The organism is Micromonospora sp. NPDC049662, assembly GCF_040675055.1.
Classification (GTDB): domain Bacteria; phylum Actinomycetota; class Actinomycetes; order Mycobacteriales; family Micromonosporaceae; genus Micromonospora.
The window spans coordinates 1-46,051 of sequence record NZ_JBFAOC010000047.1; the positions used below are offsets into that span (position 1 = coordinate 1).

Annotated in this window: 49 protein-coding genes; 28 read left to right on the plus strand and 21 right to left on the minus strand. The window is 72.6% G+C overall.

The genetic code is table 11. The features are described from left to right. Window positions 1–125 precede the first annotated feature (125 nt). Complete coding sequence (locus tag AB0J36_RS26400; protein ID WP_363661222.1) at window positions 126–1,385, minus strand: ice-binding family protein; 1,260 nt, start codon at window positions 1,383–1,385, stop codon at window positions 126–128. A gap of 313 nt (window positions 1,386–1,698) precedes the next feature. Here AB0J36_RS26400 and AB0J36_RS26405 point away from each other — a divergent pair, with 313 nt between their 5' ends. Beyond that, window positions 1,699–2,391: a TetR/AcrR family transcriptional regulator gene (locus tag AB0J36_RS26405; RefSeq protein WP_357392741.1), complete on the plus strand. Its 693-nt coding sequence runs from the start codon at window positions 1,699–1,701 to the stop codon at window positions 2,389–2,391. Between the two features lie 61 nt (window positions 2,392–2,452). Here AB0J36_RS26405 and AB0J36_RS26410 read toward each other — a convergent pair whose 3' ends face one another. Further along, the gene (locus AB0J36_RS26410; protein ID WP_357392742.1) at window positions 2,453–3,310 is read right to left on the minus strand and encodes an SDR family oxidoreductase; all 858 of its coding nucleotides are present in this window, start codon (window positions 3,308–3,310) and stop codon (window positions 2,453–2,455) included. A gap of 87 nt (window positions 3,311–3,397) precedes the next feature. On the opposite strand from AB0J36_RS26410, the gene AB0J36_RS26415 reads away from it, so the two are divergent. Next, window positions 3,398–3,793, plus strand: coding sequence for a helix-turn-helix domain-containing protein (locus AB0J36_RS26415; protein ID WP_357121365.1), 396 nt, complete (start codon window positions 3,398–3,400; stop codon window positions 3,791–3,793). A 30-nt stretch (window positions 3,794–3,823) separates the two neighbouring features. Here AB0J36_RS26415 and AB0J36_RS26420 read toward each other — a convergent pair whose 3' ends face one another. Both AB0J36_RS26420 and AB0J36_RS26425 read right to left on the minus strand, forming a co-directional pair. Next, window positions 3,824–4,477: a DUF6624 domain-containing protein gene (locus AB0J36_RS26420; RefSeq protein WP_357392743.1), complete on the minus strand. Its 654-nt coding sequence runs from the start codon at window positions 4,475–4,477 to the stop codon at window positions 3,824–3,826. A 56-nt stretch (window positions 4,478–4,533) separates the two neighbouring features. Next, complete coding sequence (locus AB0J36_RS26425) at window positions 4,534–5,496, minus strand: helix-turn-helix transcriptional regulator (protein ID WP_363661223.1); 963 nt, start codon at window positions 5,494–5,496, stop codon at window positions 4,534–4,536. A gap of 367 nt (window positions 5,497–5,863) precedes the next feature. Here AB0J36_RS26425 and AB0J36_RS26430 point away from each other — a divergent pair, with 367 nt between their 5' ends. The 3 genes from AB0J36_RS26430 to AB0J36_RS26440 all read left to right on the plus strand — a co-directional run bounded on the left by AB0J36_RS26430 (window position 5,864) and on the right by AB0J36_RS26440 (window position 10,243). Further along, the gene (locus AB0J36_RS26430) at window positions 5,864–6,526 is read left to right on the plus strand and encodes a hypothetical protein (RefSeq protein WP_357121374.1); all 663 of its coding nucleotides are present in this window, start codon (window positions 5,864–5,866) and stop codon (window positions 6,524–6,526) included. Window positions 6,527–6,610: 84 nt separating this feature from the next. Next, entirely contained in the window at window positions 6,611–8,563 is a 1,953-nt protein-coding gene (locus AB0J36_RS26435) for a Xaa-Pro dipeptidyl-peptidase (RefSeq protein WP_363661224.1), read from the plus strand. A gap of 171 nt (window positions 8,564–8,734) precedes the next feature. Further along, a complete protein-coding gene (locus tag AB0J36_RS26440; protein WP_363661225.1) occupies window positions 8,735–10,243 on the plus strand; it encodes a phosphoesterase in 1,509 nt (502 codons plus the stop codon). Window positions 10,244–10,316: 73 nt separating this feature from the next. Here AB0J36_RS26440 and AB0J36_RS26445 read toward each other — a convergent pair whose 3' ends face one another. Continuing rightward, complete coding sequence (locus tag AB0J36_RS26445; RefSeq protein ID WP_357121382.1) at window positions 10,317–10,841, minus strand: MarR family transcriptional regulator; 525 nt, start codon at window positions 10,839–10,841, stop codon at window positions 10,317–10,319. Window positions 10,842–10,954: 113 nt separating this feature from the next. On the opposite strand from AB0J36_RS26445, the gene AB0J36_RS26450 reads away from it, so the two are divergent. From AB0J36_RS26450 to AB0J36_RS26460, 3 genes are read left to right on the plus strand one after another with little or no spacing between them, the layout of a single operon-like run. After that, the gene (locus tag AB0J36_RS26450) at window positions 10,955–12,547 is read left to right on the plus strand and encodes an LLM class flavin-dependent oxidoreductase (protein ID WP_363661226.1); all 1,593 of its coding nucleotides are present in this window, start codon (window positions 10,955–10,957) and stop codon (window positions 12,545–12,547) included. 40 nt (window positions 12,548–12,587) lie between these two features. Next, window positions 12,588–13,184: a helix-turn-helix domain-containing protein gene (locus AB0J36_RS26455; RefSeq protein ID WP_363661227.1), complete on the plus strand. Its 597-nt coding sequence runs from the start codon at window positions 12,588–12,590 to the stop codon at window positions 13,182–13,184. After that, the gene (locus AB0J36_RS26460; RefSeq protein ID WP_363661228.1) at window positions 13,181–14,437 is read left to right on the plus strand and encodes an MFS transporter; all 1,257 of its coding nucleotides are present in this window, start codon (window positions 13,181–13,183) and stop codon (window positions 14,435–14,437) included. Before AB0J36_RS26455 ends, AB0J36_RS26460 begins: the two co-directional genes overlap by 4 nt. Before the next feature lie 193 nt (window positions 14,438–14,630). Here AB0J36_RS26460 and AB0J36_RS26465 read toward each other — a convergent pair whose 3' ends face one another. From AB0J36_RS26465 to AB0J36_RS26475, 3 genes are all read right to left on the minus strand, one after another. Further along, window positions 14,631–15,326 (minus strand): alpha/beta hydrolase, encoded by a 696-nt coding sequence (locus tag AB0J36_RS26465; protein WP_363661229.1) that lies wholly within the window; start codon window positions 15,324–15,326, stop codon window positions 14,631–14,633. A 39-nt stretch (window positions 15,327–15,365) separates the two neighbouring features. After that, window positions 15,366–15,746: a VOC family protein gene (locus AB0J36_RS26470; protein ID WP_357121397.1), complete on the minus strand. Its 381-nt coding sequence runs from the start codon at window positions 15,744–15,746 to the stop codon at window positions 15,366–15,368. A gap of 94 nt (window positions 15,747–15,840) precedes the next feature. Further along, window positions 15,841–16,878, minus strand: a complete 1,038-nt coding sequence (locus tag AB0J36_RS26475) for an L-dopachrome tautomerase-related protein (protein WP_357121400.1) — start codon at window positions 16,876–16,878, stop codon at window positions 15,841–15,843. A gap of 236 nt (window positions 16,879–17,114) precedes the next feature. Between AB0J36_RS26475 and AB0J36_RS26480 the strand changes: the two genes are divergently transcribed. Then, a complete protein-coding gene (locus tag AB0J36_RS26480; protein ID WP_363661230.1) occupies window positions 17,115–18,917 on the plus strand; it encodes an acyl-CoA dehydrogenase in 1,803 nt (600 codons plus the stop codon). Window positions 18,918–18,920: 3 nt separating this feature from the next. On the opposite strand, the gene AB0J36_RS26485 is transcribed toward AB0J36_RS26480, so the two are convergent. Continuing rightward, on the minus strand, window positions 18,921–19,097 hold the full coding sequence (locus AB0J36_RS26485) for a hypothetical protein (protein ID WP_357121405.1): 177 nt from the start codon (window positions 19,095–19,097) through the stop codon (window positions 18,921–18,923). 270 nt (window positions 19,098–19,367) lie between these two features. Next, entirely contained in the window at window positions 19,368–20,081 is a 714-nt protein-coding gene (locus tag AB0J36_RS26490; RefSeq protein ID WP_357172151.1) for a spermidine synthase, read from the minus strand. A gap of 126 nt (window positions 20,082–20,207) precedes the next feature. On the opposite strand from AB0J36_RS26490, the gene eccB reads away from it, so the two are divergent. Next, window positions 20,208–21,578: a type VII secretion protein EccB gene (gene eccB / locus AB0J36_RS26495; RefSeq protein ID WP_357172152.1), complete on the plus strand. Its 1,371-nt coding sequence runs from the start codon at window positions 20,208–20,210 to the stop codon at window positions 21,576–21,578. A gap of 45 nt (window positions 21,579–21,623) precedes the next feature. On the opposite strand, the gene AB0J36_RS26500 is transcribed toward eccB, so the two are convergent. From AB0J36_RS26500 to AB0J36_RS26515, 4 genes are all read right to left on the minus strand, one after another. Continuing rightward, window positions 21,624–22,229: a class I SAM-dependent methyltransferase gene (locus AB0J36_RS26500; protein WP_357392756.1), complete on the minus strand. Its 606-nt coding sequence runs from the start codon at window positions 22,227–22,229 to the stop codon at window positions 21,624–21,626. A gap of 61 nt (window positions 22,230–22,290) precedes the next feature. Continuing rightward, window positions 22,291–23,157, minus strand: coding sequence for a carbohydrate ABC transporter permease (locus tag AB0J36_RS26505; protein ID WP_357121417.1), 867 nt, complete (start codon window positions 23,155–23,157; stop codon window positions 22,291–22,293). Beyond that, complete coding sequence (locus AB0J36_RS26510; protein WP_357172154.1) at window positions 23,157–24,107, minus strand: sugar ABC transporter permease; 951 nt, start codon at window positions 24,105–24,107, stop codon at window positions 23,157–23,159. Before AB0J36_RS26510 ends, AB0J36_RS26505 begins: the two co-directional genes overlap by 1 nt. Next, a complete protein-coding gene (locus AB0J36_RS26515) occupies window positions 24,104–25,498 on the minus strand; it encodes an extracellular solute-binding protein (RefSeq protein WP_357172155.1) in 1,395 nt (464 codons plus the stop codon). The genes AB0J36_RS26510 and AB0J36_RS26515 overlap by 4 nt, the downstream gene beginning before the upstream one ends. A 116-nt stretch (window positions 25,499–25,614) precedes the next feature. Between AB0J36_RS26515 and AB0J36_RS26520 the strand changes: the two genes are divergently transcribed. From AB0J36_RS26520 to AB0J36_RS26540, 5 genes are read left to right on the plus strand one after another with little or no spacing between them, the layout of a single operon-like run. Continuing rightward, complete coding sequence (locus AB0J36_RS26520; RefSeq protein WP_357121426.1) at window positions 25,615–26,652, plus strand: zinc-binding alcohol dehydrogenase; 1,038 nt, start codon at window positions 25,615–25,617, stop codon at window positions 26,650–26,652. Next, window positions 26,653–27,474 (plus strand): sugar phosphate isomerase/epimerase family protein, encoded by an 822-nt coding sequence (locus AB0J36_RS26525; protein WP_363661231.1) that lies wholly within the window; start codon window positions 26,653–26,655, stop codon window positions 27,472–27,474. Then, complete coding sequence (locus AB0J36_RS26530; protein ID WP_363661232.1) at window positions 27,471–28,811, plus strand: hypothetical protein; 1,341 nt, start codon at window positions 27,471–27,473, stop codon at window positions 28,809–28,811. Before AB0J36_RS26525 ends, AB0J36_RS26530 begins: the two co-directional genes overlap by 4 nt. 57 nt (window positions 28,812–28,868) lie before the next feature. Next, entirely contained in the window at window positions 28,869–29,267 is a 399-nt protein-coding gene (locus AB0J36_RS26535) for an NUDIX domain-containing protein (RefSeq protein WP_357392811.1), read from the plus strand. Window positions 29,268–29,327: 60 nt separating this feature from the next. Further along, window positions 29,328–29,831 (plus strand): DUF2267 domain-containing protein, encoded by a 504-nt coding sequence (locus AB0J36_RS26540; protein WP_363661233.1) that lies wholly within the window; start codon window positions 29,328–29,330, stop codon window positions 29,829–29,831. Window positions 29,832–29,853: 22 nt separating this feature from the next. Here AB0J36_RS26540 and AB0J36_RS26545 read toward each other — a convergent pair whose 3' ends face one another. After that, window positions 29,854–31,167: a hypothetical protein gene (locus AB0J36_RS26545; RefSeq protein WP_363661234.1), complete on the minus strand. Its 1,314-nt coding sequence runs from the start codon at window positions 31,165–31,167 to the stop codon at window positions 29,854–29,856. A gap of 49 nt (window positions 31,168–31,216) precedes the next feature. Continuing rightward, the gene (locus AB0J36_RS26550) at window positions 31,217–31,732 is read right to left on the minus strand and encodes an NUDIX domain-containing protein (protein WP_363661235.1); all 516 of its coding nucleotides are present in this window, start codon (window positions 31,730–31,732) and stop codon (window positions 31,217–31,219) included. A gap of 64 nt (window positions 31,733–31,796) precedes the next feature. Here AB0J36_RS26550 and AB0J36_RS26555 point away from each other — a divergent pair, with 64 nt between their 5' ends. Further along, on the plus strand, window positions 31,797–32,288 hold the full coding sequence (locus tag AB0J36_RS26555; protein ID WP_355050009.1) for a type II toxin-antitoxin system PemK/MazF family toxin: 492 nt from the start codon (window positions 31,797–31,799) through the stop codon (window positions 32,286–32,288). Window positions 32,289–32,315: 27 nt separating this feature from the next. On the opposite strand, the gene AB0J36_RS26560 is transcribed toward AB0J36_RS26555, so the two are convergent. Then, window positions 32,316–32,966: an NAD(P)H-dependent oxidoreductase gene (locus AB0J36_RS26560; protein WP_357172162.1), complete on the minus strand. Its 651-nt coding sequence runs from the start codon at window positions 32,964–32,966 to the stop codon at window positions 32,316–32,318. A gap of 152 nt (window positions 32,967–33,118) precedes the next feature. Here AB0J36_RS26560 and AB0J36_RS26565 point away from each other — a divergent pair, with 152 nt between their 5' ends. The 4 genes from AB0J36_RS26565 to rox all read left to right on the plus strand — a co-directional run bounded on the left by AB0J36_RS26565 (window position 33,119) and on the right by rox (window position 36,578). After that, a complete protein-coding gene (locus tag AB0J36_RS26565; RefSeq protein ID WP_355050007.1) occupies window positions 33,119–33,463 on the plus strand; it encodes a metalloregulator ArsR/SmtB family transcription factor in 345 nt (114 codons plus the stop codon). After that, on the plus strand, window positions 33,447–33,920 hold the full coding sequence (locus tag AB0J36_RS26570) for an SRPBCC family protein (protein ID WP_357172163.1): 474 nt from the start codon (window positions 33,447–33,449) through the stop codon (window positions 33,918–33,920). The genes AB0J36_RS26565 and AB0J36_RS26570 overlap by 17 nt, the downstream gene beginning before the upstream one ends. Window positions 33,921–34,069: 149 nt before the next feature. Continuing rightward, the gene (locus AB0J36_RS26575; RefSeq protein WP_363661236.1) at window positions 34,070–35,008 is read left to right on the plus strand and encodes a phosphotransferase; all 939 of its coding nucleotides are present in this window, start codon (window positions 34,070–34,072) and stop codon (window positions 35,006–35,008) included. Between the two features lie 142 nt (window positions 35,009–35,150). After that, on the plus strand, window positions 35,151–36,578 hold the full coding sequence (rox, locus tag AB0J36_RS26580) for a rifampin monooxygenase (RefSeq protein WP_357121455.1): 1,428 nt from the start codon (window positions 35,151–35,153) through the stop codon (window positions 36,576–36,578). A gap of 4 nt (window positions 36,579–36,582) precedes the next feature. Here the strand turns inward: rox and AB0J36_RS26585 are convergent, their stop codons facing one another. Then, window positions 36,583–37,230 (minus strand): GGDEF domain-containing protein, encoded by a 648-nt coding sequence (locus AB0J36_RS26585; RefSeq protein WP_357122169.1) that lies wholly within the window; start codon window positions 37,228–37,230, stop codon window positions 36,583–36,585. 269 nt (window positions 37,231–37,499) lie between these two features. Here AB0J36_RS26585 and AB0J36_RS26590 point away from each other — a divergent pair, with 269 nt between their 5' ends. From AB0J36_RS26590 to AB0J36_RS26620, 7 genes are all read left to right on the plus strand, one after another. Further along, the gene (locus tag AB0J36_RS26590; RefSeq protein WP_355050003.1) at window positions 37,500–37,739 is read left to right on the plus strand and encodes a DUF397 domain-containing protein; all 240 of its coding nucleotides are present in this window, start codon (window positions 37,500–37,502) and stop codon (window positions 37,737–37,739) included. 138 nt (window positions 37,740–37,877) lie between these two features. Next, entirely contained in the window at window positions 37,878–38,765 is an 888-nt protein-coding gene (locus tag AB0J36_RS26595; RefSeq protein WP_357121459.1) for a helix-turn-helix transcriptional regulator, read from the plus strand. Window positions 38,766–38,870: 105 nt separating this feature from the next. Beyond that, the gene (locus AB0J36_RS26600) at window positions 38,871–39,935 is read left to right on the plus strand and encodes a LacI family DNA-binding transcriptional regulator (protein WP_363661237.1); all 1,065 of its coding nucleotides are present in this window, start codon (window positions 38,871–38,873) and stop codon (window positions 39,933–39,935) included. A gap of 2 nt (window positions 39,936–39,937) precedes the next feature. Beyond that, a complete protein-coding gene (locus tag AB0J36_RS26605; RefSeq protein ID WP_357392765.1) occupies window positions 39,938–40,132 on the plus strand; it encodes a hypothetical protein in 195 nt (64 codons plus the stop codon). A 93-nt stretch (window positions 40,133–40,225) separates the two neighbouring features. Then, window positions 40,226–41,680 carry a serine/threonine-protein kinase gene (locus AB0J36_RS26610; RefSeq protein ID WP_363661238.1) on the plus strand — a complete coding sequence of 485 codons (1,455 nt, stop codon included), beginning with the start codon at window positions 40,226–40,228 and terminating at the stop codon, window positions 41,678–41,680. Between the two features lie 14 nt (window positions 41,681–41,694). Further along, window positions 41,695–42,570: an alpha/beta hydrolase gene (locus AB0J36_RS26615; RefSeq protein WP_363661239.1), complete on the plus strand. Its 876-nt coding sequence runs from the start codon at window positions 41,695–41,697 to the stop codon at window positions 42,568–42,570. Between the two features lie 58 nt (window positions 42,571–42,628). After that, window positions 42,629–43,273 (plus strand): histidine phosphatase family protein, encoded by a 645-nt coding sequence (locus tag AB0J36_RS26620; protein WP_357121474.1) that lies wholly within the window; start codon window positions 42,629–42,631, stop codon window positions 43,271–43,273. A 26-nt stretch (window positions 43,274–43,299) separates the two neighbouring features. On the opposite strand, the gene AB0J36_RS26625 is transcribed toward AB0J36_RS26620, so the two are convergent. The 3 genes from AB0J36_RS26625 to AB0J36_RS26635 are packed head-to-tail and all read right to left on the minus strand — an operon-like array spanning window position 43,300 to window position 45,014. Further along, complete coding sequence (locus tag AB0J36_RS26625) at window positions 43,300–43,797, minus strand: DinB family protein (protein ID WP_357121477.1); 498 nt, start codon at window positions 43,795–43,797, stop codon at window positions 43,300–43,302. Window positions 43,798–43,845: 48 nt separating this feature from the next. Beyond that, the gene (locus AB0J36_RS26630) at window positions 43,846–44,289 is read right to left on the minus strand and encodes a VOC family protein (protein WP_357172165.1); all 444 of its coding nucleotides are present in this window, start codon (window positions 44,287–44,289) and stop codon (window positions 43,846–43,848) included. 44 nt (window positions 44,290–44,333) lie between these two features. Continuing rightward, the gene (locus AB0J36_RS26635) at window positions 44,334–45,014 is read right to left on the minus strand and encodes a carbon-nitrogen hydrolase family protein (RefSeq protein WP_357122172.1); all 681 of its coding nucleotides are present in this window, start codon (window positions 45,012–45,014) and stop codon (window positions 44,334–44,336) included. Window positions 45,015–45,099: 85 nt separating this feature from the next. Between AB0J36_RS26635 and AB0J36_RS26640 the strand changes: the two genes are divergently transcribed. Continuing rightward, complete coding sequence (locus AB0J36_RS26640; RefSeq protein ID WP_357172166.1) at window positions 45,100–45,891, plus strand: DedA family protein; 792 nt, start codon at window positions 45,100–45,102, stop codon at window positions 45,889–45,891. Window positions 45,892–46,051: the final 160 nt, after the last annotated feature.

The following is a 46,051-nucleotide window of genomic DNA, read 5'->3' on the forward strand; positions in this document are numbered from 1 at the left end:
TCGGCGCCCGCGGGGGCACCCGGGGGCCCGGCCCTGGGTCACCCCGCCGGGGCCCCCCCCGGGGGGGGGCGCGGGCCGACAACGGGAGGTGGCCCGGCCGGGATCACACCGGCCGGGCCCACCGATCAGGACTCCAGGCGGCGACGCCGGGCGAGGAAGAACGCGACCGCGCCCAGGACGACCATCACACCTCCGACGCCGGTCATGGCCGGGACTGCACCGCCGCCGGTGACCGGCAGGATGGGTTGCTCGCCGCCCCCACCAGGTCTGCCGGGGCTGCCGGGTGCGCCAGGACTGCCGGGTGCGCCAGGACTGCCGGGTGCGCCGGGGCTACCCGGTGCGCCGGGGCTCCCCGGTGCTCCAGGGCTGCCGGGTGCTCCAGGGCTGCCGGGTGCGCCAGGGCTGCCCGGTGCTCCAGGGCTGCCGGGTGCTCCGGGGCTGCCCGGTGCTCCGGGGCTGCCGGGGGCGCCGGACGGGCCGGGGGCGCCGGACGGGCCGGGTGCGCCGGACGGGCCGGGTGCGCCGGGGCTGCCGGGTGCGCCAGGACTGCCGGGTGCACCAGGGCTACCCGGTGCTCCGGGGCTGCCGGGCGGGCCGGACGGGCCGGTGGGCCCGGGTGGGCCGGTCGGTCCAGGCGGGCCCGTCGGCCCGGCGCAGATCGGTGCGCTGATGACGTTGGTGTCGAGGGTGACGGCGGCGGTGCGCGCCAGCGCGCGGCCCTGGAGGGTCGCGCCCGTGGCCATCGTGATCGCGGCCTGAGCCATGATGGTGCCCACGAAGGTGGTGCCGGTGCCGATCGTCGCCGAGCTGCCGATCTTCCAGAACACGTTGCAGGCCGACGCCCCGTTGGTCAGGACGACGCTGCTGTTCGACGCCGTCGTCAGCGAGGAGTCGACCTGGAAGATGAACACGGCCGACGGGTCGCCCTGGCCGTTGAGCGTCAACGTTCCGGTCAGTTGGGCGGCCCCGATCCGGTAGACCCCTTCGTTGAGTGTGTTGCCACCCAGCTCCGCCGGGAGGTTGGTGAACGGGGTCCGGCCGGCGGCGTCGTTGAAGGCGGTGGTCAGGTCGCTCTGAGCCTGGAGCGCGACCGCGTCGCCGAGGTGCACCTCCCCGCCGATGGTGGCCGTTCCGAAGCCGGACGCGGTGTTTCCGGGGAACCGCCCGAGGCTCTGGGCCAGGAAGCTGGGGCCGGTGTTGGTGGGCTCCGCCCCGGCGAGGACGGAGAAGTCGGCCGCCGTCCCCAGGTTGACCGGTGCTTCCTGCGCGTTTGCTGCGGTCGAGCTGAAGAGCAGCAGGCTGGCTGCCACCGTGGCGGCTGCGCCAGTCGCGAGCGACGGCAGGACCACCCGCCGCCGTAGCCAATTCTTGGGTTTAGCTGTCACAGAACACCCTCCGTGGGTACTACTCGCAGGAGACGTCCAACGAGTGGCGTCCTGCGTGATACGGCCTGAATGACGCCGATGAAGCGCGCTGACCACCACATCACGACAAATGGTCCAATGAGGGATAATTGGGACAATAACCCAAGCCGATCTGTCCGATCGGACTGACATTCGTATTCGTATTCGTCGGTTCTGGGAGTAGCGGTAGCGGTCGGGTCCCGGCCCGAGAAACCCCCGCGTAAGGAGTGGCCCGCCGCGCGACCCCGCGCGGTGCCTGCCGGGCGGACCCCGTCAGCGGCTCTAGAGTGGGTCGGTGACCGACGCAGCCAGGAGGTCCGGAGACCGCGAGGCCGGTCGGCAGCCGATCTGGGCCAGACCCGAACGGGGAACCCGTGGCCCCGCGCCGACGCACAGCCGGGAGGCGATCGTCGCGGCGGCGATCACCCTGGCCGACACCGAAGGGCTCGCCGCGGTGTCGATGCGGGCCGTCGCCGCGGCGCTGGGCACCGGCGCCGGATCGCTCTACCGCTACCTGTCGTCCCGTGACGACCTGCTCGACCTGATGACCGACCGTGTCGTGGGGGAGCTGCGGCCGTACCCGCCGGAGCAGGCCGACTGGCGGGACGAGATGCTGCTGGTTGCCCGCCGGCAGTTGGGCTTGTTCCGCGCCCACCCGTGGCTGGTGGACGTGATCCAACGGCCGTCGGGCGTCGGTCCCGAGAGTCTGGCCTGGTTCGACAACTGCATCCGGATCCTGGAACCCGTGCGCTGCGCCGTCAGCGCCAAGTTCGAGGCGATCGCCGTGCTGACCGGCGTGGTGAGCTTGTTCGCCCGCAGCGAGGCCGCCGCCGGGTCACCCGGCTTCGCGGGCATCGACCTCGGGGCGTACCCACATCTCGTCGCGGCCCTCGGCCGGGTCGGGCCGCCGACGCCCCCGACGGACCTCTTCGAGCGGACGCTGCGCAGCCTGCTGACCGGCCTGCTGACGCCGGCGTCCGCCGATTGAACGGGCGGGCGACGGAGGGCGTGCCCTCGTCGCCCGCCAGCACAACGAACCCGGGCCCGAGTCAGGCGCGCGCGGCGCGGATGGCGTTGCGGAGCCCGGTCGTGGGTCGACCGATCAACCGGCTGAGGTCGTCGCTGTCGGTGGCCAGCTCGCCGATGGCGATCGAGTGGTCGAGGGCGGCCACGAACCCGGCGGTGCCGGCGTCGAGCCCGACGTTCCGCAGCGCGGAGGCCAGCTCGGCGGTCGACATGTCCCGGTGCACGACAGTCGTGCCGGTGAGCTCGGTGACGGCGTCGGCCAGCTCGTCGAAGGTGAACGCGGTGCCGCCCAACTCGTAGACCGTGTTGCCGCCCTCGTTCCGGGTCAGCGCCGCCGCGGCGGCGGCCGCGTAGTCGGTCCGGGGAGCGGCCGAGACCTTGCTGCCGCCGGTGGCGCCGAGGATGGTGCCACTCGCCAGGTACTGCGGGAGCTGATCGGTGTAGTTCTCGGTGTACCAGCCGTTGCGCAGCACCGTGTACGACAGGCCCGACGCGGCCAGCACCTCCTCGGTGGCCTTGTGCTCGGGAGCGAGCGGGTTCGTGGTCGTGTCGGCCTTCAGGATGCTGGTGTAGACCAGGCGCTGGACCCCGGCGAGCCGGGCGGCGTCGATGACCGCGGTGTGCTGGGGCACCCGCTGCCCCGGGGTGTCCCCGGAGATGAGCAGCAGGCGGCGTACGCCGGCCACGGCGCCGGGCAGCGTCGAGGGGTCGTCGTAGTCGGCCTGCCGGATCTCGACGCCGCGGGCGGCCAGGTCGGCGGCCTTCTGCGGGCTGCGGACGACGGCGGCGATCTCGGCGGCGGGCACACCGGCGTCGAGCAGGTGCTCGATCACCAGCCGGCCGAGGCGGCCGGTGGCGCCGGTGACGGCATAGGTGGGCATGGGGACCTCCGATAAGCGGTTACTTCTAGTAAGCACTTACGAATCTACAGCACAAGTCGTTGAGTAAGCCTCGGGTAGGCTGGTGACGTGACCGACGTGCCGGCCCACGACCCGGCGGGGCCTACCCAGGAATTCGTCAGCGATGTTTTCGCGCGGAGCTGCACCTCCCGTGCCGCCTTCGAGGACGTCACGTCGAAGTGGGCCTCGCTCGCCCTGCTCGCGCTCGGCGAGGGCAGCTACCGGTTCAACGCCCTGCGGCGGCGCATCGAAGGGGTCAGCGAGCGGATGCTCTCCCAGACCCTGCAGACGCTGGAGCGCGACGGAATGCTCACCCGCGAGGTGCTCACCGCGATCCCGCCGCGCGTCGAGTACACGCTCACCCCGCTCGGTGTCCGGGTCGCCGAGCAGCTCCGTGGCCTCGCCGACCTGCTGGAAGCCTCGGTGCCCGAGGTGCGGGCCGCCCGTGAGCGGGAGCGGCCCTGAGGGGCCGTCACGCGCTGGACGGGCACCCGCCTAGTTGGTGTCCTGGGCGCAGATCGTGGTCATCTCGGCGAGGTAGCTCGCGAGGGTGGGCAGGCCAGCCTCGGCGCGGCGGCGTTCGACGCCCGGCTCGTCCCTGATCGGGGTCGCCGGGACGGGACCGTCCGGCCCGCAGCGGATCTGTGTCCCGTACACCTGGGGCTCGCCCTTGGCCACGGCGACGCGGTCCTCGAGGTAGGCGAGGTTGCCCGGCGACGCCTGGCGGGCGGCGACGGCCGCGCGCAGCAGGTCCAGCGCCTCCTGTTGGAAGGCGGGGTCCAGGTCGGAGTGCTGGACGATGGCCCAGGCGGCGTTGCCCCCGTCCTCGCCCACGAGAGCGAAGGTCGGCCAGCCGTGGGTACGGATGATCTCTTTCAGCCGGAGGGTGCGCGCCTGGTCGGACTCGGTCTGCGGGGTGCCCGCACGGTCGGCCTGGTCGCGCTCCAGCATCGCGATCAACTCGTCGTGCAGCGCCTTGTCGAAGGCGGCGGGGGAGACGGAGGTTGCCGGGGACGGGGACGGGGACGGGGACGGGGACGGGGGCGGGGGGTCGCCCGTAGGGCCGTCGGTGGTCCCGGGCGAGGTGCCGCAGCCGGTGAGGAGCAGCAGGCACACAAGCGGCCGGGCGAACCTCGACGGAAGCCTCACAGCATCGATTTTCGTCGCCACCAGGACGTGTTCACAAGGTCCGCGCCGGGGCGACCTCAGGCGTGCAGCGTCTCGCGGGGCGGCACCCCGTAGCTGGCGTGGTACCAGGCGGTGAACCTGCTGTGGCTGGCGAACCCCCAACGGCTGGCGATGGCCGACACGGTCTCCCGTCGAGGGTCGGCCCGGACCAGGTCGTGGTGCGCCCGGTCGAGCCGGACCCGGCGCAGGTACGCCATCGGTGTGGTGCCGAGGTGGCGACGGAAGGCGAGCTGCACCGCGCGCAGGGAGACCGCGGCGGCGTTGGCGATGTCGGCGGCGCCGATGTCCCGGTCGGCGTTCTCCTCCATGAAGGCGATCGCGCGACGCAGGGTCGCGGTACTGGCGTCGTGGCGGTCCCGGGCGGTCTCGTCGGTGAACGCCGTGTTGGGAAAGATCGCGAGCGCCGCCGCGGCGAGCATGCGGGCGGCGCTGCCGATCACCAGCGGCTGGGCGCTGGCGGTCGGGCTGTTCAGGACGACGTCGTTCACGTACCTGGTGGTCCGTCGCCACTGCCGGGTGAGGGTCGCGTGGACGGGGCCGAGGTCGGTGAAACGGATCGGGCCGGGCCGCCGAGCCGGCGTGGCGGTCGCCACCTGTCTCACTACCCCGAGGTCCAGAACGCAGAGTTCCACCTCGCCGGGTTCCCACCGCAGGTTGAACGGCTCGCCCGGCCGGTTGGTCAGGAACACGTCGCCGGGGCCGAAGCGGTGGGTCTCCCCCTGAGCGGTACGGCTGATCAGGGCGCTGCGGGTACGGCAGACGATCAGACCCTCGATGTCGCCCACCTCGATGTCGAGATGGGCGCTCTGGCCGGTCGTGGCGAGGGCGAACGGCCCGGCGTCGACGCGCTGGTGGACGAGGTGGTAGCCGGTCTCGCCCGCGTGGATACGCAGGTCCGCGGTGTACGTGCTGGCCAGGAAGCGGTGGATGGCCGCCGGGTCGTGACTCTCGAATGCTCGGGCCTGCACTGGTGACGTCATCCGCTGTCTCCGTCCGAGAGGAGACCGCCGGTCGGATCGGGGCCGGCGGTGGGGTCGGGACGTGGCTGGGCGCACGTGCCGGTGATCGCGGCGCGTTGCCGACCGGGTTCGGCGGTGGTGGTGGCGTCATTCCCAGCAAATCACATATCTATTGATGGGAATTCCACCATACGGCAACCGGACGTGTACGTCCGTCGATCCGCCGTTTTGCCGAGCCGACTTCGCTTTCCGGCTATCGCACGCGGTGATCCTGCGCCCGCTGTCCTAGTCGCCCCCGGTGCGGCAGCGAAATCTTGTTCATGATCCCCCGGGCGTCCCGACGTCCGGGCCACAGCCGGAGATCCGGCCGACAGGCGGGGGTGAGTCGTTGGACGGTACCGATCCGGACCGCGTCGTACGACTGGCGGTGGCCGAGGCGTTGGCGCGGGTGGCGGACGAGGACAGCCTGGGACTGGGCGAGGGCGACGCGCTGATGAGCCTCGGCGTCGCGCTGCGGGAGGTGCTGCGCCGCGCGCTCGACGACCGTGTCCCGCTGACCACGCCCGAGTTCGTCGACCTGTGCCGCGACCTGCGGCTCAACCGCGACTCGTTCGATCTTCTGGGGCACTACCTGCTCACGGCGTTGCTGGCCCACCACGTCGGGCCGGACGCCCTGGTACGCGTCGGGGCGCTCCTCGGCACCGTCCGGCGCTATCTGCCCGCCGCCCGGCCACCGGGGCGACGCAACGAAGGGCCCGAGCGCCGGCGACGCGATGTCCGGGCGGACAACAGTGTGGTGGGCCGCTATCGCCGTGCCAAGCTCCCCGAGCACCTGCCCAACCCGCCGAGCTGGACGTGTACCGGCTGCGGCCGCGAGTGGCCCTGCGCGACCAAGCAGAGCCAACTGCTCGCCGAGTTCGGCGGGGCGCGCGCCTCCCTCGCCGTCTACCTCGGCTCGTGCCTCGTCGCCGCCGCCCAGGACCTGCCGACGCTGCCCCTGCCCAACGCGCGACACCGTTTCCTGGGCTGGCTGCCCCGAGCCCGGATCTGAGGACGGCGCGCCGCCGTGGCCACTGGGCAAAGAGGCATCGATACGATGGAATGTCCTGGACGCGCCGCACCCGGGAGGACACCGATGCCGACCGCCCGAACCCGCGCACGAAGCGCCGCCGCCCTGGCCGGCCTACTGGTCGCGGCGCTCGCCGCCGCGCCCGCCACCGCCGACCCGACCGACCGGCACCGTCCGACCCCACCCCACGTCGTCGGCACCGGTACGGTCCCGGCCTACTCCTATGCCAGGACGATCCGGGAGAGCGTCTGGGTCGAGACCCGCGCCGACAGCGACGGCGACGGCGTCCGCGACCGGGTCGCGGTGGACATCGTCCGGCCCCGCGAGGCCGCCGCCGCAGGGATCCGGGTACCGGTCATCATGGAGGCGTCGCCCTACTACCTCTGCTGCGGCCGGGGCAACGAGGGCGAGTTCAAGGCGTACGACGCGTCCGGCGTCATCGCCTCGGTGCCCCTGTTCTACGACAACTACTTCGTCCCGCGCGGCTACGCCTTCCTCGCCGTGGACCTCGCCGGCACCGCCCGCTCGACCGGGTGCGAGGACGTCGGAGGCCCGGTCGAGGTGGGCAGCGCCAGGGCGGTGGTGGACTGGCTCAACGGCCGGGCCCGCGCGTACACCGCCGACGGACGACCGGTCGACGCCGGCTGGAGCACCGGCCGGGTCGGCATGATCGGCAAGTCGTGGGACGGCTCCGTCGCCAACGGGGTCGCCGCCACGGGCGTGCCGGGCCTGGCCACCATCGTGCCGGTCTCAGCCATCTCAAGCTGGTACGACTACATGCGATACCAGGGGACGCTGGTGTCGACCGACTATCCCGGCTGGCTGCACTCGGACGTCAGCAGCCGCCCCGAGTCCGCCTGCGCGGCGGTGCTCGCCCGGCTGCGGGCGGACAGCGCCGAGCAGACCGGCGACTACAACGGGTTCTGGGCGCAGCGCGACTACCGGCCGTCGGCCGACCGGGTGCGGGCCAGTGTCTTCGTGGCACACGGTCTCAACGACCTGAACGTCACCACGAACCAGTTCGCCCGCTGGTGGCAGGAGTTGGCCGAGCGGGGCGTACCCCGCAAGCTGTGGCTCTCCCAGGCCGGCCACCAGGATCCGTTCGACGTGCGACGCGCCGAGTGGGTGGCGACCCTGCACCGCTGGTTCGACTACTGGTTGCAGGGGTTGCCGAACGGGGTGATGGACGAACCGCGGGTCGACCTGGAGACCGCCCCCGGCAGGTGGACGACGCAGCGCGACTGGCCCGCGCCCGCCACCAGGGAGATGCGGGTTCACCTCGGCGTCGGGGACGGCGTCACCGGTACCCTCGGCGGCCGCGCCGCGCGGCCGGGCCAGGAGCGGGAGTACGTCGACGAGGCGCTGACCGAGGACGCGGTGGTCGCCGAGCCGAACAGCACGACCGCCGGCCGGCTGGTCTTCCTCTCCGCTCCGCTGGACACTGCGCTGCGGATCTCCGGCAGCGCGTCGGTGCGACTGCGCGTCCGGGTGGATCGGCCGACCACGCAGCTGAGCGCCCGCCTGGTCGACTACGGCACCGCCGAGCGGAGCTGGTTCGGGGCGGTGCGGACGTTGGACACCGAGTCCTGCTGGGGTGCGTCCACCCAGGCCGACGACGCCTGCTACCACGACACCGAGGAGATCACCGAGGTCTCCGACCACGCGGTGCTGGCCCGGGGCTGGCTCGACGCCGCGCACCATCGTTCGCTGCGGTTCACCACGCCGCTGCGGGCGGACCGGTGGTACACGGTCACCGTGCCGCTGAACGCGTACGACGCGGTGGTGCCGGCCGGGCACGTCCTCGGCCTGGTGCTCGGTCAGAGCGACCCGGAGTTCACGATGGCCGAGGACCGGGACGCGACCGTCCGGGTCGACCTCGGGCGCAGCGAACTGGTCCTGCCGATCGCCGGTCGGACCGGGTTGCCGGCCGTCGCCGTCGCGCCGACGGTGGTCACCGCGCCCGCCGCGCCGTCGACGGCCGAATCGGCACGCGTGGAGCGGGGGCGCCAACGCCCCTGATCCTGTCGCCCCGCTGTCGTTTCGTCACCCAGCGCCCGCGCCACCGTGCCCTTCAACGGGCTCGGCCAGGGAGTTCACCGGGTACCCGTCCGGCGTACGGCGGGCGTTCACCGACCTCTTCGAGGCTCCTTGATCGAAAGAGCATTCGCTTGATCGAGGAGAGGCTCTCACGTGAGAGACAAGCAAGCCGAAGAGGTCGAGCGCGCGCAGTTGTCGCGGCGCAAGCTGGTCAAGTACGCCGGTGTCGGCGCGACGCTGGCCGCCGCGAGTCCCCTGGTGGGCGGCGGCGCGGCGTGGGCCGACGAGGAGCGCCGGCCCGGCGATGACGAGGGCGACCGGGGCGGCGTCAAGAACCGGTCGTGGCGCGCGGGTGACCACCACGTCCACTCCGAGTACAGCGGCGAGTTCGACACCACCCGGAGCCCGATCGTCTTCCACAAGGGCGCGGACGCGGTCTACCCGATCGTCACCAACGCCATCATGGCCAAGAACTTCGGCCTGACCTGGGCGATGTGCACCGACCACGGTGGACCGACGCACTCGAAGGTCAACATCGAGCAGGCGTACCCCGACCTGCTGCGCTCGCGCAAGCTCGTCCCCGAGGTGCTCCAGTTCTGGGGCATGGAGTTCGACGCGCCCTCGCTGGACCACCACACGCTGATGATCCCGCGCCACGACGACGAGGCGAAGCAGCTCTTCGAGCTGGAGAGCCGCTTCGCCAAGTACGACGCGTTCCCCACCGACCCGGCCCGCGACACCGAGGCCAAGATGGTGGAGTTCCTCAAGGTCGCCCGGGGCATGCCGCACAAGCCGCTGGTGATCGCCCACCACGCCTCCCGTTCGGCGACCGGCCTCGGCGTCTACGGCCAGGACACCCCGCGCGAGTTCCGTAACGGCAACAACGCCGCGCCCGACGTCTACATCGGCTTCGAGGGCGCCCCCGGTCACCAGGCCGGCCCGCTCAACGGCGGCAAGCGCGGCGGGTACGGCAACCACCCCACCTATGGCGGCTTCGACCAGATGACCGCACGGGTCGGTGGGCTCTGGGACTCGCTCCTCGGCGAGGGCCGGCGCTGGTGGATCACCGCGACGTCCGACTCGCACGTGCACTGGACGCGCGGCGGCTCGGACTTCTGGCCGGGGGAGTACAGCAAAACCTACGTGTACGCGCGCCAAGACTACGGCGACATCATGGACGGCCTGCGCAACGGCCGGATCTGGGTGACCACCGGCGACCTGATCCGCAGCCTCGACGTGACCGCCACGTCGCAGGGCAAGACGGCTGAGGTCGGCGAGACCATCACGGTCAACCGTCGCAGCCGCACCGACGTCGAGATCGAGATCCGGTTCCGCCCGCAGGACGGGGTGAACGGCAACGGCGACCGGCCGGAGGTCCGCCGCGTCGACCTGATCGTCGGGCAGATCACCGGACCGAGCGCCAACCTGGACGCCGACACCAACCCCACCACCAAGGTGGTGGCCCGGTTCGGCCCGCGCGACTGGCGTCGGCAGGGTCACGACTACGTCATTCGGCACACCCTGCGCAACGTCGAGGCCGACACGTACGCCCGGGTGCGCGGCACCAGCACCGACGAGGCCGAGCCCCTCGCGGACGGTCTCGAGAGCCCATGGGACGACCTGTGGTTCTACTCCAACCCGGTGTTCGTGCACGTCCGCTGATCCCGCCCCACCCTCCCTGTTGATCAAGAGGTTCGCGTCACCGCAGGCCGGAATCCTGACGCGAACCTCTTGATCAACGCCGTTCTGCGGGTGGGGCGGGGTGGATTTCGGTTACCGCTTCGCAGAGGTTGCGCAGGGGGTCGGTGGCCTGGGTTGAGCAGGCCACTCTTTGCAGCAGGGTGCGCAGGGTCGTCGACTCGGTCGGCGTGAGCGACCCCAACAGGTGCGCCTCCACCCGTCGTAGCGCCTCCCGTCGCTGCTCCCAGGCCGCCCGCCCGGCGTCGGTGACGTCCACCAGTCGGCTGCGCCGGTCGGACGGGTCGGCCCGCCGGGCCACGAAGCCGGGGCGTTCGAGGTCGTCGATCAGGTACGTCAGCACCGTGCGGTCGATCCCCAACTCCTCGGCGATCGCGCCCTGATTGCGACCCGGGCCGGTGACCGAGGCGGTGAGCACCTGATAGCCGCGCGGGCCGCCGGGAAAATCGGTCAGCGCGTGCTCGGCCGCCCGGACGTAGCCACGGAAGACGATCCCCAGCATCCAGCCCAGATCGTCGTCGAGCGGATCGGGCCGGTCCGGCCGGTCGGTGGCACCCGTCATACCCCGACGATAGCCGAAGTCACAGACCATGTTGGCAACAGATGTTCTGTCTGACATAAGGTTGGCGTCGCGACGCATCGCGCGACGCGGCGCGTACGACAGGAGGCTCGCACATGAGCGACTACGGCCACGACCTGGTCTTCGGCTCGTTCACCACGCCCGGCAACGACGACCCGGACCGCACCGTCGGGCTCGCCGTCCTGGCCGAGCAGGTCGGGCTGGATCTGGTCACCTTCCAGGACCACCCGTACCAGCCACGGTTCCTGGACACCTGGACGCTGCTGAGCTTCATCGCCGCCCGGACCGACCGGGTGCACCTGTCCGCGAACGTCACCAACCTGCCGCTGCGCCCACCCGCCGTGCTCGCCCGCAGCGTCGCCAGCCTCGACCTGCTCACCGGAGGTCGGGTCGCGTTGGGCCTCGGCGCGGGCGCCTTCTGGGATGCCATCGAGGCCATGGGCGGGCGGCGGCTGACCCCCGGGCAGGGCGTCCGGGCGTTGGAGGAGGGCATCGACGTCCTCCGGCAGATGTGGGACGCGCAGGCACGCGGCGGTGTGCGGGTCGACGGCGAGTTCCACCGGGTCATCGGCGCGAAGCGCGGTCCGGCCCCCGCCCACGCGGTGCCGATCTGGCTCGGGGCGTACAAGCCACGCATGCTCGCGCTCACCGGTCGTCGGGCCGACGGCTGGCTGCCCTCGCTCGGCTACCTCGAACCCGGTGACCTGGCCCGGGGCAACGCCGTCATCGACGACGCGGCGCACGAGGCCGGCCGTTCACCTGCCGACGTCCGCCGGCTGCTCAACATCTCCGGCACCTTCTCCACGGTGGGCCGTGGCCCGTTGCACGGACCCGTCGAGCAGTGGGTGCGGGAGCTGACCGAGTTGGCGCTGGGGGACGGGATCGGCACGTTCATCCTGGCCAGCGACGACCCCGACGACCTGCGCCGGTTCGCCGGTGAGGTGGCGCCCGCCGTGCGTGAACTGGTGGCGACCGAGCGCGACCGGGACGCCGCGTCGGTGCGTACCCCCGCCGAGGTCCTTGCGGACACGCAGCCGGCGGCGGTCGTCGCGCCCCCCGCGCCGCGGGCCCGGGCGCGGGTGAGCGCCGGCGCCTTCGCGGTGGTGCCGACACCCGATGACGGCCGCCGGCTCAGCGACCGGCAGGTCTGGGACGAGGCGGCCCGCCCCACCGGGCCGACGCCCGATCCCACCCGCACCTACACCGCGCACGAGCAGGCCACCGGCCAGCACCTGGTGCAGGTGCACGACGGACTGCGCGCCGAGTTGGCGCAGATCCACGACCTGATCGAGCAGGTGGCGGCCGGCGAGATCGACGCCGGCGCGGCGCGGTCGCAGATCAACACGATGACCATGCGGCAGAACCGGTGGACGTTGGGGGCGTACTGCGAGTCCTACTGCCGCATCGTCACCACCCACCACACCATCGAGGACCAGGCGCTCTTTCCGCGCCTGCGGCAGGCCGACCCACGGCTGCGCCCGGTCGTCGACCGGCTGGAGCAGGAGCACCACGTCATCCACGAGGTGTTGGAGGGCGTCGACAAGGCGCTGGTGGCGTACGTCGGCGCGCCGGACGGGCTGGCCGAGCTGCGCGCCGCGGTGAACCTGCTGACCGACGCCCTGCTGTCGCACCTGAGCTACGAGGAGCGGGAACTGGTCGAGCCGCTCGCTCGCCTGGGGGTGAGCTGACCGGGTTGCCCGGAGGGACTTGAGAGACTACTTTCGAAACATGTCTCTCAAGAATCCGTACGGGGATTTCGAGATCACCGAGCCGCAGGCCCTGCGGGCGTTGGCACACCCCGTCCGCCTGGCCATCCTCGACCGGCTCCAGCGACACGGCCCGTCCACCGCCACCGGGCTGTCGCCGCACGTCGGGGCCACGCCGTCGGTGGTGAGCTGGCACCTGCGTCACCTCGCGACGTTCGGCCTGGTCGGCGACGCCGACGGGAGCACCAGCAAGCGGGAGCGCTGGTGGCAGGCGACCGCGCGAGGGTTCCGCTTCAGCCTGCCGGACGACGCCGAGGGGCAGGCCGCGGCGCGGCAGCTCCGCGGCGAGATGTTCGCGCGGATCGCGGAGACGCCGCAGCAGTGGCTGCTGCACGACGAGCCCCGCCTGGAGGCCGAGTGGCGCGGGCTCGCCGGGGTGTCCGACACCCGCTTCGTCGCCACGGCGGACGAACTGCGGCACCTCGAAGAGGCGATCGAGGAGCTGATCGCCCCGTACGTGCGGCGCAAGGACGACGACACGAAGCCGGCCGACGCGCAGGTCGTCCGGATGCTGCGCTACCTGCTGCCCGAGGCCGCCGACGACGAGTCCGCGTCATGACCGTCGTCGACGCCCCGGCCGCGCCGGTTCGGCACCGCGACCGGCGCTTCCGTACCTTCTGGATCGGTCAGACGATCACGGCGTTCGGCGACCGGATCAGCGAGCTGGCCCTGCCCCTGATCGCCGTTGCCCTGCTCGCCGCGACGCCCGTGCAGGTCAGTGTCCTCACCGCGCTGATCTGGCTACCCAACCTGCTGGGCCTGTTCCTCGGCGCGTGGGTCGACCAGCGCACCCACAAACGCCGCCTCCTGATCATCGCGGACCTGGTCCGCGCCGTCGTGCTGCTCAGCCTCCCGGTGGCGTACCTGTTCGGCGCGGTCACCCTGACCCAGCTCTACCTGGTGGCGCTGCTCACCGGCGCCGCAGCGGTGCTGTTCGCCCTGGGGCAGCAGGCGTTCTTCGTCGCCCTGGTGCCACGCTCGGCGTACGTGGAGGCCAACAGCAAACTCAGCGTGAGCCGGTCCCTGTCGTTCATCGTCGGCCCGGCCGTCGGCGGAGGACTCGTCCAGGCGCTCAGCGCGCCGGTGGCGATCCTCGTCGACGCGGTGTCCTTCCTCGCGTCCGCGCTGCTGCTGCGTCGTATCCCGGTCACCGAACCCCCGCCACCGCCACGGCAGACGTCCACCCTCGGCATGGTCCGCGAGGGGATGGCGCTGGTACTGCGCCACCCGGTGCTGCGCGCCGCGCTCGGCTGCACCAGCACCGTCAACTTCTTCACCTTCATCGCGTCGGCGCTGCTGGTGCTCTACGCCAACCGGGAACTCGGCCTGTCGGCCGGCGCGATCGGCGTCGCGTTCGGCGTCGGAGCGCTCGGTGGCCTGGCCGGCGCGGCCCTGGCACCCCGCATCTCGCGCGCCATCGGGCTCGGTCGTACGGCGATGATCGGCGCGGTGGTGTTCCCCGCCCCGCTGGCGCTGACGGCGCTGATCAACGGCCCGACCTGGGCGAAGGTGGCCATGCTGGCGGCCATCGAGTTGGTGTCCAGCGTCGGTGTGATGCTGATGGACGTCAACCTCAATGCCCTGCTCGCCGCCGTCACCCCGGGCGACGCGCGGGGTCGTCGAGCGGGCGCGTACAGCGCCGTCAACTACGGCATCCGGCCGCTCGGCGCGCTGGTCGGCGGCGCGCTCGGCACCACCCTCGGACTGCGGCCGACCCTGGTCGTCGCCGGAGTGGGCGGTGTGCTCGCCGTGCTGTGGCTGCTCGCGTCCCCGGTACGCCACATCAGGACCCTCGACACCGTCACGCCGTGACCGTCCCGACTGGCCGTCGCCCGGCTTGTGCCGCTCCCGACTGGCCGTCGCCCGGCTTGTGCCGCTCCTGACTGGAGGCAACTGCCTCCCGAGGCGTGATGCCTGTGAGTCATCTTGATGACTCACAGGCATCACGCTCATGGCACCGATGCCCCCGAGCCGACCTTGACGGCGTGCCGGCACCGGCCGCCGGTCAGCTCGCCTCCGCCGCGAGCAGCGCGGCCAACTCGGCGGGCTGGGAGAACATCGGCCAGTGGCCGGTGGCCATCGTGAGGAGCCGCCAGCGCTCGCTGGCGAGCAGCGCCGCCACCGTGTCGTTGGGCTCGGGCCCGTCGAGCAGGCACTTGACGTACGTCGCCGGCAGGTCGCCCAGGGAACCGCTCAGCACGGCCGGCTCGGTCAGCGTGCGCCCCGGATGCGGGGTGGCGCCCTTGACCAGCCGCGCGATCTGCTCTTCGGTGAGACCCTGACCGTCGAACTCGGCTGGGGCGAGCGGCGGCCAGTCGCCGCCGTTGGCGGCGAGCACCGACTCGAACGCCGCCTGCCCCTGCCACCAGCCGGATGCGAACGACCCGCCGTCGACCGGCACCTCCGAGTCGAGGAAGACCACCCGGGTCAACCGGTCACCGATCCGCTCGGCGGCCTGCCCCACCGGGATGCCCGAGTAGCTGTGCCCGACGAGCACCACGTCGCGCAGGTCGCGGCGTTCGATCTCGTCGACAATGTCCCGCACGTGGGTCTGCTGGCCGGCCGGCACTCCCTGCCTCTCGGCGAGACCGGAGAGGGTCAGGGCAAAGGTCTGGTGGCCGGCGGCCCGCAGGGGCGGCGTCACCTCGTCCCACGCCCAGGACCCCAGCCACGCTCCTGCCACCAACACCAGATCAGCCATGGCCGGAACCCTACTGCGGCCCTGCGACAGGTGCGCGCGTCACGACCAGGTCCGGGCCTGGGCGTCGAACACCTCGGGTGGACTCTCGACCGGCAGGACGCAGAGCAGGTGCCCTCCGGGCGCCCGCAGGATGCGGCACTCCATCCACCGCGTCACCTCAGTGGCGCCCAGGCCGACCAGCCGGGCGGTCTCGGCCGCCACGTCGTCGGTCTCGATGTCGAGGTGGTAGCGCGGCGCGTCGTCGACGGCCTGGACGGCGGTGACCAGGCCCGGCACCGCCTCGTGCAGCCCCACGAACTGCGGCTCCTCCGGGTGGGACCGGGTGCCGACGCCCAGGGCCGCCGACCAGAACTCCGCCGCCCGCGCGGCCTCCGCCTCGGGCGCGTCGATGAGCAACGCGTACACACGGCTTCGATGCATGCGAGGCAGGATATCGACGATTCCTACCCTGTGCTGGTCGCGCCGAGGTGAGCGGCGATCTGGGCCGGCAGCGGGTAGGGAGGGAATATCGCCGTCAGGCGTGGTCCGTCGGTGGCGGGCCGGCGTCGACCGGCATCCGGTAGATCCGGATGGGGTAGGCGACGGCCGGATGCCCGCCGTTGAACCCGGCCGTCAGGTGCAGTTGGGCCGCCGGCAGCCAGAGCTGCCCGTCGGTGTCGAGCCACATCGCGTCCACCCAGTTCAGGCGTGGGTCCGCGACGAGCGTACGCACGCTGCGGTCCGGCCCCACCGCGAGGATGCGGCGGCTCTCGACATCGCTGACGTAGATGGTGCCGCGCGCGTCGATGGCCGTGCCGCCGGTGCTCGGGGTGTCCGACCAGGGCTCGACCCGCCGGGCCAACTCCTCGTCCGACAGCGTCGGGTCGTCCAGCCACCGGGTGCCGATCCGGGACATCCCACCCGAGGCCGGCTGGTAGTACAGCCACCGACCGTCCGGCGACACCTCCAGTTGGTCGGTGTGCAGGCACACCTCGGCCCCGCTGGGATCCCGCAGCGCCCGGCCGTCGGCGACCACCGGCCTGCCCACCGTGCTCGGGTGCCCGTCCAACACCCGTCGGCACGCGCCCGAGTCGAGATCCACGACGACGAGGCCGGGCGCGCCGGCATCGGTGACGTACGCGGTGCCGTCGTGGAACCGGACGTCGTCGACGTAGCTGTGCGGACGCACCGCGCCGTCGAGGTGGTAGACCCGGTCCACCCGGTCGCCGTCCACGTCGACCACGATCAACCGCGCCCCGCCGGGCACCTGGTCGCCGCCGAGCTGGGGCGACCCGGAGTCGACGATCCACAGTCGACCGTCCGGGCCGGCGCGCAATCCATTGACGTGCACGAACGTCCCGTCCGGCGGTTGGTCCCGCGCATTCCAGGCGGCGTCCGGGTACGGGTTGCGACGGCCGTCCGGCAGCGCCTCGACCACCTGCACACCCGGCCCGTCCGCCGACGGGTAGCTCAGGAAGACGCGCCCCCGCAGCGTGGTCACGCCCGTGCAGACCCGGTCCTCGACGAGTACCGGTGTCAACCGAGGATCCTCCTCGGTGGGAAGCATGGACATCGGCCCGCTCCTCACCCGACGGGCGACACCGCCGTACCGTCGATGGTCCGCCACCGTTGGCGCGGTATCCCCGTGCCGGCCCCGGCGAAACACCGCCCCCGCCACCGGGTCGGGTACGCCAGCCACACCGCCCCGGGCCGCCGGTGGTGCGCTCCCGACTGATCGGTCAGGATGGGACCGGGCGACGCCGGGCCGCCGCCCCGAGCCGACACACCCCAGCCCTGCCGAGGAGTTCCGTGCCGTCCACCCTGCTCTCCCGCCGTGACCTGGACTTCCTGCTGCACGACTGGTTGCGGGTGGCGCACCTCGTCGAGCGTCCCCGCTACGCCGAGCACTCCCGGGAGACCTTCGACGACGCCCTCGACCTCGCCGAGCGGGTGGCCACCGACCAGTTCGCCCCGCACAACCGGGCCGCCGACCTCGCCGAGCCCACGATCGACGGGAACCGCGTGCGGACGATCCCGCAGATCGAGGCGGCACTGCGCAGCTTTGCCGAGACGGGCCTGCTCACCGCCGCGATGGACGACTCCGTCGGTGGTCTGCAACTGCCGCACGCCGTCGCCGCGGCCTGCTTCGCCTGGTTCCAGGCGGCCAACGTGGCCACCTCCGCGTATCCGCTGCTGACCCTGGGCAACGCCAACCTGCTGCTGGCTCACGGCAGCGCCGAGCAGGTCGACACCTACGTCCGGCCGATGCTCGAGGGCCGGTTCTTCGGCACCATGTGCCTGTCCGAGCCGCACGCCGGCAGCTCACTGGCTGACATCGTCACCCGGGCCGAGCCGCAGCCCGACGGCACGTACCGCCTGTTCGGCACCAAGATGTGGATCTCCGGTGGCGACCACGAGCTGGCCGAGAACATCGTCCACCTGGTGTTGGCGCGGATACCCGGCGGCCCGCCCGGGGTGAGGGGCATCTCGCTGTTCGTCGTACCCAAGGTGCTGGTCGGCCCGAACGGCTCGCTGGGGGAGCGCAACGACGTGGCGCTGGTCGGGCTCAACCACAAGATGGGGTTCCGGGGCACCACCAACGCGCTGCTCAGCTTCGGCGACGGCGGACACACCCCGGGCGGCCAGCCCGGCGCGGTGGGCCACCTGGTCGGCGCGCCCCACCAGGGACTGGCCCAGATGTTCCACATGATGAACGAGGCCCGGATCGGCGTCGGGGCCGGCGCCACCGCGCTGGGCTACACCGGCTACCTCAAGAGCCTGGCGTACGCCCGGGAACGGCCGCAGGGCCGACCGGTCGGCGCGAAGGACCCGGCCACGCCGCAGGTGCCGATCATCGACCACCCCGACGTACGCCGGATGCTGCTGGCCCAGAAGAGCTACGTGGAGGGGGCGCTGGCCCTGGTGCTCTACTGCGCCCGGCTGCTCGACGAGGAGAAGACCGCGCCGACCGACGCGGACCGCGAGCGGGCGCACCTGCTGTTGGACGTGCTCACCCCGATCGCCAAGAGCTGGCCGTCGCAGTGGTGCCTGGCGGCGAACGACCTGGCCATCCAGGTCCTCGGCGGCGCCGGCTACACGCGCGACCACGACGTGGAGCAGCACTACCGCGACAACCGGCTCAACCCGATCCACGAGGGCACCCACGGAATCCAGGCGCTGGACCTGCTGGGGCGCAAGATGACCATGCACGGCGGCGCGGGCCTGCTCCTGCTGACCGAGACGATGGGGGACACCGTCGCGCGGGCGCGGGTGGCCGGCGGCGAGGCCGCCGAACTGGCCGAGCGGCTGGACACGGCGGTGCGACGGATCACCACCGTCACCCGGCGGCTCTGGGCCGGCGGCGACCCGGTGCTCGCCCTGGCCAACGCCAGCGCGTACCTCGAGGCGGTCGGGCACGTGGTGATCGCCTGGATCTGGCTCGAACAGGTGCTGGCGCTGCCGCCCACCGAGAGCGCCGATTCCTTCCACGCCGGGAAGCGACAGGCCGCCCGCTACTTCTTCAGCGTCGAACTGCCCCGCACGGGACCCCAGTTCGACCTGCTGGACAGCCTCGACCGCACCGCGCTCGACATGCGCGCGGACTGGTTCTGACCGTCACCGTCGACGGCCCTGATGGTGCATGGCCTGCCGCCCCTTGACCACACCCAGGACGATCACGATCACCAGCGCGATCAGACCGATGATGATCAGCCAGCGGACGGCCTCGAGAATCAGCCCGAGCAGAATCAGCACGCCAGCCACCACGCCGACGACCCAGAGCAGGGCACGCATCGCGACCTCCCGTAACTCGGTCGCGGCGCGAGATGCGGCGACCCCGGGCCCCACCTTCCCGCCCCCGCGAAACCCAAACACCCCCCGGACGCCCACCCCTGCGCGATCTTGCACTTTCTGTCCCGGCAAAAAGGACTTCGGCCCGCATATCACCAACAGAATCTGCAAGATCGGCGAGGGGTTGAGGGCGAGGGCGAGGGCGAGGGCGAGGGCGGGGGCGGGGGCGGGGGCGGGGGCGAGGGCGAGGGCGAGGGCGAGGGCGAGGGCGCGTCAGCGCCGGGCGACGTAGACGGTGTTGGCGGACTGGCCACCGGTCAGCGGGTTGGCGAACGGCACGACGTGCGCCCGTACGGTCGTGAACACCTTCCCGAGCGCCGCGGTGAACGCGTCGTCCGGTGGGTCGTCCGACCAGAGCGCGAAGACACCCTCCGGACGGAGCAGCGCGGCGAGCCGACGGAGGCCGTCCGGGGTGTAGAACGGCGCGTGGCTCGGGTGCAGGACGTTGCGCGGCGAGTGGTCGACGTCGAGGAGGACCGCGTCGAAGCGCCGCCCGGGGGCCTCGGCGTCGAACCCCTCGTCGCCGGCCACGGCGGCGAAGAAGTCGGCCCGGACGAAGCGGGTCCGAGGGTCCTCGGCCAGCCCGGCCGCGAAGGGCAGCAGCCCTCGTCGGTGCCAGTCGATGACGTCCTCGATGGCCTCCACCACCAGCAGCGCCCGTACCCGTGGGTCGGCCAGCGCGGTGCACGCCGTATAGCCCAGTCCGAGGCCGCCGACCACCACGTCGAGCGTGTCGCCGGCCAGTTCGGCGAGGCCGAGGCGGGCCAGCTCGATCTCGGCGACGGGGAAGAGGCTGGACATCAGGTACTCGTCGTCGAGCTTGACCTCGTACACCTCGACCTGGAGCGCCGGGTCGCGACGCCGCCGCAGGCTGATCGCGCCGATCGGTGTCTCCCGCCAGGCCAGTTCCTCGAAACGCGCGCCCACGGTGCCCTCTCGCCGCCGGATTCGTCCCCGAATGGTACCGACCGGGTTCCGCCCCGCCACGCAGGGTCCACGGGACATCGACGCAGCGCATATCCTGTGCCCGGTCGAACCAGCGGAAGGGACCCGATGCCGTCGCGGCAGGATCAGCTGCACTCCTACCAGTTCAGCGTCCAGCGGGCGGTCGCCGCGCTGGTGATGCGGGAGACCGACCCGGCCCAGTCGCCGTTCCGACGGCTGGCGGGCGCGGGCCTGGCCAGCGTCCTCGTCGCGGTGATCGGGCTCGGGGGCGCGGCGCTGTACGGCCTGTTCGCCGGTGGTGGCACCCGCTGGCGGGACCCGGGCGCGGTGATCGTGGAGAAGGAGTCCGGTGCCCGGTTCGTGTACCGCGAGCAGAAGCTGCACCCGGTGCTCAACTACGCCTCGGCGTTGCTGATCGTCGGCGCGGACCGGTCGAAGACGGTACTGGTCTCCCGGCGGTCGATCGACGGCGTGCCGCGCGGCCTGCCACTGGGCATCGCCGACGCGCCGGACTCGTTGCCCGCGCCGGGTCGCCTCGCGAAGTCGCCCTGGACGGTCTGCTCGACGACGGCCGGCGCGGACGCCCGTTCGGCCCTGCTCATCGGCGTCGACCCCGACGGCGGCCGGCCACTCGGCGACGAGGCGCTGCTGCTCCGCCATCCGGATGGCGACCTGCACCTCGTGTGGCACCAGCGTCGCTACCTGATCCGCGATCCCAACCGGGTGCTGGCCGCGCTGGCGACCACCCGGACGCGGGCGGTGCCCGTCGCGCCAGCACTGCTCAACGCCCTCCCCGCCGGGGTCGACCTGGCCCCGCCGCCGCTGCCCGGCGAGGGCCGGCCCTCCGCCCGGGTGCCGGGCGCCACCATCGGGCAGGTCTACCTGGTCCGCAACTCCGGCGGCGGCCGGCAGTACGCGGTGGCGCTCGACGACGGGCTGGCCGGGATCACCGAGTTGCAGGCCGGGCTGCTGTTGGCCCGTACCGGGCAGGGGGAGTCGGAGCCGATGACGTTGGGTCGGTTCGCGGCGCTGCCCACGATGCCCGACCTCGCCCCGAGCGGCCCGACCGCTCCGCCGCCCGCCCCGCCCCGGCTCGCCGCCACCGACGAGGCGGCGATCTGCACCCGCGTCGGCGACGACGACGCGGGCGAGGTGCGCTGGGGCGTACACCTGCCGGACCTGGCGGCTGTTCCGCGGACCGCGCCGTCCGGCGGCGCGGCGCTGGCCGACCACGTGGTGGTGCAGCCCGGTGGCGGCGCGGTGGTCGAGGCCGCCGCGGCGCCCGGCGCGTCCGGAGGGGCGGTGTCGGTGGTCACCGACCTGGGCCGGCGGTACGTGCTGGCCGACCGGGAGGTGCTGCCGATGCTCGGGTATCGCGACGTGCGACCGGTGCGGCTGCCCGCCGGCCTGGTCAGTCTCGTGCCGGCGGGCGCGACCCTCGATCCGGCCGCGGCGCGGGCCGTCGCCGCCCCGTCCTGACGCCGCTCGGGCCGTTCGCCGCCCCGTCCCGACGTCGCCCCGGCGTCAGGTTGCCGGCCGGCGCAGCACGCTGACCGCGAAGGGCGCGTCGTCCCGCCACGGGCGCAGGTCCCAGGTGGCGAAGCGGTGTTCGAGGCGCAGCCCGGCGGCGACCGCGTCGGCGTCGAACGCGGTCAGCGGGTAACCGCGTTCGGTGCCGAAGCCCACCGCCAGGACGCCGTCCGGGCGTAGGTGCCCGGCGAGGCGGCGCAGCACCTCCGGCTCGGTGCCGACGGCGACGAACGCGAGCACGTTGCCGGCGAGCACGGCGGCGTCGAACGGCTCGCCCTCTCCCATCGCCGGTAGGTCCAGGTCGGCCAGGTCGGCGACGAGCCAGCGCGGACCGGGATGATCGGCGCGGGCGGCCTCCACCAGGACGGGGTCGGCGTCCACCCCGACGACGGTGTGCCCGCGCTCGGCCAGGGCCGCGCCGACCCGACCGGTGCCGCTGCCGGCGTCGAGGATCCGTGACCCGGGCTCGACCAGGGTGTCCACCAGTCGGGCCTCGCCGGCCAGGTCGGCGCCCTCGGCGGCGAGTTTGCGGAACCGGTCGACGTACCACTGCGAGTGCTCCGGACCGGTGTCGGTCGCCCAGCGGGTCGGGTTGGCCATACGGCCCACGGTAACCGGGTCGGCCGGGGCCGGGCTGGCGGGTGCGCCGATCGGTGGCGGCTCAGCCCTTCTCCGCGCCGCTGGTCAGGCCCTCGGTCAGCAGCCGTTCACTGGCGAAGAAGAGGATCACGATGGGCAGGGTGAGGACTACCGACCCGGCCATCAGCACCGTCTTGGGCACCTCCACGCCGTCGGAGAGCAGCGACAGGCCGAGCGACACCGTCCAGCGGTCGGGTTTGTCGACCAGGAACAGCAGGGCGAACAGGAACTCGTTCCAGGCGATCATGAAGTCGTAGAGCGCGACCGCCATGATCGACGGCATCGCGAGGGGCAGGCTGACCCGGCGGATGATGCCGAGCCGGCCGGCGCCGTCGATGGCCGCGGACTCCTCCAGGCTGACCGGGATGGTCTCGAAGTAGTTCTTCAGCATGTAGACCGATACCGGCAGGGTCTGCGAGACGTAGACCAGCACCAGCCCGAACAGCGAACCGCGCAGCCCGGCGAGGCTGAACACCACGAACAGCGGGATCGCGATGACGATCGAGGGGAACAGGTAGACCGCCAGGAACAGGAAGTCGACCTGCCGCCGACCGAAGAACCGCAGCCGGGCCACCGCGTACGCGCCGGGGATCGCGACGAGCAGCGTGAGGACGGTCGCCGCGACCGCCACCAGGGCGCTGTTGCGGATGAAGGTGAGGAATCCCTGGCCGCCGTCGTCGGTGGCCTTGAGGACCTCGGCGTACGTGGCCACGGTCAGCTCGCCGAAGCCGACGACCAGCGCGCCCGGGTCGAGCAGCAGCCGCTCGATGGGGCGTACCGAGAGCACCAGCATGTAGTAGAAGGGGAAGACGGTGACCACCAGGAACGCGGCGATCACCAGGCGGCGCAGCCAGCGCAGGCTCACCGTCTCGACCATGTCCCGGTCCATCAGCCGACCCTCCGTCCGAAGAAGCGCAGATAGATCAGCACGAACACGATGAGCACCACGGCCAGCACGACCGCCTGCGCGGCGGCGGCCCCGACGTCGGTACGGGCGGTGAGGAACTCGTAGACCCGGACGCTGACCACCTCCGTGCCGGCGGCCCCGCCGGTGAGCAGGTAGACGTCGTCGAACTTGTTGAACGTCATGATGAAGCGCAGCACGCCGAGCAGGGCGATCACCGGCAGGAGCTGCGGCAGCAGGATGTGCCGGAACCGCTGGGTGGGGGTGGCCCCGTCGACGCGGGCGGCCTCCTCCAGTTCGCCGGGCACCGCCTGGAGTCGGGCCAGCAGGAACAGGAACGCGAACGGGAAGTACCGCCATGCCTCGAACGTGATGACCGTGGCCAGCGCGGTCGACTCCTGGGTGAGGAACGGCACCGGCGCGTCCCAGCCCAATAGGCGCTGCCCCCAGTGGTTCACGATGCCGAGCTGCGGGTCGAGCATCACCTGCCAGACGAAGGTCACCGCGACCACGGGCGCCACGTACGGCAGCAGCATGGAGGCCCGTACCAGGGTGCGACCGCGGAACGGCCGGCGGACGACGAGCGCGGCGATCAGGCCGAGCACGATCGACCCGACGGTGCCGCCGACGCTGTAGAGCAGCGTGACCCACAGCGTGTCGGCGAAGCCGGGGGTGTGTAGCACCCGGTCGATGTTGTCCAGGGTCAGCTCGCCGAACAGGCCGGTCTTGCGCAGGGTGGCGAGCCGGACCCGTTGGAAGGCGAGCACCACGGTCCAGACGATCGGGATGCCGATGACGACGATGGTGACGAGCAGGGTCGGCGCGACCAACGCCAGCCCGGCGCGGGACTCTCGGCGGCGCAGCGTCAGCGGTCGACGACGCGCCCGCTCCGGCCGCTCTTCGGTGGGGGAGCGGCCGGGCGCGGTGGTGGTCAATTGACGCCCGCCTTGATCGCCTCGACGTCCTTTTTGGCCCGACCGGCGGCGGCCGCCGCGTCGGACTTGCCGGCGGTGAGGTCAGCCAGCACCTTGGGCACCGGAAGTTCACCGAGCATCGCGCCGACCAGCTTTCCCTGGCCCTGGCTGAGCCCCCAGCGCCCGAACGTGTCCGGGCTGCGGCGAAGGGTGGCGAGCACGTCGTCGCCGTACACGTCGGTGAGGGGCTTCTTGGTGTCCACGCCGGCCGGGCTGGTGGTCCAGGCGGTCAGGAACGCTTCCGGATCGGCCGGAGTTCCCTTGCGCACCGGGAAGCGGCCCTCGGGGGACATGCCGAACCAGCGCGGGTAACCGTCGCCGAGCATGAACTCCACGAAGGACTTGGCCGGGTCGGTCACCGCGCCGTCCAGCACTGCCCACGAGCTGATCTCGCCGTACTGGGCGGGTTCGGTGCCGTTCGGACCCTTGATCGCGGTGACGAACCCGCTGTTCTTGGCGAGGAACGCCGGGTCGCCCTGGCACTGGGGGCAGGTCGGCTTGGCGTCGTTCCGGAGCCCGGCCAGCTCGTCGAGGATGAACGGCGACCAGATCACCATGGCCGCCTTGCCGGCGAAGTAGGTGGCCCGGGTGGTGTCCACGTCCTGCGCGCCCTTGACGGAGCTGGTGCGGATGAGGTCGCCGTAGAAGCGGAACGCCTCGACGCACTGCGGGGAGTCGAGGGTGACGGCGCCGGAGTCGTCGGTGAGCTGGCAACCGTTGGCCAGGGCCAGGTGCTCGAAGGTCTGTTGGGTGAACACGTCGCTCGCCGAGGTGGCGGCGGTGATGCCGGCGACCCCGCCGGTGTTCAGCTTCGTCGCGGCGGCGGCGATCCGTTCGTACGTGTCGGGGGCGGGCAGGCCGGCGGCGTCGAACAGGTCCTTGCGGTAGACGAGCAGTTGCCCCCACCCGTCGCTGGGCACGGAGAGCTGCTTGCCGTCGTCCGAGGTCAGCTCCAACGCCCGGGGGGAGAACGTCTGCCGGCCCAGCGCGTCGACGACCTCCGCGTTCGCCGAGGCGTGCAGCAGCTCGTTGCCCGCGAGCGTACGGATGCCGGCCAGCGAGACCGAGCCGACCACGTCGGGCAGCTCGCCGGCGGCGGCGTTTGCGGCGATCAGCGAGGGGAACTGGTCCTCGTTGACGGTGACGAGGTCGACCTGGATTCCGGTCTTGGCGGTGAAGTCGGCGATTATCGCCTTGGTGGCGGTGACGCGGTCGGCGACGTCCTCCAGGCTCCACACGGTGATCTTCTTGCTGTTGCTGTCGGATCCGTCGTCTCCGCAGGCCAGCAGGGTGGACGTGGCCAGTGCCAGGATCAGGGTGGTGGCGAGTATCCGCCTCGGAGGTGCTGACATCGGTGGCACTCCTCTCGAAGGGTACAAGAGGGATCCAACACCTTCGATTGATCAATAGCAAGACATATGGCTATTTTTTGGCTATCCTGGAGCCCAGTGCTACCGGGATGTGACACATGGGCAACTGGGTGGTCTCCCTCGCCGGGCCTCGACAGATCAGTCTCGAGCCCTGCCCGCCAGATTCGCTCGGTCCCGGCCAGGTCCGGGTCCGCACCTGCTACTCGGGCATCTCCGCCGGCACCGAGCTGACCCTCTACCGGGGCAGCAATCCCCGGCTCCGCAAGGACTGGGACGACACCGCCCGCATGTTCGTCCCCCGTCAGGCCCCCGTGCCGTACCCGTTGGTCGGCTTCGGCTACGAGGAGGTCGGCGAGGTCGTCGAGGTGGCCGCGGAGGTCGCCGACCGGCATCCGGGTCAGCTCGTGTGGGGCATCTGGGGGCACCGCGCCGAGGCCGTGCTCCCCGCCGACGCGGTCCGACCCCTGCCCGTCGGGCTGGACCCGCTCGCCGCGGTCTTCGCCCGGCCCGGCGCCATCGCGCTGACCGCCGTGCTCGCCGGCGACCTGCACCTGGGCGACTGGGTCGGCGTCTTCGGGCAGGGCGTCATCGGGCTGCTCGCCACCCGCCTCGCGGCGCTGTCCGGCGCCCGGGTGGTGGCCGTCGACCGGGTGCCCGGCCGGCTGGCCCACGCCACCCACTACGGCGCACGGACCACCGTGGACGCCGAGGTCCGATCCGCCGCCACCGTGCTGCGCGAGGCCACCGGAGGCCGGGGCGCGGACGTCTGCCTGGAGCTGTCCGGGGCGTACCCGGCGCTGCACGAGGCGATCCGCTCCACCGCCCACGCCGGCCGGGTCGTGGCCGCCGGCTTCTACCAGGGCCAGGCCGACGGGCTCGGCCTCGGCGAGGAGTTCCACCACAACCGCATCCAGATGGTGGCCGCCCAGGTCTCCGGGCCCACCCCCGCGCCGGGCATGGCCGGCCGGTGGACCGGTGACCGGGTGGCACAGACCTTCATGGAGCTGGTGGCCGACCGCAGCGTCGACCCGCTGCCGCTGGTCAGCCACATCGTCGACGCCAGCGCGGTCGCCGACGCCCTCGCGCTGCTCGACCGCGGCGCCGGTGACGTCCTCCAAGTGGTGTTGAGGTTCTAGATGACCACCATCGCGCTCGCCTGCCAGGAACAACTCCTGCCGGGCACCAACCTGATCCAGAAGTACGCCCTCGCCACCGCGCTCGGCTACCAGGGCATCGAGCTGCGCGGTCGCGGCGACCTCGCGTTCGCCCGCCGCCTGCCCGAGCTGCGCCGGGCCCGCGCCGCCGGCGTGGTGATGCCCACCGTCTGCGTCGAGATGACCCACTTCATCGGCGACTTCGACCCCGACCGGTCCGCCGACGCGGTCCGCAACCTGCGCTCCCAGCTCTCGGTCATCGCCGAACTGGGCGGCATCGGGGTGATGACCCCGGCCGCGTGGGGGATGTTCTCCCGGCGGCTGCCGCCCTTCGAGCCGCCACGCCCGCCGGCCGGCGACCGGCAGGTGCTCCTGGACACCCTCGGCGAGCTGGGCGAACACGCTCGGGCCGAGGGGGTCACCCTGTTCCTCGAACCCCTCAACCGGTACGAGGACCACATGGTCAACCGGCTCGACGAGGCGGTCGCCCTGTGCGCCGCCCTCGGGCTGCCCTCGGTCCGGGTGGTCGCCGACACCTTCCACATGAACATCGAGGAGGACGACCCGCACCGGGCGCTGCGCGCCGCCGCGCCGTACCTCGGACACGTGCAGGTCAGCGACTCCAACCGGTACCAGCCCGGCGCCGGGCACCTCGACTGGACCGGGCTCGTACGGACCCTGCTGGAGCTGGACTACCGGGGCTGGCTGTCCCTCGAGTGCCGGCTCCGCGGCGACCCCGTCCGCGCCCTCGCTGAGGCCGTCACGGTGTTGCGGCACGCGCTGCCCCGCCGGGCCGCCGCATGACCGCCGACGCCGTACCGGCCCGCATCGGTGGTACGGCCGAGCCGGCCGGACTGAGCCGGCTGGCCGTCGCCACCCTCGACGCGAACTGGGAGCACGACCACACGGTGCCGTCGCGCACGCTCTACCCGCACCAGTGGAGCTGGGACTCGGCGTTCATCGCGATCGGGCTGGCCCACGTCCGGCCCGGGCGGGCCTGGCGGGAGCTGGCGAGTCTGTTCCGGGCGCAGTGGGCCGACGGACGGGTACCGCACATCGTGTTCAATCCGGCGCTGCGGGTCGGCGCGTACTTCCCCGGCCCGGACCTGTGGCGCTCGGCCGACGTGCCGGGCGCACCGGGGGTCGACACCTCCGGCCTGGTCCAGCCGCCGGTGCACGCGCTCGCCGCGCTGCTGGCCTATCGGCGGGCGCCCGACCAGAGTGGACTGGCCGCGCTGCGCCGGCTCTACCCGGCGCTGGTCGCCCAGCAGCGCTATCTGGCCGAGCGGCGGGATGTGGCCGGCGACGGGCTGGTGTGCGTCGTACACCCGTGGGAGTCCGGTCTGGACAACAGCCCCGCCTGGGACGAGCCGATGGCCGCGGTCCACGCCGAGGCGGCCGTCATGCGCGCGTACCGTCGCCACGACACCGCGCACGCCGACGCCGCGCACCGCCCCACGGACCTGGACTACGCGCGCTACCTGGCGATCGTCGCGGCCTACCGCGACCACGGCTACGCCGACCGTCACCTGGCCGACGACCATCCGTTCCTGGTGGAGTGCCCGCTGTTCAACGCCGCGTTCGGCTCCGCCGAGCACGCGCTGGCCGACATCGCCAGGCTGACCGGCTTCGACCCGGGCCCGCACCGGGTCCGCGCGGACCGCGTCACCGAGGCGTTGGTACGACGGCTGTACGACCCGGTCACCGGCACGTTCCAGCCCCGCGACCTGCGCGCCGGCCGGCTCGTCGGCGCGCGTACCGTGCTCGGGCTCGCGCCGTTGCTGCTGCCCAACCTGCCTGCCCGGCAGGTCGACGCGCTCGTCGTCGAGGCGACGTCGGCGCGCTTCGGGGTGGCCGAGCGGATGGATCGGCCGCTGCCCAGCTACGACCGCACCGCGCCCGACTTCGAGCCGCTGCGCTACTGGCGGGGGCCGAGCTGGCTGAACATCGGCTGGCTGGTGCGGCGCGGGCTGACCGTCCACGGTCACCCGGAGCTGGCCGCCGGCCTTCGCCGTTCGATGATCGATCTGGTGGCCGGCGCGGGCTGCCACGAGTACTTCCATCCCGACACGGGGGCCGGGCTGGGCTCACCGGCGTTCGGTTGGACCGCCGCGCTCCTGCTCGACCTGCTCGCCGCGTGAATGTTCCCGCCGGCGTCGGGTGGTAGCGTGCGCGCTCCCAGCGAGGCGGGAGGCGGCGTGCGCGAGATCGACAAGGTGGCGTGGATCCTGATCGAGGACGGGCGGGTGCTGAGCACCCGGTCGCAGGGCAAGGACGTGTGGTACCTGCCCGGCGGCAAGCGCGAGCCCGGGGAGAGCGACCTGGAGACCCTGCGCCGGGAGATCGGTGAGGAGTTGAGCGTCGAGGTGGAGGTGCGCGGGGCGACGCACCTGGGCACGTTCACCGCCCAGGCGCACGGCCACCCGGCCGGCGTCGCGGTGCGGATGACCTGCTACCGGGCCGGATACCGGGGACGGTTGCGGCCGGCCAGCGAGATCGCCGAGATGGCCTGGCTCGGGTACGCCGACCGGCACCGCACCTCCCCGGTCGATCAGCTCATCTTCGACCACCTGTCGGCCGCCGACCTGCTGCGCTGACGGTCGCTGGCCCGCTTGCGGCGCTGTTTGCCCCCGTCGAGCGCGGGTAACCGCCCCGGCGTGACCGACAGCGCGGGCGGCGACGGGTTTGGACACTTCATCGACGCGGTGTCCCGGCGCTCCGGCCTACCGACCGGGCAGGCTGCCGCTCTCGCCCGCGCGGTGCTCACCACGATGGCGGAACGCGTCACCGGTGCCGCGCCCGACCCCGCCGGGCACCTCCCTGACCAGGTCGACGGCTACCTGTACGACTTCGCGCCGGATGCCCACCCGACCGACCCGGTCCCGGCCGTGACGACCGACGGTGACGGGCTCGACGCCGGGGTGGGTCTCGTCGTCGGCGGACCGGCCACGCCGCCGCCCATGGACGCCGGTCCGGTGGACTTCCTGCGCCGGGTGAGCCAGCGTGCCGGAGTGGACGCGGCCACGGCACGGCTGGGCACGGGCGCCGTCTTCGCGACCCTGCGCGAGGCGGTGACCGTACGGGAGTTCCACGAAATGGTGGCCCGACTGCCCCGCGACGGGAGCGAGCCCGATCCCGCCTGGCCGACGAGCGATTGGTGATATCCGGTGCGGATCGACGGCGTCAGCTCTCGGCGTCGGGCAGCTCCTCGGGCTCGGTGACCCAGGCGGAGAAGACCGGCACCCCGTGCCACGGGCCGGTGGTCCCGTCGGCCCTGCTGTCGGTGGCGACGGCCAGCACGGCATACGGGTGGCCGAAGCGCAGCTCGGCAGTACGGGCGACTCCCTCCGGGGGCAGGCTGACCGTGCCGAACATCCCGGTCACCGCCGCCGCCTCGAACCCGTACCGGCCGTATCGGGCCATCGCCACCTGACCCGCCTCGAAGCCCTGGACCGGTTGGCCGAGTGCCCGAGCCAGTGTGCCGGCCGCGGCCTCGAAGCCCAGCGTCGCGGCCATGAGATCGTGCTCGCTCCGCGCCGACCAGCAGGGGAGTACCGCCTGATGCCGCTCCTCGCGGCCGTCGCGCGCGCGGGTCCGGACCCGCTCCTCGCGCAGCGTCCACAGCGGGGTCTCGCCGAGCGGCAGGTCGAACAGTGACCGCCGACCCGTCGGTTGCGCGCCGTCGGCCGCGCCAACGCTGAGTCGGTACGCGGCGGCGAGCACCTCGCCCGCCGGCACGTGCGGCGCGGCGGCCACCGAGAGGACCACCAGCCCCGCGCCGTCGGTTGCCTGGGCGCGGGCGGCGTGCACGATCACGTCGCCGGCCCGCTCGGTCGTGACGATGGCCCCCTGGTGCCCGTGGCTCGGGCTGCGCAACGCCTGACGGAGGTCGCCCGCCCAGGCGCTACCGGGACCCAGCGCGCGGGCGTCGGTGACGTCGAACGGCTCGGCCCACGAGATCCGGGTGGCGAGCGCGCTGGCCAGGGCGAACACCACGTCCGGGCGGACCTTCAGGGGAAACGTCTCGATCAGGCCGTCGGTGTGCTCGCGCGCCCAGGCGTCCAGGCCGGCCTGGTCGGGGAGCGGGCCGACCTCGGTCGTCGCGGGGAGCGTGGCCCGCCATCCGGCCGGCTCGTCGACTCCTCGAACCGCTCGCAGCCACAACGCCGTGGCGGACGCGACCAGCGGGTGCGGCGCGTCCAGCAGCGTGCGGGCCACGTCGGCCGCGCTGGCCAGGTCGGTGCCCAGAGCCGCCGCCAGCCGCTCGCCCGTCGCGTACCGGGCCGCCGCGTCTGACCCGGCTACCGCTTCTGGCCCGCTCGCCGCGTCCGCGTCGGCCGTGTGCAGGCCGGTCGCCTGGGCGGCTTCGGTCGTCGCGGCGCTGACGGCGAGCAGCAGCCAGGCGCCGAGCGGGGAGGCGACGTGGTGCCGATCGCCGATGGCGGCGTGCAGCCGTTCGGCGTACGCGGACAGCGGGCCGTGCAGGTCGGTCGTCATGCCTCCACTCTGCCCGGCGCGACCCGGTCCGGCATCCGCACCGGCCCGGTCACGACCACAGCTCGAACGGCTCGTCGATCCGCTCACCGGCAAGGAGGGGCGTGATCAGCCGGGGGAGCTGACCGGGATAGAAGCGTTCGGCGCTGGTCACCACGTCGGCAAGTGGCCACCAGCGGAAGCCGAAGTAGTCCTCCCGCTCGTAGTCGAGTCGGTCCGTCTCGTCCACGTCCGGGCCGGGACCGGTCAGTCGTACGGCGACGATCACCTCGTCCTGAACGTGGCGCAACTGGCGGTGCAGGAAGCTGGCCCGCCGTCGCCAGGTCGGCGCGCCCACCTGGTCGGCGGTGACGACGATGCCGGTCTCCTCGCGCAGTTCCCGCACCGCGGTCTCGTGGTACGTCTCGCCCGGGTCCATGCCGCCGCCGGGCAGCTCCCACCAGGTGCCGAGCCGAGGGTGGTCCGGGTCGCGGGTGTGGAACAGCAGCACCCGGTCGGAGTCGTCGATGACGACCACGCGCACCGCGCGCCGTTCGAGGATCGGCAGGTCGTCGGGTAGGTGGTCCATCGGCTCAGTCTGCCGCAGCGCTCCGGCTCCGGGGGACCGCGCGGGGGCCGGTAGGCTGCCCGCCGTGGCTGGTCTGTTGAGGAACGTGGCGCAACGCATCTCCCGGGTGGGCGCGGCAATTCCGTCGCCCCGGCGTACCGGGCCGTCACCGGCGCGGGTGGCCCGCCCCCGGCAGGTGAACGCGTTGCAGCGGCGCGAGCTGAGCTACGCGCCGGAGGTCGACGGCCAGGCCGACCCGGGTGAGATCGTCTGGACGTGGGTGCCGTACGAGGACGACCCCCGCCAGGGCAAGGACCGCCCGGTGCTGGTGGTGGGGCGGCACAGCCGGACGCTGTTCGGGCTGATGCTGTCCAGTCAGAGCGAGCGGGACGGGCAGCGGCACTGGTTCGCGCTCGGCCCCGGCGAGTGGGACCGGGACAAGCGGCCGAGCTGGGTCCGGCTGGACCGGGTGCTCACCATGCGCGAGGACAGCATCCGCCGCGAGGGCGCCGTGCTGGATCGGCCCCGGTTCGACCGGGTCGGGCAGGCGCTGCGCGCCGGCTACGGCTGGCGCTGACCGTACCCTCGGCGGCCGGACGGACCGTCAGGCCGGCTCGCGGCTCGGACCGACCGCGGCGCCCTGCGCGTCCGGCGGCGGGTACGGCTGTTCGGCGAGCAACCGGGCCAGGTGGGCGCTGTTGAGCGCCAGGGCCTTGGTGGTGCGGCCGGTGGTGTCGGTCTTGGGGCCGGCGTCGCGGTAGTCCACCTTGTGCAGGGCCTCACCGACCCAGTAGGTCGCTCCGGCGGCGGCGACGGTGAACCCCACCTCGTTGAGCGCTCCCTGCACCTCGGCGATGGTGTGGTGCGCGCCGTCCTCGTTGCCGACGACCGCGACGCCGGCCACCTTGCCGTAGGTGAGCAGTCGTCCCTCGTGGTCGGTCTCGGACAGCTCGGCGTCGAGGCGTTCGAGGACCATCTTGGTGACGCTCGCGGGTTGGCCGAGCCAGATGGGCGTGGCGATGATGAGGATCTGGGCGTCGAGCAGCTTGGCGCGGATGGCGGGCCAACCGTCGCCGTTGCCCTCGTCGGTCGACACCCCGAAGCGCACGTCGTGGTCGACCACCCGGACGATCTCGCCGTCCACGCCCTGACGGGCCAGTTCGGCCAGCACCTCCCGGCCCAGTTGCTCTGAGCTGGAGGGGGCCGGCGACGGCTTGAGGGTGCAGTTGAGTACCAGGGCGCGGACGCTCACCACGAGGGGTTCCTCTCGTCGGTCGTATCGGGCTGTTCTCCCCGTACCCGTGTGTCGGGTCGAATCACGGTCCTGGTCCGGTGAAACCGTTGACAGTCGGCGGTCGAGCTGTAGATTCAACCTGTCGGTTAATTAGCTAGGTGGTTGAAAGCGACATGACAGCGGACCCGGTCAGCGCCGTGTTCGGCGCGCTCGCCGACCCGACCCGCCGCGCCATCCTGGCCCGGCTCGCCACCGGTGAGGCGACGGTCAACGAACTGGCCGCGCCGTTCCCGATCAGCGTCCAGGCCATCTCCAAGCACCTGGGGGTGCTGGAGCGCGCCGGGCTGATCGTGCGGACCCGCGACGCCCAGTGGCGGCGGTGCCGCCTCGATCCGACGCCGCTGCGCACCGTCGCCGAGTGGGTGGACCAGTACCGCCGGCTCTGGGCCGAACGCTACGACGCCCTCGACGACTATCTACACGACCTGAAGGAGACCAGCCATGACCGAGACCCGTGACCTGACGGTCGACGTGTCCTCCGAGCGGGACATCACGACGGTCCGTTCGTTCGACGCCCCGCGAGACCTCGTCTTCGCCGCGCACACCCAGGCCGAGCACCTCAAGCGATGGTGGTGCCGGGGCAATCCGGCGGACGTCGAGATCGACTTCCGCGAGGGTGGCCGCTATCGCATCGTCGAGCACGCTCCGGACGGCAACGACTACGCCTTCCGGGGTGAGTTCCGGCAGATCACCGCGCCGGAGCGGATCGTGCAGACCTTCGAGTTCGAGGGCATGCCCGGCCAGGTGGCGGTGGAGACGCTTGTCTTCGCCGAGCTGGACGGCGGCACGCTGCTGACCAGCACCACTCGCTTCGACACCGCCGCCCAGCGCGACGGCATGGTCGAGGCCGGCATGGCGCAGGGCACCGCCGAGTCGTACGCGGCCCTAGACCGGCACCTGTCCACCCTGCACTGACGGACCGGACCACGTTGATCAAGAGGTTCGCGTCAGAATACGAGCCGATCGTGACGCGAACCTCTTGATCAACACGGGTGGGGTGTGGGGTGTGGGGTGTGGGGGTTGTGGAGTGGGTTCAGGAGGCGTTTGGGCTTCGGTTGTCCGTTGTGGACGAGATCCCGCACGGGGCTGATGTGCGGGCTCGGCTGTGGCGGGGTGGGACGGGCGACGGTGGGCGGTATGCCGTCAAGGTCAGCGGTGGCGGTACGCCGGCCGGCCTGATCGTGGCCGCGCACCTGGCCGAGCGGGGCGTGCCCGGGGTCGCGGCGCCGGTCCGCACCCGTGCCGGGCGGCTGTACGCCGAGCGTGACGGGGTACGCCTCTCCGTGGTCCCGTGGGTGTCCGACCTGCGGGCGCTGGACGGCCCGATGAGCGAGGCGCACTGGCGTGCGTACGGGGAACTGCTGGCCGCCGTACACGCGGTCCCGGTGACCGGTGAACTGGAACGGCTGCTACCGGGCGGCGGTGACGCGTACCCCTCGATTCTGGCCGCGACCAGGGACGTGGCCGGACGGCTCCGTGACCAGGTCGACTCGGGCGATCCGCTGGTCGCCGACCTGGCGGCACGCTGGGCGGCGAACGCCGACCGGGTGTCCACCCTGCTCGCCGGGGTCGAGCGACTCGCCGCCCACCGGTCGGGGTCGGCGGTGGTCTGCCACGGCGATCCCCATCTGGGCAACCTGCTGCTCGGCCCGGACGGCCAGGTCTGGTTGATCGACTGGGACGACGCCGTGCTCGCCCCGCGCGAGTGTGACCTGATGTTCGTCGTGGGCGGGGTGCTCGCTTTCGCGCCGATCACTCCCGGGCAGGAGAGGGCCGTGCTCGCCGGGTACGGCGCGGTCGACATCGACGCGGCGCGGCTGGCCTGGTTCCTCGCGGTGCGCGCGCTCGACGACCTCAGCGACTGGACCCGCCAGGCGTTGGACCCCACCGGCGGCCCCGACGATCGCGCGACGGCCGCCCGGATCGTCCGTGGGCTCGTGTCGCCGGTCGGCCTGGTCACCCTCGCCGACGCCGCGCTGCGTGACCTCGACGAACGGCGCTGAGCGGCCCGGAAACGCGAAACGGCAGGGAGATCCAGCTCCCTGCCACCTCTAACGTATATCGCACCCGGGGTCTTGCGGCAAGACCCCCGTCGTGCCGCAGAATCGTCACCCGAAGCCCAAACCTGGGAAAATCGGGGGAATCGTGATCGATGTCATCATTGCCGGCGGCGGACCGACCGGTCTGATGCTCGCCGGTGAGTTGCGACTGCACGACGTACGCGTTGTCGTGCTGGAAAGGGATGCCGAGCCGACCCGCTTCGTCCGTTCCCTCGGCCTGCACGCGCGCAGCATCGAGATCATGGACCAGCGCGGACTGCTGGAGCGCTTCCTCGCCCTGGGTACGCGGCATCCGCTCGGGGGCTACTTCGCGGCGATCCCCAAGCCACCGCCGGGCGGCCTCGACAGTGCCCACGCGTACGTCCTCGGCATCCCGCAGACCACCACGGACCGCCTGCTGGCGGAGCACGCCGTGGAGGTCGGCGTCGAGGTCCGGCGCGGCAGCGAGGTGGTCGGGTTGCGCCAGGACGACGACGGGGTGACGGTGGAGCTGGCCGACGGGACGCGGTTGCGGTCGCGCTTCGTGGTCGGCTGCGACGGCGGCCGGAGCACGGTCCGTCGGCTGCTCGGCGTCGACTTCCCCGGTGAACCCAGCCGGGTCGACTCGCTGCTGGGCGAGATGGAGGTGGGGGTATCCCCGCAGACGGTGGCGGACGTGGTCGCCGAGGTGCGCAGGACCCACCTCCGCTTCGGTCTCGGGCCACTCGGAGACGGCGTGTACCGGGTCCTCGTGCCCGCCGAGGGAGTGGCCGAGGACCGCGATGTCCCGCCGACCATCGAGGAGTTCCAACAGCAACTGCGGGCGTACGCGGGCACCGACTTCGGCGTGCACTCGCCGCGCTGGCTGTCCCGCTTCGGTGACGCGACCCGGTTGGCCGAGCGTTACCGGGTCGGCCGGGTGCTGCTGGCCGGCGACGCCGCGCACATCCACCCACCGACCGGCGGGCAGGGCCTCAACCTCGGCATCCAGGACGCGGTCAACCTCGGTTGGAAACTGGCCGCCGAGGTCGCCGGCTGGGCGCCCGACGGGCTGCTGGACAGCTACCACGCCGAGCGGCACCCGGTGGCCGCCGACGTCCTCGTCAACACCCGTGCGCAGATGTTCCTGCTGTCACCGGATCCGGGGCCGCAGGCGGTACGCCACCTGTTGGCGGAGCTGATGGACTTCGAGGACGTGAACCGGTACCTGATCGAGAAGGTCACCGCGATCGGGGTCCGCTACGACTTCGGCGCGGGTCACGAGCTGCTGGGGCGGCACCTGCGGGACGTCCGGCTGACCCGGGGACGTCTCTACGAACTGATGCGCGCCGGCCGCGGGCTGCTGCTCGACGCGACCGGTCGCCTCTCGGCCGCCGGTTGGGCGGACCGGGTCGACCACGTCGTCGACGTCGGTGACGGGTTCGACGTACCCGGTGTGCTGCTGCGTCCGGACGGCCACGTGGCGTGGGTCGGTGACGATCAGACCGACCTGGTGGGTCAGCTGCGCCGGTGGTTCGGCGCGAGCGCCACCTGAGCCGCTACTCCACGAAGCGGGCGCTGTCGACGAGCTGTCGCGGCGCCCGCGGGCCGGAGAGGCTCTTCGCCTGGTACATGGCCGCGTCGGCGCGGCTGAGCGCGTCGGTGAGCTGGGCCGGACAGGTCACCGGGGCGAGCCCCACCGACGCGGTGACCCGGACACTGCACCCGGTCAGCCGGATCGGCGCGGCGACGGTCTCGCTGAGGCGTCGGGTGGCGTGCTCGATCCAGCGTCGGTCGACGGTCGGGCTGGCGAGCAGCCCCGCGAACTCGTCGCCGCCGAGGCGGGCGACGAGGTTGTCGCCCGCGAACCCGGCCAGTCGTTCCGCGACGCTGATCAGCACCTGGTCGCCGGCGGCGTGCCCGTACCGGTCGTTGATCTGCTTGAAGTCGTCGAGGTCGAGCACGATGGCGATCAGCGGCTCACCGTCGGCGTTGGTGAGCAGGGCGGCCGCGAGACGGTAGAAGGCGCGGCGGTTGGGCAGCCCGGTGAGCGGGTCGTGGCTGGCGGCGTGGCGTTCGGCGGCCAGCTCGGCCTGGAGGTGCTCGATCTCGGCCTCGGCGCGTACGGCGCGGCGACGCAGTTGCCAGGAGGAGAGCAGGGCACCCGCCGCACAGACGCCGGAGGCAACGCTCATCGGATCCGGCAGGAGACCTCCCATCGCCGCGACCGCCTCCCGCCTCCGGTCTGCGCGGCGCGCCTGCCGCGTCGGTGTCAGTTTTCCCTGGTCATCACCCCGCTCGGGGTAACGCAAAGTGAACGGATAAGCACCGATCACGTGCGTTATCATGCTCGCCATCCGGTGCAGATGCAATAGCAGATGCACGTGCATACGGCCCGACCCCGATACCGCACCCTCGCCGCGTCACCGCTCCTCCCACGGGCACCGGCGGGCTCGTGAGCAGAAAGACGCCTCTCATGCAGCAGCCACCCAATGGCGTTCCGATCCCTCAGTTGCCCCATCTGACCTGGCAGAAGAGCCGCCGTAGCAACCCGAGCGGCAACTGCGTCGAACTCGCCGAACTGCCGGGAGGGGCCGGCATCGCCGTCCGCAACTCGCGTCATCCGGAAGGGCCGGCGCTGATCTACACAGTGGACGAGATCGCCGCCTTCGTGCTCGGCGCCCGCGACGGGGACTTCGACCATCTGATCAACTGAAGGGCCGCGCCGGGCGGTCCCAGCGATGGGACTGAATCGCCGGTCCGGAGGAGTTCACCTCACTGTCGGTCCATGGCATGCTTACACGTCGGTCGGGCTCGGTGCCCGGCCACGTGGTCGGTATCCGGAGGTCCGCACGTGACGATGGTTCCCGCCGAGGGCGGCCCGACAACCGGGCCAACCGTGCTGCGCATGCTGCTCGGCGCCCAGCTTCGTCGGCTGCGGGAGTCCAGCGGGGTGACCCGGGAGGGCGCCGGGTGGGAGATCCGCTCCTCTGAGTCGAAGATCAGCCGGATGGAGCTGGGCCGGGTCGGCTTCAAGGAACGGGACGTCTCCGACCTGCTCACCCTCTACGGCGTCAGCGACGAGGGGGAGCGCGACGCGCTGCTCAAGCTCGCGCGGGACGCCAACAGTCCCGGTTGGTGGCACCGTTACGGCGACGTGCTGCCCAGTTGGTTCCAGTCCTACCTGGGCCTGGAGGCGGCGGCGGCGCTGATCCGCAGCTACGAGGTGCAGTTCGTCCCCGGCCTGTTGCAGACCCGGGAGTACGCCCGGGCGGTCGTGCTGCTCGGGCACGGCGGCGCCGGCGTCGCCGAGATCGACCGCCGGGTGGATCTGCGGATGCAGCGTCAGCAACTGCTGCTCCGGGACAAGCCGCCGCTGCTCTGGGCCGTGGTGGACGAGGCGGCGCTGCGCCGGCCGATCGGCGGTCCAGAGGTGATGCGGGGCCAGCTCACCGCGCTCATCGAGGCGACCAAGTCGCCCACCGTCCGACTTCAGGTCATCCCCTTCGCCGCAGGTGGTCACGCGGCGGCCGGTGGCGCCTTCACCATCCTGCGCTTCGGTGACCAGGAGCTGCCCGACATCGTCTACATCGAACAGTTGACCAGCGCCCTCTACCTGGACAAGCGCGACGACCTCGACTACTACGCCGTGGCCATGGAGCGGCTCTGCGTCGAGGCGGAGCCGCCGGAGCGTACGCCGGAGATCCTGGGCCGGCTGCTGGAGGAGACCTACCCGCGGTGACGGTGCCCTGAGGGGCGCGCGCGGGTTCATTCGCATTGACCGTTGCCGACGTGGCGGGCTAGTCTCTGTATCGATCCAGTCTGAATCGATACAGAGGGGCGTCGAGTGAAGCCGACACTGCAAGCCGTGGCGGACGCCGTCGGTGTCTCCCGCAGCACCGTGTCCAATGCCTACAGTCGCCCCGACCAGCTCTCGTCGGCCCTGCGCGAGCGCATCCTCGCCGCCGCGCGCCAGCTCGGCTACCCGGGACCCAACCCGACCGCCCGCTCCCTGCGCCGTGGCTTCGTCGGCTCGATCGGGGTGCTGTTCACGTCGCAGCTGTCGTACGCCTTCACCGACCCCTTCGCCGTCCGCTTCCTCGCCGGCGTGGGCGTCGCGGCCGAGCGACACGGCACCAGCATGCTGCTCGTGCCCCTGCCGCAGGCGCAGGCCGACGCCCGGCGGGCCGTGGAGAATGCCGCCGTCGACGGCTTCTGCGTGTACTGCGTGGCCGACGAGGAGTGGGCGCTGGACGTCATCCGGGCGCGCGGCCTGCCGTACGTCAGCACGGCCGTACGCGACGACGCCGCCGCCGACGAGCGGTTCGTCGGCATCGACGAGCGGGCCGCCGCGCGCGGCGTCGCGGCGCACGTGGCCGGTCTCGGCCACCGGCGGGTCGCCCTGCTCGTGGACTCCGTCCTGCCCGACGCGCCCGCCGGTCCGGTGACCCTGGCCGGGTTCGAGCACGCCCGGCACCCGACGACCCGTGGCCGGCTCGCCGGCTTCGCCGACGCGTTCGCCGAGGTCGGCGTCGCCTGGTCGGAGCTGATACTGCTCAACGCCCCCGGCAACAGCGGCCACGCCGCGTCGGCCGCCGTCGCCGGGCTCTTCGACCGGCCCGAGCCGCCCACCGCCGTGCTGGCCGGCGCCGACGTGCTCGCCCTCGGCGTGCTCGACGCCCTGGCCCGGCGACCGGGCGGCACCCACCCGCCGGTCTCGGTGACCGGGTTCGACGACGTCCCCGAGGCGGCGGCGGCCGGCCTCACCACCGTCCGGCAGCCGGCGCAGGAGAAGGGCCGGATCGCCGCCGAACTGCTGCTCGACCCACCCACGGACGCTGCCGCGGGTCACGTGCTGCTACCCACCGAACTCGTCGTCCGGGCCTCCACCGGACCTCATGTCAGGAGTTGACCATGGAATTCCCGACCGGATACGTCACCGCCCTGGACGCGATGAACCGCCACGTCACCTCGGCCCGACCGGACGCCCCGGTCGTCGTCGAGCGCGCCCGTCGGCCGCTGCTCGCCCCGACCCGGCAGTTGACCGCCGTCGCCCTGCGCCGGCTCGCCGACCGGATCCAGCCCCGGCCGGTGCCCCGCTGCTCCTGATCACCGCCCATTCCGGCACTCCGGGGACGAACGGTGCCGGTCCGGACACGTAGGGTGGTCGATCGCGCACTCGCCGGGCAGACTGGTCTGGCCATGTCACCCTTCACCCCCACCCTCCGCCTCCACGACCGCTACGTGCTGCGCGAGCGGATCGGTCTCGGCGGCATGTCCGAGGTGTGGCGGGCCGACGACGACGTGCTCGGCCGGCCGGTGGCGATCAAGGTACTCGCCGGCCAGCTCGCCGCCGACCCGCACCTGCGGGCCACCATCCGGCGCGAGGCCCGCGCGGCCGCCCGGCTGACCCACCCGCACGTCACCCAGGTGTACGACTACGCCGAGGCGACCCTGGCCAGCGGCGTCGTCGTCCCGTACCTGGTGATGGAGCTGGTCGAGGGCCACAACCTCGCCGACCGGCTGCGCTCCGGCCCGCTGCCCTGGCCGGAGGCGGTCCGGGTGGCCGGGCACATCGCCGCCGCGCTGGCCGCCGCGCACCGCATCGGGGTGGTACACCGCGACGTGAAGCCGGCCAACGTCATGCTCACCGACACCGGGGCCAAGGTGCTCGACTTTGGCATCGCCGCGCTCGGTGGGCTCGACAGCCAGTCCGGCGAGCCGGTGATGGGCACACCCGCGTACTTCGCCCCGGAGCGCCTCGCCGCCGGTCCGCCCGACCCGGCCAGCGACGTGTACGCCCTCGGCGCGGTGCTCTACCGCATGCTCACCGGCGCGGCGCCGCTGCCCGTACAGAGCTGGGAGGACGCCATCGAGGTGCACCAGCGGGGCACACCGGTGCCTCCGCTGCGAGTGCCCGGCCTACCCGCCGACATCGCCGAGCTGACCCTCGCCTGCCTCGCCGCCGACCCGGCCCGGCGGCCCAGCGCCGCACAGCTCGCCCGACGGTTCGGCGCCGGCCAGCCGGTCGAGCCCCCCACCGAGCTGCTCCGGATCGTCCCGGCCGCCCACCCGCCCACCCTGATCGACCGCTCGGCCGCCCGGCCAGCGCCGGTCGTGTCCGCGCCGGTCCGACGCCGTCCGCGCCGGCCCGTGGCGCTCGCCGTCGCGGCCGGCCTCGCCGTGCTGGTCGGCCTCGGCGCGCTGCTCACCCAGGGCATCGGCGCACCCGACACGTCCGGCCCCGGGCCGGTGGCCGGCCCGTCGTCGCCCTCCACCACGGCGCCCCCGCCCCGGACGCAGTCGCCGAAGCCGGCGACGTCGGCCTCCCCGTCGCCCCGCCCCAGCAGCGCCGTGCCGTCGTCCGTCGGGCAGGGGTTGCCGGTCAGCTTCCGGCAGGTCAGCGACGAGTTCGACCAGGTGCTCGCCGCGGCGGTGGCCCGTGGCGACGTCGACCGCAGAACCGCCGAGGACCTGCGCGACGACCTCGCCGACGTGAACCGGCGGACCCGGGACCGCGAGCGGCGCATCGCCGACCTGCGGGACACCATCGCCGAACTGGTGGACCGTGACCGGTTGCCCCGGCAGACCGCCGTCCAGCTCGACGCGCTGCTGGCCCAGACCCGTGAGCTACCCGCCGATCGCGCCAACGACTGAGTAGTCTCACCGGCATGACGACGACGCAGACGCACCGCCTCGCCGTACCCGGCGCTGACCTGGTCTACGACGTCCGAGGTCCACTGCCTCCGACCGGCGGGCGTCGCGCGTTGCTTCTGATCGGCCAGCCGATGACGGCGGAGGGCTTCGGCGCGCTCGCCCCGCACCTCACCGACCGGACCGTCATCACGTACGACCCGCGCGGGCTCGGTCGCAGCACCCGTAGCGACGGCCGGTCCGACCAGACGCCACAGCAGCAGTCGGCCGATCTGCACCTGCTCATCGAGGCCCTCGACGCCGGTCCGGTGGACGTGTTCGCCAGCAGCGGTGGCGCGGTGACCGCGCTCGAACTCGTCGCGACCCACCCCGACGACGTCGTCACGCTGGTGGCGCACGAGCCGCCGATCAACGCGGTGCTCCCGGACGCCGCCGCAGCCGAGCGCGCTCGGAACGCCTTCTACGAGGCGTACCAGGCCAACGGATTCGGCGCCGGCATGGCCGCCTTCATCGCGATGACGTCGTGGCAGGGCGAGTTCACCGACGCCTACTTCGCCCAGCCCGCCCCCGACCCCGCGATGGTCGGCCTGCCGACCGAGGACGACGGCAGCCGCGACGATCCGCTGCTGTCCAACAGCTCATGGGCGATCACCGACTACCGCCCCGACGCGGCCGTCCTCACCGCCGCGTCGAGCCGCATCGTGATCGCGGTCGGCGCGGAGTCGACCGGCACCTACACCGCGCGTACGGCCCTCGGCACGGCGGCGCTCCTCGGCCAGGAGGCCGTGGTGTTCCCGAGTCACCACGGCGGCTTCCTCGGCGACGAGCACGGATACGCGGGCAAGCCGGCGGAGTTCGCCGCGCGGCTGCGCGAGGTCCTGGACGCCGACTGACGCCATCGTCCGTCCGGACGGCTGATCTATCCGCGGACGTCGCTGGCATGATGGGCCGATGCGAACACGGCTGATCTTCGTGCGTCACGGTGAGTCGGTCCATCAGGTCGACGGGATCGTGGGCGGCCCGCACGGGTGCCGGGGGCTGACGTCGCTCGGCTACGACCAGGCCGACCGGCTGGCCAAGCGACTCGTGGACGACTACGCCGTCGAGGGGCCGGTGGCGGTGTACTCGTCGGTGCTGCGCCGCGCCGTCGAGACCGCGCAGCCCATCGCCGCGGCGTTCGGCGTCCGGCCGTTGGCCGACTGCGGCCTCTGCACCTGGCACACCCCGCCGTACGCCGACGGGCTGCCGGTCGCCCGCTTCCGGACCGAGCACGCGGTGCCCGGTGGGGGAGTTTTCCGCCCGTTCGAGGACGGCAACGAGAGCTGGGCCGAGTTGGTCGTCCGCGTCAGCCGCGCCGTCATGGAGATCGCGCACCGGCACCGGGGCGGCACCGTGGTCCTGGTCGGCCACAGCGAGACCGTGGAGGGCGCCTTCCACGCGCTCGCCGCGCAGCCGATCTTCCGGGCGTTCGATCTGGAGGTGCCCCCGGCGTCGATCAGCGAGTGGGTCACCGACCACGACACCGGCGGCTGGCCGCCGGCCCGCTGGACCCTGCGGCGCTTCGGGGACACCGTCCCGGGTCGGCTGGCGCTCTGACCCGTCCACGTCGGACGGTCGGCGCGTCAGTCGCGCAGGATCTGCTCGCGCAGGATCTCCGCGTGCCCGCAGTGCTGCGCCAACTCTCGCAGGACGTGCAGGTACATCCAGCGCAGTGGCAGCGGGCCGCGCCGGTTGCCGTGCAGCACGTCGTCCAGACCCAGCGAGGCCGTCGCGCGGCGCGACGCCTCGCACGCTTCGCGGTGGGCCTGCTGGATGCTGGCGATGGTGTCGCCGTCGTCGAGGATGAACGACTCGTCCGGCGTCGCCGGGATGCCGATCTCGGCACGCGACCGGCATGTGATCGCCTCGTCGAACCAGACCTTCTCCACGAAGGCCGCGTGCTTCACCAGACCCAGCAGTGTCGTTCGCGACGGCACCAGCGAGCGTCGTGCCTGCTCCTCGGTCAGCCCGTCCAGGGCCTCGTTGAGCGCGCGGCGATGCTCGTCGATGAACGCCTCGATCTGCGTCTGGGCTGGCTGGTCGACGACGTCGTCGGCGAAGGTGGGCGGGAAAACGGTCATGGACCGAAGCATGTCAAGGGCGTCGCCCGGGATCAACCACGGCACGGCTCACCCGCCGAACGAGACGAGCGCGCCGCGTTCGTCGAAGACCGCCGTACCCGCCCAGGCGATCTCCCACCGGTTGCCCTCCGGGTCGGCGATGTAGGCCGAGCGGCCACCCCACGAACGGTCGGTCGGCGCTGCCACGACCGACGCCCCCACCGCGACAGCCGCCTCGAAGGCCGCGTCGACCCCCGCGCGGTCGTCGACGTTGCAGGCCAGCGTCACGCCGGACCAGCCACCGGCCGGATCGGCGACACCCGGTGCCGCCTCGGCCGCCAGCTCGGGCAGCGGGTAGAGGGCGAGCAGAACGCCTCCGAGCAGGAACGCCGACCAGCCGTCGTCGCTGGCGGGCAGCTCCGGCCAGCCCAGGGATCGGTAGAAGGATCGCAGCCGGCCCAGGTCGCGGGCGCCCAGGGTGATCACGGACAGTCGAGGGGGAATCGCGCTCATCGCCCGATCCTGTCGTACCGGTACGACAGGAAACGCCGGTGTGCTCAGTGGATTGAGGTCGCGGCCCACTCGCCCGGTGTCGTGCCCACCCGCGCGGCCTCATCACCGTGCGGTGTCCAGATGGCCGAGCGGCCGGCCGCCTCGCGGTAACCGCCGCCGGTCGACCCGGCGAAGCTCGCCATCGCCACCCAGACCCGGTGCGTCGTGACGATCCGCTGCGCCCGCACGTCCGGCACAGCGGCGTCCCGGGCCGACTCCAGCACGCCCGCCGCGTACACGTCGATCCCCAGGGCCGCCGTCGCCTGCGCGTGCCCGGCGACACCGGTGTCCTTGCAGACCGCCAGCCCGATCCGCCATCCGTCCACGTCGAGCACGCCCGGTGCGTCGCCCGGCCGGAACCGCCGCGCCTCCACGCCGCCCAGCCACATCTTCCGGTACGCCACCGTCACCCCGTCACCGGTCACCGCCAGCACTCCGATGTGGTCTCCGGGCACCGGCGCGCCGGCCAACGCCACCGTGCCAACCTCGGCGCACGCGTCGACAAGTGGCGTCAACCGCCGGTCGTCCATCGGCACGACCGGCCCCTGCAACTCGTACCCCGTCAGGGACAGCTCCGGGAAGACCACCACCCGGGCGCGCGCCGCGCGGACCGCGTCGGCGTGCGCCCGCGCGTTCTCCCCGACATCCAGGGGTACGCACAGCGGCTGCGCCACCGCGAGCCGCAACGGAGCGCGGGCCGGCCCGTCCGTGGCTGCCTGCGAGGTCTCCGCCTCACGGTTGGCTCTCAGGATCGCTTCGTAACGTGTGGGCATGCTTCGAACGTCGCACGCCGTCCTCGCCACCGGAACCCCCGCCGCCGCGGCCGAACCGCCGCAGGGCGGGATCGTCGGGTACGTCAGCGATCTGGTGGAACGGCTCGGCGGGCCCGGCGCGGGTCTGGCGGTGGCGTTGGAGAACCTGTTTCCGCCGATCCCCAGCGAGGTCATCCTGCCGCTGGCCGGCTTCGTGGCCGCGCAGGGTCGGATCAGCCTGGTCGGCGCGATCTTCTGGACCACGCTGGGTTCGGTGCTGGGCGCGCTGGCGCTCTATCTGATCGGCGCGTCCCTGGGCCGCGACCGGATGCGTGCCATCGTGGCCCGACTACCGTTGGTGAAGCTCAGCGACGTCGACCGGACCGAGGCGTGGTTCCTGCGGCACGGCGTGAAGGCGGTGTTCTTCGGCCGGATGATCCCGATCTTCCGGAGCCTGATCTCCATCCCGGCCGGGGTGGAGCGGATGCCGGTGCGGACCTTCCTGCTCTACACGACGCTGGGCAGCCTGATCTGGAACACCACCTTCGTGCTCGCCGGCTATCTGCTCGGTGACAACTGGCACCTCGTCGAGGGCTACGTCGGCACCCTCCAGAACGTCGTGATCGTCGTCTGCGTCGCGGCCGTCGCCTGGTTCGTCGGCTCGCGGGTGCTCAAGGCCCGCCGCGCCGCCCGAAACCCCGAATCGGACCCGGCTCTGTCTCGCCGCGGTGCGCCCCCGGCGGGAACGCCGGATCCCGACGGTCGGGGCACCCTCTACCGGGGCGCCTCCTGGGCCTCGGACGAGCGCTAGCCTATCGCCGCCCGCACGATGTGTCCGGTGCGGTGCGGTGCGGTCCGGTGCGGTGCGGTCCGGTGCGGTGCGGTGCGGTGCGGTGCGGTGCGGTGCGGTGCGGTGCGGTGCGGTGCGGTGCGGTGCGGTGCGGTGCGGTGCGGTGCGGTGCGGTGCGGTG

Coding starts and splice junctions, on each gene's coding strand:
- AB0J36_RS26410 (WP_357392742.1), bottom strand. CDS start 3,310: ATGCCCACCTATGCCGTCACCGGCGCCACCGGCCGCCTCGGCCGGCTG.
- AB0J36_RS26425 (WP_363661223.1), bottom strand. CDS start 5,496: ATGACGTCACCAGTGCAGGCCCGAGCATTCGAGAGTCACGACCCGGCG.
- AB0J36_RS26435 (WP_363661224.1), top strand. CDS start 6,611: ATGCCGACCGCCCGAACCCGCGCACGAAGCGCCGCCGCCCTGGCCGGC.
- AB0J36_RS26445 (WP_357121382.1), bottom strand. CDS start 10,841: ATGACGGGTGCCACCGACCGGCCGGACCGGCCCGATCCGCTCGACGAC.
- AB0J36_RS26450 (WP_363661226.1), top strand. CDS start 10,955: ATGAGCGACTACGGCCACGACCTGGTCTTCGGCTCGTTCACCACGCCC.
- AB0J36_RS26455 (WP_363661227.1), top strand. CDS start 12,588: ATGTCTCTCAAGAATCCGTACGGGGATTTCGAGATCACCGAGCCGCAG.
- AB0J36_RS26460 (WP_363661228.1), top strand. CDS start 13,181: ATGACCGTCGTCGACGCCCCGGCCGCGCCGGTTCGGCACCGCGACCGG.
- AB0J36_RS26465 (WP_363661229.1), bottom strand. CDS start 15,326: ATGGCTGATCTGGTGTTGGTGGCAGGAGCGTGGCTGGGGTCCTGGGCG.
- AB0J36_RS26470 (WP_357121397.1), bottom strand. CDS start 15,746: ATGCATCGAAGCCGTGTGTACGCGTTGCTCATCGACGCGCCCGAGGCG.
- AB0J36_RS26475 (WP_357121400.1), bottom strand. CDS start 16,878: ATGTCCATGCTTCCCACCGAGGAGGATCCTCGGTTGACACCGGTACTC.
- AB0J36_RS26485 (WP_357121405.1), bottom strand. CDS start 19,097: ATGCGTGCCCTGCTCTGGGTCGTCGGCGTGGTGGCTGGCGTGCTGATT.
- eccB (WP_357172152.1), top strand. CDS start 20,208: ATGCCGTCGCGGCAGGATCAGCTGCACTCCTACCAGTTCAGCGTCCAG.
- AB0J36_RS26500 (WP_357392756.1), bottom strand. CDS start 22,229: ATGGCCAACCCGACCCGCTGGGCGACCGACACCGGTCCGGAGCACTCG.
- AB0J36_RS26505 (WP_357121417.1), bottom strand. CDS start 23,157: ATGGACCGGGACATGGTCGAGACGGTGAGCCTGCGCTGGCTGCGCCGC.
- AB0J36_RS26515 (WP_357172155.1), bottom strand. CDS start 25,498: ATGTCAGCACCTCCGAGGCGGATACTCGCCACCACCCTGATCCTGGCA.
- AB0J36_RS26520 (WP_357121426.1), top strand. CDS start 25,615: ATGGGCAACTGGGTGGTCTCCCTCGCCGGGCCTCGACAGATCAGTCTC.
- AB0J36_RS26525 (WP_363661231.1), top strand. CDS start 26,653: ATGACCACCATCGCGCTCGCCTGCCAGGAACAACTCCTGCCGGGCACC.
- AB0J36_RS26530 (WP_363661232.1), top strand. CDS start 27,471: ATGACCGCCGACGCCGTACCGGCCCGCATCGGTGGTACGGCCGAGCCG.
- AB0J36_RS26545 (WP_363661234.1), bottom strand. CDS start 31,167: ATGACGACCGACCTGCACGGCCCGCTGTCCGCGTACGCCGAACGGCTG.
- AB0J36_RS26550 (WP_363661235.1), bottom strand. CDS start 31,732: ATGGACCACCTACCCGACGACCTGCCGATCCTCGAACGGCGCGCGGTG.
- AB0J36_RS26565 (WP_355050007.1), top strand. CDS start 33,119: ATGACAGCGGACCCGGTCAGCGCCGTGTTCGGCGCGCTCGCCGACCCG.
- AB0J36_RS26570 (WP_357172163.1), top strand. CDS start 33,447: ATGACCGAGACCCGTGACCTGACGGTCGACGTGTCCTCCGAGCGGGAC.
- AB0J36_RS26590 (WP_355050003.1), top strand. CDS start 37,500: ATGCAGCAGCCACCCAATGGCGTTCCGATCCCTCAGTTGCCCCATCTG.
- AB0J36_RS26605 (WP_357392765.1), top strand. CDS start 39,938: ATGGAATTCCCGACCGGATACGTCACCGCCCTGGACGCGATGAACCGC.
- AB0J36_RS26610 (WP_363661238.1), top strand. CDS start 40,226: ATGTCACCCTTCACCCCCACCCTCCGCCTCCACGACCGCTACGTGCTG.
- AB0J36_RS26615 (WP_363661239.1), top strand. CDS start 41,695: ATGACGACGACGCAGACGCACCGCCTCGCCGTACCCGGCGCTGACCTG.
- AB0J36_RS26620 (WP_357121474.1), top strand. CDS start 42,629: ATGCGAACACGGCTGATCTTCGTGCGTCACGGTGAGTCGGTCCATCAG.
- AB0J36_RS26625 (WP_357121477.1), bottom strand. CDS start 43,797: ATGACCGTTTTCCCGCCCACCTTCGCCGACGACGTCGTCGACCAGCCA.
- AB0J36_RS26630 (WP_357172165.1), bottom strand. CDS start 44,289: ATGAGCGCGATTCCCCCTCGACTGTCCGTGATCACCCTGGGCGCCCGC.
- AB0J36_RS26640 (WP_357172166.1), top strand. CDS start 45,100: ATGCTTCGAACGTCGCACGCCGTCCTCGCCACCGGAACCCCCGCCGCC.